Below are 57,671 nucleotides of genomic sequence, written 5' to 3' on the forward strand. Positions count from 1 at the left end.
CCCCAGCGTGAGCGCACGGGCGCGCTTCTCGGGCGAGGAGGCGGCGGCGATCACCCGCGCGCCAGCCCGCGATGCGATCTGCACGGCGGCGGCTCCGACACCACCGGCCGCGCCGAGCACGAGCACGGTTTCACCCGGCTGCATCCAGCCGCGATCGAACAGGGCATACCAGGCGGTGAGATGGTCGAGCAGCAGCGATGCCGCCGCCACCGGCGTCAGCCGCTCGGGCACCGGCACCAGCGATTCGGTCCGCGCCAGCACGAAGCGCGCCAGGCCGCCGCCCGCCAGCACCTGCCAGCTGGCCCGGCGGTCGCCGATCGCGAGCCCATCGACGCCGGAGCCCAGCGCATCGACGATCCCGACGATCTCCGCACCGGGCACATAGGGTGCGGCGGGCTTGTGCTGATATTGGCCGTTCGCGATCAGCGCATCGACATAGCCGAGCGCCACCGCCTCCACGCGCAGCCGGACCTGCCCTTCGCCCGGCTCAGGGACGGGCACATCGTGCAAGCCATAGCTTTCGGGCGGCCCCAGCCGGTCGCTGGTCAGTGCAGTCATCGTCGGCGGGGTGGTCATCGGCGTCCTACCAGCGCGCGTCGAGGCGGGTGAGTCCGCGGAACAGGAAATTGTCGCGCCATACTCCGCTGTCAAGATCGATCTGCATGTCCGGCAGCACCGTCGCCAGATGCTCGAAGGCTATCCGGCCCTCGATCCGCGCCAGTTCGGCGCCCACGCAGAAATGGATGCCGCCGCCGAAAGACATATGGTCGGCCGCCCCGCGGCCTATGTCGAAGCGGTCGGGATCGTCGAACTTGCGCCCGTCGCGGTTGGCGGCACCGACGAGCGTCAGCACCCGCTGTCCAGCCTTGACCGGATGGCCCGCAATCTCGGTGTCGTTGAGCGCGGTGCGATAGGCGGCGACCAGCGAGCTTTCGAAGCGCAGCACCTCCTCATTGGTCGAACCGGCCAGCCCCGCCGGGTCCGCCACCAGCCGCTCCCATTGGTCATGATGGCGGTGCAGCCGGTAGAGGCCGTTGCCGATGATGTTCGCGGTCGTCTCGAACCCCGCGCCGAACAGCGCGATCGCCACGGTGGTCGCCTCGTGCATCGTCAGTCCATCGGGCGCGGTGCCGGTCTGGGCGAGCGCGGTCAGCAGATCGTCACGCGGGTTGGCGAGACGATCCTCGAACTGCGCGCGGAAAAAGGCTTCCAGCTCGTCGATCCGGCGGTTGGCGGTCGAGAGTTCCCGATCGGTCAGCCTGCGCGCTTCGAAGACGACGAAGGCTTCGGGAATCCCGGCAGTCAACTGCGCCATATCCGGGTGGCGATAGTCGATCCCCATCAAGTCGCAGATCACCATGACGGGCAGCTGATAGGCGAACTGCGTCATCATATCGGCCTGGCCATCGGCGATGAAGGCGTCGGTCAGTTCCCGGCAGATTTCGCGAATGCGCGGTTCCATCGCACGTACCCGCTTGGCGGTCAGCGATCCGGTCACCAGCCCGCGGATGCGGGTGTGCTGCGGCGGGTCCTTGGCGATGAACACCTCCGACAGCCAGCGATAGGCGGAATTGGCCATCACATCGAAGTCGGGTCCGTAGAACAGCTTCAGGTTGTTCGCGAAGTCGCCGGTGCCGAAATCCTTCCGGTTCATCAGCACTTCGCGGACGTCGTCGTAGCGCGAGACCACCCAATAGCCGAACTTCGACCAGTGGAACCGGTCATTCTCCCTTATCTCCGCAAAGATCGGATAAGGATCGGTGATCAGTTCGGGCAGCGACGGGTCGAACGGTTGTATCTCGACGGCTGTCGTCATGGGCATCCTCTCCTCTGTCTTTTCCGCCGCGCGCTCTTCCGGCTCAGGCGGCGGCTTCTTCCTTTTCGCCCCGCCCGAAACTCAGGTCCTCGGGATTCGCCTGGCGCGTCATCCGCCAGAAGGCGTCGTTGCGCCACGGGGTGATCGCGATGATCCGGCCGCGCGAATTGCGGTACCAGTTCTCCGCGCCCGGATGCGTCCACACCAGCTTGTCGTGCGCGGCGTCGAGCCGCGCGACATAGTCGCGATAGACATTCTCACGCACCTCGACCGAGCTGGCCTGCCGCTCGATCATCGCCTCGATGATCCGCAGCGCATAATGCGTCTGGTTCTCGATGTTGCGGATCATGCTGCCGCCATGGCCCGATCCGACATTGGGGCCGAGCAAGATGAAGAAATTGGGGAAACCCGGAACCAGCGTGCCGAGATAGGCGGCGGCGTTGTCGCCGTCCCAATAGTCGCGCAGCACCCGCCCCTCGCGGCCCACCACGTCATAAGAACCCAGCACGTTGGTCGACTGGAAGCCGGTGGCGAGGATCAGCACGTCGGCCTTCACCTCTTCGCCCGACGCCGCGACCAGCGTGTCGCCGCGCACCTCGGCGAGATGCTCGGGGATCAGCCGGACATGCGGCTTGCGCAGCGTGCGGAACCAGCCATTGTCGAGCAGCATCCGCTTCAGGAAGGGCGGATAATCCGGCAACAGCAGCGGCAGCAGGTCCTGCCGGTCGCCCAGTTCCTCCTGATAATAGGACGTGAAGAACTGGCGGTGGCCATCGTTGATCTGGTTGATCGAGCGATCCTTATGCGCCCAGTCGGGATCGCGGTACAGCGTGCCATGGACCCGGTCGTTGAAGGTCCACGACAGGCGCTGCTCGACCCAGCTGCGATAGAGCGGGAAGAGCTGCATCAGATAGCGGACGCCATCGGGCACCGCTTTGCGGAACTGCGGAAAGGGCGCGATCCATTGCTTGGAGCGCGCGAAGATCGTCATTTCGGCGACATCGTCGGCGATCGCGGGGGCGACCTGCATGCCCGATGCGCCATTGCCGATCACCGCGACGCGCTTGCCCTTCAGGTCGATGTCGTCATTCCAGTCGGACGTGTGCAGTACCTCGCCGGTGAAGCTCTCCAGCCCCTTGATATAGGGGACCTTGGGCATGTTGAGGATGCCGACCGCGCTCATCACGATATCGGCGAAATGCTCCACCGTCTTGCCGTCGGGGCCGGTGACGGTCACCCGCCACTGGTTGCGCTGCGCGATCCATTCGGCGCGCTCCACCTTCGCGCCAAAGGTGACATGGTCATAAAGCCCGAACTCGCGCGCGGTGGCGAGCAGATAGTCCCTGATCTCGCCCTGCAACGGGAAATGCTGCGACCAGTCGGTCGGCCGGCATGAGAAGGTATAGGTAAGATTGGGGGTATCGACGCCGCAGCCGGGATAGTGATTTTCCCACCAGGTGCCGCCGAATTCCTCGTTCTTTTCGAAGATATGATAGGGAATGCCCATCCGCCGCAGTTCAATCCCGGCGCAGATGCCCGAGACCCCGCCGCCGATCACGATCGCTTTCAGCGGGCGCGCTGCCTTCACCGGCGCGGGAGGCGGGTCGAAGTGCATCGAGGATGCGACGACGTCGCCATATTCCTCCGGTACCGGCTCGCTCATCGCGACGCTCAGCAGCGACGCCAGTTGCGCGTTGCCGGGGCGGGCGAGCGCCAGCGGCGCCCCCTTCGTCCAGGCGATGATCGCGTCATAGGCGGCGTCGCGGACGCGCTGCTGGATGTCCTCCGGAAGCCCGGCACTGTCATTGTCGTCGAGGCCGCGCGCGCGGCGCGGCGTGAAAGGCTCGTCGAGCCAGGCCAGATCACCGGTCAGCTGGACGAGGCACATCAGCAATGCGGGAATATTCGCCTCGTCGACACCCTGCCGCAGGAGCGCTGCATCGACAGCCCCGCCCTTGAAAGTCTCCGCGCCCATCACTCTCCTTGCCGACCCTCGAAAGAGTCTCACATACGACAAATCATACCAATGATAATGAATATCTACTCATTGGTATTTCAAGTCAATGCGAGTCGGCGCGGACATTCCATCGAACCTGGCCATCAGGTTTTGGCCGCCGCATTCCTGCGAAAGCGATGCAGGTTCCAGCCCTGCTCCGATATGCGGCGGATCTCATCGAGATCGCGGACGATCAGCCGGTTCCCCCGGGTCTCCACCAGCCCGGCGCGCCGGAAATCGCGGAGCACCCGATTGACCGACTGGCGCGTGCCGCCGACCATCAGCGAAAGCTCGGTCTGGGTGATCGAGCGCGAAAATTCGAAGCCGCCCTCGACCGCAATCCCGAAGGTATCGATCGATTCGACGATGCGCTGCGCCAGCCGGCACGACAGTTCGTCGAATGCGAAGCCTGCGAAATAATCGCTCAGCAGCCGCATATGCCGCGACAGCAGCCGCAGCAGCGCATCGTTGAGCGACGGATGAACCCGGCGCAGCTCGTCGATCGTCTCACGGTTGTAGACCTCGAGCACGACATCCTCGAAGGCCTCCGCCGTCTGCGGGCGCGGCTCGTCGTCGACGATCGTGCTGGTGCCGAAGCCGTCGCCGGGTTCGAACAGCTGGTACAGCAGTTCGCGGCCGTCGCGCTGCATCACCGACAGCCGCACCAGCCCCCGCCGGATCCGGTACATTTCGTCACCCGTCTCGCCCTGGCTATAGATCAGCGCCCGCGCCGGCAACTGCCGTATCCGCGCCCGCGCGAGGAGCGCGTCGCGCGCCTCGGGCGTCATCCATTGCGTGAAATCAAAGGTGGCGACGCTCCGGGCCATGGCTCAGGCGGCCACGCCGCCGAAACCGCGCAACGCCCTGATCCTTCGCCCGTCCTCGTCCATCACCCATCCTAACCCACGACCGGCAGCCAGGCTGTCACATATGCGACAATCCTTCACCTGCCGGAAGAGCCGGCATCAACCGCGCAGCCCTGCCGCCGCGAGCCGGGGGAGCACATCGCGATTGAAGCGATGCAGACCGTCAAGATAGTCGACAAAGCTCATGATCACGCCGTCGAGCCCGGCGCGCGACAGCGCGGCGAGCGTGCCGGTGATCGTCTCGGGCGATCCGATCATCGGAAAGCCCGACCCCAGCACGGCATTCTTGCGCAGGAAGCGCATCTGGTCGCTGTCCTCGGCCACCTTGTTCTCGCGCGCCAACGTCGCGACGAAGCTGTCGATCGCGATCCGGTCGGGTACCTCCTCGCTATAATGGCGGTAGAGCGCCTCCGCCTCGGCATCGCTGTCACGCAGGATCGTCGGCGCGTTGGTCCACACCTGGATATCCTTGCCAAACTCCTCGCGGGCGAGCGCCTTATAGTTGCCGATCTGGTCGGCCCACGCCGCCTCGCTGTCGCCGAACAGACCGATCAGCCCGATATCGCTGTTCGCGGCGGCGAAGCGCATGCCTGTGGACGAGAAACCCGCATTCATGATCGGCACCGCGCCGCGCACCGGCTGGGGCCGGGACAGCGCGCGGGTCAGGTGGAAATGCTTCGTCTCGACATCGATCTCGTCGGTTGCGCCCCATAACGCACGAATGATGTCGAGCCATTCGGCGAGATAGACATAGCGCTCCTCATGGCCGAGCAGGTCGATCCCGAACATCTCGAATTCGCGCCGGTTCCAGCCGCCGACCACGTTCATCGCGAAGCGTCCGCCCGAGATCATATCGACCGTGGCGGCCTGCTTGGCGACCTGCAACGGGTGCGCCATCGAGGCGTGCGTCGTGGCGAAGACGCCGATCCGCTTCGTCGCCTGGGCGATCCCGGCGGCGAAGGTGAAGGGTTCGAGGATATCGTTCGATGGGTGGCCGAAATCGCCGTCGACATAGCCCTTCCACCGCGCGATCGGCACGAATGCCTCCATCCCGGCGTCGTCCGCCATCCGCGCCAGCGTGACGCAGTCGTTCCACACCGGCGCGAACAGGTCCTCCGCCCGGGTCAAGGCGGGCATGGTGTTCATGCAGAACACGCCGAGCTTGAGCTTGTTGGGACCGAAGATCGGATGCCCGGACGTCATGATCTCTCCTGTGATTTCAGGGTGAGGGCCGCGCGGAATCTGCCGCCCGCCGATCGGCCTCCCGGCGAAGCGTCAGCCCGCGAAGACTTCGCGGCGGACGCGCATCCCCGCCTTCTCGCGGTCGAAGGTGTCGGGGGTGACCGCCTCCTTGCGCAGGTCGGTCTTCAGCACCTTGGCCGACGGCGTCTTGGGCAATTCGGGCAGCACGCGAATATAGCGCGGCACCATGAAATAGGGCATCCGCTCGATCAGGAAGCTCGCCAGCTTCTCCGGATCGATGCTGCGGCCGGGCACCGGCGCCACCACGACCATCACCTCGTCCTCGGAAAATTCGCTGGGCACCGCGATCGCCGCGCACTCGCGCACGTCGGGATGCGCGCAGACCTCCACCTCCACCTCGAAGGAGGAGATATTCTCGCCGCGCCGCCGGATCGCGTCCTTCACCCGGTCGACGAAATAATAATAGCCGTCCTCGTCCATGCGGAAGGCGTCGCCGGTGTGGAACCAGCCGTTTGCCCAGGCCTTGGCGGTCGCCTCCGGGTTGCGGTTATAGCCGCTGTTCATCGCCCAGGGCCGGTCGGTGCGCACCAGCATCTCGCCGATCTGGCCGACCGGCACCTCGCAGTCATTGGCATCGACCAGCCGCACTTCCGCGCCGGGGCGGACCTTGCCGCAGGTGCCGCGCTTGACCGGATTGGCTTCCGACACGATCGGCGAGGAAATCTCGGTCATGTTGAAGATCGTGTAGATGTCGATGCCGAACCGTTCGGTGAAGGCAGGCGCGTCGTCGGTGAGCGGCACCATCAGCGCGGTCTTCACGCTGTGGTTCCTGTCGTCGGGTGACGGCTCGCGCTTCATCAGGAAGGTCGCCATCACCCCGAGCAGGAAGACCATCGTCGCCTGGGTCTTGCGCGCGATCTCCCAGAACTGGTCGGTCGAGAAGGATTCGATCAGCGCGACCGACGCGCCGCGCGCCAGCATGACGAAGGGGGGACCCATGCCGCCGATGTGGAAGATCGGCGCGACGCACATATAGCGGTCGTCCTCTCCCACCATCGGCCAGGATTCGGGCCCGGCGTTGGTATACATGTGGAGATAGGAGGACAGCACGCCCTTCGACGGGCCGGTGGTGCCCGACGTGTAGATGATCGACTGGATATCCCACGGCTGGATAGGCCGTTCGAGCGGCTCGAGCGTGTCGCCGTCCAGATCGTCGAACCGCGATATCGTCAGCCCGACATCGGGCGCTTCGCCCTGGGTGATCAGCACAAGATGCTCGAGCTCCGCCTTGTCGACCTCCCCCAGCCGCTCGACCAGATCGGGGTGGGCGATCATGATCTTCGCGCCCGAGTTCGACAGGACATGCGCGAGCAGATTGCCGCGATAGGCGGTGTTGAACGGCACGAACACCGCGCCGAGATAGTTGATCGCGTAGAAGGCGAGCAGGCCATCGCGCCCGGCGGGAATCCACGCCGAGACGAAGTCGCCCTGTTTGACTCCGAGCTTCTGCAGCCCCGCCGCCTTCGCGATCACGCGGCGGCGCAGCTCGGCATAGCTCCACTCCTCGCCATCCTCGAAGATGACGTGGGTCTTGTCCGGGCGTTCCTCGGCCCAGCGGTCGACGAGATAGCGCAGCACGCACTGGTTACGGTTCGGAATCCGCGGATCGGTGAAATCGCGCGGACCCGCGGGGGCGGTCATGGTCATGGAACCTCCATCTCCTTGGACAGGGGGCGGAGGCAGTTTGGTTCAGTTCACGGCGACGAGCCGCAGGCACGCTTCGACCGCCTGGTCGACGACTGCCTCCGCTGAACGTTTGCTGCCTGGCCGATAGCAATAGGTTATCCAGCTCAACAGGCCGCCGATCCAGATCGACATCGAAGCCGCGTCGGGGACGGTGATGAAGCCGTCGCGTACGCAGTCATCGATCAGTTTGCCGATACGCAGGTCGAACTCGTGGCGCAGGCGCAGAATGCGCTGCGCATCGTTCCGGTCCAGGTTCATCATCTCGCGCTGATAGACGACGAGATATTCGTGCCTCGCGACGATGATCTCCGCAACCTCGCGCAGCGAGGCCTTGAGCAGATCGATCGACGTGCGTTCGGTTTCCTCGATCCGGTCCAGCGCGGCCAGCGATTCCTTGACACCCAATTCGCAGATCGCGCTGAGGATCGCGCTCTTGCCCTTGAAATAGGTGTAGAGGAACGGCTTGGTCGCGCTCAGCCGGTCGGCCAGCATTTCCAGCGTCGCCGCTTCATAGCCCCTCTCGCAGAACAGGGCGCTCGCCTCCTCGAGGATACGGGCCCTCTTGAAGGCGACGACGCCCGGCTTGATCTCGCGGCCCGTGGGGGCTGCGGCGGCGGCGGGAGCGGTCTTGGTGGCGGCGCTGGACTTGGTCATGCGGCTCTTCTTAGGATCTCCAGGATGTCGGTCGGGGACCGAACGGGGCGCGGGTTCGTCCTACCCCATATATCAAGCATGGTATATTCCGCTACTTTCTGGAACTGATCCTCGGTGACGCCGACTTCGCCCAGCGTGCGGGGCATGCCCAGGCTGCGGATGAAGGCGTCGGCGCTCTCGGCGGCGGTCGCATGGGTATTGCCCATGCACGCGTTGATGCGATGCTGCCTGCTGTCGTCATATTCGGCGTTCCAGGCGAGGACGTAGGGCGCCATCACCGTCGAGCAATAGCCGTGCGGCACGTTGCAGGTGCCGCCGAGGATATGGCCGATCGCGTGGCTCGCGCCCATCGGCACGCCGCCGATGATCGATATCATCGATTGCCATGCGCCGACCTGGCATTTGAGCCGTCCTTCCATGTCGTTGGGATCGGCCTTGGAGCGCGAAAGCCCCTCGACCAGCAGCCGCAACGCATTGTCGGCGAGACCGTCGGCGAAGTCGTTCGACTGTTCGGAGGCCATCGTCTCGATCGCATGATCGACCGAGCGGACGCCGGTCGACAGCCACAGCCATTCGGGGGTGTAGACCGTCATCGCGGGGTCGAGCACGACCATGATCGGGGCCATTCCGCGATGCTCATAGCCCTGCTTGTGGACGGTCTTCTCGTCGGTCGAGCCCGACAGCGCGTTGAACTCGCCGCCCGACAGGGTGGTCGGCACGCAGATCGTGCGGATATCGGGGCCGACCTTCAGCGGGTTGATGACATTGCCCGCATCGTCGACATAGACACGCAGCGGCTCGAAATCCTCGACCGTCCGCACATCATGCTTGATCAGCAGCGGCACGATCTTGCCCGCATCGCTGATCGAACCGCCACCGATCGTGACGACCAGGTCGGCATTGACCGCGCGCGCCGCATCGGCGGCAGCCAGCACGCCCGAACGCGGCGCGTGCGGCGCAAGGCCGCTATGCGTGGCGGCATGGCGATCGCCCAGCGCCGCTTCGATCTTGCTGATTTCATCGGTGTTCCGGCGCAGGCTGTCCGACGTCAGCAGGAACACCTTGCGCGCCCCCATCGCCTCGGCCTGATCGCTGATCGCTTCCCGCGCCGGCTGCCCCATCGTGACCCGCTCGGTCACGGTGAAGGTCATCTGGCTTGCTGTGAGGCCCACGACATTCTCCTTCCTCTCATACACCCGTTCGGATGTTGCACGAATAGTGGCACAGCGCGTTCATACTGTATAGTATATTTTCGGACCAATGTTAAAATCGTCGCCGCATCGCGGCTTGACGCAACACATACCCATTGGTAGGTCGATTGGACGATATGGCCGGGAAGGCGCTGTAAAGCCGCCGGCGGGGCGTTGGGGAGTATAGCATAAGATGCCGGCAACCGACCATGTCTGGCCCGCCGCGGCGACAGGCGTTCCGGCATGACGGGGCCGCTTTCGGGAATCCGCATCGTCGAGTTCGCCGGCCTCGGCCCGACGCCGTTCGGCGCGATGATGCTCGCCGACATGGGCGCGGAGCTGCTGCGCGTCGAACGGCTCGGCAAGCCCAGCTTCGGCGGGGGGGACGATCGCGACGATTATCTCAATCGCGGCCGCCCCTCGATCGCGCTCGATCTTAAATCCGCCGGCGGCCGCGCGCTCGCGCTCGATCTGGCCGGCAGCGCCGATGTCGTGATCGAGGGCTTCCGGCCCGGCGCGATGGAACGGCTGGCCCTCGGCCCCGATGTGCTGACCGCCGCCAATCCGCGCCTTATCTATGCGCGAATGACCGGCTGGGGCCAGTCCGGCCCGATGGCCGACAAGGCGGGGCATGACATCAACTATCTGTCGATGACCGGCGGGCTCTACCTGATCGGCCCGCAGGACGGCGTCCCCATGCCGCCGATCAACTATGTCGCCAATTTCGGCGGGGGCGGCATGCTGATGGCGGTGGGCGTGCTCGGCGCGCTGGTCGAGCGCTCGGTCAGCGGCCGCGGCCAGGTGATCGACGCGGCGATGGTCGACGGCGCGTCGCTGCTCGCCACGCAGATATTCTCTTGGATGGCGATGGGCCGCTGGCGGCCCGGGCGCGGCGGCAACCTGCTCGACGGCAGCGCCTATTTCTACCGTTGCTACCGCACCGCCGACGACAAGTTCATCGCCGTGGGCGCGCTGGAGCCGCAATTCCATGACGCCTTCATCCGCGGCGCCGGTCTCGATCCAGCGCAGTTTGGCGATCATCTGAATCCGGCGCATTGGGCTGAACGCGCCGCACAGCTCGACGCGATCTTCCGCACCCGCAGCCGCGACGAGTGGATTGCGCATTACGCGCCGTTCGATGCTTGCCTGAGCCCGGTGCTGAGCCCCGAGGAGGCGCTGACCCATCCCGCCAACCTCGCCCGCGACGTCCATGTCGCGGTCGGCGGCCGGATGCAGCCCGCCCCCGCCCCCCGCTTCAGCCGCACCCCCGCGGACCCGCCCTCGCCTCCGGCCCGGCCCGGCGAGGGCGGCGACGCGCGGCTGCGCGCCTGGGGGATCGATGCGGTACGGATCGGCCAGCTGTCCGGAGAGAACAGCCTGCTGGCGCTCTGAGGCGAAAATCGTTCCACCTCTTCTCGTCACCCCGGGCTTGACCCGGGGTCCCGCTTCTTCCTTCTACTTGGCCAAGAAAAGCGGGACCCCGGATCGCGTCCGGGGTGACGCAACAATGTGATGAGGGGCGCTCCCTTTCGGGACGCAGCGCCGTCAGATCGCCGGAGACAATATCGGCCGGAAACCCGCGCCCTCGCGCACCACCCGCGCGACATGTTCGCCGCCGAAATGCGCGGGGATCAGCAGCGCCTCGCGATCGGCGGCCTCGCCCAGCACCTGCCGCCGCGTCTCGCGCGCCTGTTCGGCATCCTCGCAGAAGGCGCTGTTCCATTCGGGGCAATAGATTTGCGCGGGATGGTGGACCACGTCGCCGACGAACATCGCCTCGGCGCCGTCCGACGCCACCCGCATCACCGTGCTGCCCGGCGTATGGCCGGGGCGCGCGTGCAGCGTCAGGCCTGGCGCGACCTCGAAGCCGTCGTCGGCCCACTCGGCGCGCCCGGCCTCCAGGATCGGGCGGACGCTGTCCTCGAACATGCCGCCATTGACGAGGGTGCCGATCGCACCGGGGCCCGCGGTCTCGACCAGCGGGTCCCAATAGTCGCGGTCGCGGACCGGCAGGACATAGCGGGCGTTGCGGAAAGTGGGCTCCCAGAACCCATCGACCAGCCGGGTGTTCCAGCCGACATGATCGACATGGATATGCGAGCAGACGACCGTATCGATATCGCCGGGCTGGAAACCCGCGGCGGCGAGACGGTCGAGGAAATCGGTCTGGAGATTGCCGAAGATCGGCAGGTCGGGACGGTCCTTGTCGTTGCCGGCCCCGGTGTCGAACAATATGCGCTGGTCGCCGGTATCGAGCACCCAGCTTTGCAGGAAGGCGAAGAGCTTGCCTGACGCCGGATCATAATAATCCGGTGTGAACTCCTCCTCATGATCGCGCCAGTGGTCCGCGTCGAACCCTTGAAAAAGCTCGCCGGGAGGGCTGAAGGTCCCGCGCCATTCCTCGATCCGGTGCACCCGGATCTTGCCAATGGTGAAGCGGTCCATCCTGCCCTCCCGGCGATTATGTCAGTTCATACTGGCCTTGGGGCGTGTCGACATTCAGTTCAGATCGAGCCGAAAATTGTGGTTTCTCGTGACCCGGAGCGCAGTACTCAAAGGTACGTGAACACCGGAAGCGCGGGAAACCGCCATTTGCAGGCCGATACGGGGTGAATGGCGATACGCCCTAGAAGTTGAAGCCGAGCGTGGCGCCGTACGTACGTGGCGGCATCACCGAACCGACGCGGGGATAGGCATAGGTCGCAGCGGCGATGATGTTGTTCGCGATCACGAACTTGTCGCCGATATTCTTCACCCAGGCGCCCAGCGACCAGCGGTCGTCGGCGGCATGATAGGTGATCCCGGCATTGGCCATAAGATAGGACTTCTGCTCGGCGTCGCGGTTGTTGAACTCCGAGAAGTAGACCTTGCCCTGCCATTTGGCATCGCCGTTGATGCTGATCTTGCCCTCGCCGATCGGCACGTCCCAGTTGAAGCCGCCGCCGAACGAGAAGCGCGGCGCGTTCGGCAGGCGCTTGCCACTCAGGTCGACCAGCCCCGGATCGCTCGGGCAGACCGGATAGGAGATGCCGGGCCGCGCCGGGAAGGCCGCGCCATAATAGGCGTTGCAGAACTTCTTGAACTTGGCGTTGAGGTAGGAAGCGTTGGCGTTGATCGTCAGGCCGCCGCCGACCTTTCCTTCCAGTTCCAGTTCGCCGCCGAAGTTGCGCGCGGTCGCCGCGTTGATCGTCTGGACGATGCTGTTCGCGTTGACGAAGCTGACCTGCAGGTCCTTGTAATCATAGTAGAATACCGCGCCGCTGAAAAGGATGCGGTTGTCGGCCAGACGCTGCTTGAAGCCCGCTTCATAGGACCACACCGTCTCCGGGTTGATCGCGGGATCGGCACTGCCGACGTTGATCACGCCCGATTTGAAGCCCTTGGTGACGCTGGCGTACAGCATCGTCGTGTTGGTCGGGCGGAACTCGATCAGGGCCTTGGGAGTGATCGACGACCAGCCCTTCGATTCATCGGTCGGGATGTTCAGGCCGATCGCGTCGAAGCGGAAATAGCCGTCGCCCTTGCGATGCTCGTAATTGTAGCGCGCGCCGGCGGTGATCTTGACGGTCGGGCTGATCTCATAGGCGGCCTGGAGGTAGACGCCGACCGCGTCGATCTTGACCACGCCGTTCTGCTCATAAGCGCCGCTGTCGAAGGTGTTGGCGGGCAGGCCGAACAGCACGCCCAGATTGGTCGTCGGCACCAGCACCTGACCGCTCAGCTTCTCGTGCAGATACATCGCGCCGGCCAGCAGCGAGAAATCGTCGCGCTCATAGTTCAGCGTGATTTCCTGGCTGATCGAGCGGCTCTTCTCGACATAATTGTTCTGGCCGGCGAGGTTCACCTGCGAGGAGTCGAGGTCGTCGCGCTGGAAGCGGTCGAACGAGCGATAGGCGGTGATCGTCTTGACGGTCGCGTCGTCGCCCAGGTTGAAGTCGAGCGTGCCGGTCGCGCCATAGCCCTTGCGGCGGTTGATCGCTTCCTGATCCGAATAGATGTTGCGCAGGTTCGGCTTCTTACCCAGCGCGTTGTAATAGCCGAGGATCGTCTGGCCGCCGATCAGCGTATGGGGCAGCGCGTTGTCGGGAACCACGCTCGGGCCGAAATAGTGGAAGGCGTAGTTGTTGTCGTCCTCGTGGAAATGGTCGAGGACCAAGGTCGCCTTCACGCTGTCGCTCAGCTGGCCGATGATCGTGCCGCGCAGCGCATAGGCGTCGCGGTCGTCGACGTCGGCGCCGGTGAACAGGTTCTTGCCGTAGCCGTCGCGCTTTTCATATTTGCCCGCGACGCGGACGAGCAGCTTGTCGTCGCCGGTCACGCTGCCGCCGATCGCGCCTTCGAGGATCTTGGCGTCATAATTGCCATAGGTCGCGCGGACGAAGCCGCCCAGTTCCTCCTTGGGCTTGGCGGTCACCAGGTTGATCGCGCCCGCGGTCGCCCCGCGGCCATAGAGGATCGACTGGGGCCCGCGCAGCACTTCGATCTGCTCGAGGTCGAAGAAGCCGCTGAGCTGCTGCGCCGGGCGCGGCAGGATCGCGCCATTCTGCAGGAAGGCGACCGCGCCCTCACCGCCGACGTCGAAATTGTTGAGGCCGACGCCACGGATGAAGGTGCGGTTCACGCCGAATTGGTCACCGATCGACACGTTGGGAACGACGACCTGAAGGTCGCCGATGTTCGACACACCGCCCGGGCCGAGGTCGGCGGCGGTCACTGCCGTAACGGCGGCGGCGACGCGGCTGAGGGTCGTGTTCTGGCGGGTCGCGGTGACGATGATGTCGGTGGCGTCGACACCCTCGGCCGCTGCTTGCGGCGCGGCGCCGGTGGCCTGCGCGTTGGCGGCAGCCGGAAGCATGAGCATCGCGAGCGATGCGTAGCAGATGGAATGAAGGCGGATGGTCATCGACACTCCCCATGATTGGCCGCGTATCTTACTGCGGCTTCCTTATCGATACTCACGGGTATATCTATCTTTACGTCGGTATTCAAGAGCTATGGCGCGGCAAGCAATTTCCCGCTTTTCCGTCAGGCCGAACGGCGCAATGCCTCCGAGCCGCGCAGGTTCAGGCCTCCGACCCGACGGTATATCTGGATGATTCGCCGCGCTGCGGCGGGCACGGCTGGCCTGCCAGCGGATGGCACGGCGCGATACTGCCGCAGCCGAAATTAATAAACGCCAGTGCGCTGTGCCGGGATGGAGGCAGGTGCCGATCCCGGCCCTCGCATTATCGATGCGCCGGAGCGCCGATCCGATGCGTTCGGATCGTCGGCTCTAATGCTGGTTCTGCGCGATGACACGCAGCACATTGCCGCTCCAGATCTTCTCGATGTCGGCATCGCTATAACCTGCCGACTTCAGACGCGCGGTAACCTTGGGAAACGCCGAGATATCATTGATCCCTTCGATGCCGCCGCCGCCGTCCCAGTCCGCTCCGACGCAGACATGGTCGACGCCCGCGACCTCGATCGCGCGCAGCAGCTGCGCCATGAACTTCTCGAAATCGGCGTTCCACATCTTCTCGCGCTGGTCGAGCGCCTGCCATTTGCCGATCAGTTCGGCCTGCTGCGCGGGGGTCATCGTGCCGATCAGCTCATAGTCGCCGAACAGCTTGGCGCGCTCGGCGGTCAGGTTCATCTCCGACAGATAGATGGTCGAGATGCACATCGCTCCGCCCTTGGCGGCCAGCTTGCGCAGCCGCCCCTCGTCGAGATTGCGGGGATGGTCATAGGCTGAGCGCAGGCTCGAATGCGACAGCAGGATCGGATATTTCGACAGCTCGAGCAGCTGGTCGAAAGTCGCGTCCGACGAATGGCTGGCGTCAATGGTGATGCCCAGCCGGTTCATCTCCTTCACCCAGTCACGGCCGAGCGGGCTGAGCCCGCCCCAGCGCGGGGTGTCGGTCGCGGAATCGGCGAACTGGTTGTTCTTCGAATGCACCGGCCCCGCCAGCCGCACGCCCTTGGCGTAGAACTCGCCGAGCAGCGACAGGTCCTCGCCCAGCGGATAGCTGTTCTCGATCGACTTGAACGCGATCAGCTTACCCGCGCGATTGAGACGGCGCGCATCATCGGCGCTGAGCGCGGGCGCGATCAGCGCGTCATAGCGCTTGATCGTGCGGTCGATCAGGTCAGATCGGCCGCGCGCGAAAGCCAGCGCGTCGGCATAGCCCTTGGCGGTCAGCGGCCCCTGCTCAGTGTAGATCACGAAAAAGCCGCCATCGAGCGCGCCCTCGCGCATCCGGCCGATGTCGACCTGCGACAGGTCGTTCGCGAATGTGTGGCGCCCGTCGAACCGCCATTCGGGACGGTTGAAGTGAATCGGCGTGTCGAGATGGGTGTCGAGCACCAGCAGCCGCTTGTGCAGCGCCGCCGCATCCCCGCCACCCGGCGTCGTGGTCGTGGTGCAGGCCGACAGCGTGCAGGCCGCCAGCGCGATCGCGAGCGTCCTCATTTCGCGTCCACCACCGGCTTCAGGTCGAGATCCTGATAATCCCAGCTGAAATCCGCGATCGGATTGGCCGCCTTCATCGTCACGCCCGTCACCTTTCCATCGGCATCCAGTGCGAAGGTGACATAGGCCGGTTCGATCGCCTTGTCGTCATATTCGCTGACGAAGCTGTCATATTGCCAATGCTTTAGCTTGCCCACCATGCGCGGGGTGGAGGTGAAGTCCATCGTCAGCCCGTCCGGCGTCGACGCCACCACGACGTCGCCATACCAGGGGTCGCGATAGCGCCCGGCATAGCGCGAAAGATCGAGCGAAGGGCCGACCTTGACCGGCGTCGCCTGCTTCTGGGTCAGCGCAGCGCGCCCGCCTTCCAGCCGCGTCTCGTACCAATTCTGCCACTTGGTCGGCCAGTCATAGTCGGACGCGCCGAGATAATGGTCGAGGATCATATAATAGAGGCCGAGCAGCATGCCGCTGTCCTCGGAATTCATCATGATCGCAAAGGCGATGTTGCGATCGGGGACGATCACGACCCGGGTAATCGATCCGAATACGCCGCCGCTGTGCGCAATGATCCGGTGGCCACGATAATCCTGGACCTGCCAGCCCAACGCATAGGCCTGGTAATTGGGCATGGCGGGGGCGAGCGCGGGGGGCAGCTGGGTGATCGGCATCGTCACCACCGGGTTCCACATCTCCAGCGCCTGCTTCTCGCTGAACAGCCGCTTGCCGTCTGGCAGCCCGCCATGGGCGAGCTGGATCTTCAGCCAGGCGGCCTGATCCTCGGCGCTCATCGCGATGCCGCCGGCGGGCGCGCCGTTGCGGCCCAGCTCGTCGCGTTCGTCGAGCAGCTGCTGGGGCCCGAGGCCGCGCAACGGTCCCGAAAGCCGCGCATGCGGGTAGGAGCGGTTGACGACGCGGAAGCGGTCCTCGCTGTCGGTGGTCGCGTCCTTCATCCCGCCCGCGCGCAGCAGCCGCTCGCGCACGAAGACTTCCCATGTCTTGCCGGTGACTTCCTCGATCAGCTGTCCGGCGACCGCATAGAGGATATTGTCATAGGCATAGCCCGACCGGAAACTCGTTTTGGGCTTCAGATAGGCGACATGCTCGACGGTCTGCTTGCGGGTCAGCTTCGTGCGCGGCACGAACATCAGGTCGCCCTGCCCCAGCCCGAGACCGCTGCGATGGACCAGCAGGTCGCGCACCGTGATCTCGCGCGTCACCCACGGATCGGACATGCGGAACCAGGGCATGTGCTTGATCACCGGATCGTCCCAGGCGATCTTGCCCTCATCGACCAGGATCGCGAGCGCCGCCGCGGTCATCGCCTTGCCGGTCGATCCGGTCTGGAAGATCGTGTGGCTGTCGACCTTGGCGCTTTCGCCCAGCTTGCGGATGCCCCAGCCCTTGGCGAGCGTGGTCTTGCCGTTTTCGACGATCGCGATCGACACGCCGGTCGCGCCGACCTTCTGGCGGAAAGCCTCGACCTTGGCGTCGAGGTCGGCGGGGGGTGCTGCCATGGCGGGCGCGGCCACGGCCAGCAGCCCGAGGGCGATCAGATGGAACGGCTTCACGGTCAGATCTCCGTCGAAGAGGAAGGGGTACGGAACAGGCGCCAGACGCCGATCGTCAGCAGCGGCGCGAGATAGACGGCCAGGAACATCCAGGCGAGGAAACGGTAACCGCTGGCGATCAGCGTGATCAGGCCGATCCGCGCAGCGACGAACATGCAGCCGGTCAGGATCGCAGCACCGATAGCCGCGCGCGCGGCGGTGCCCAGCGGCGAATGTCCGCTCGCCTCGACCGCGCCCGAAACGCGCTCGTTGACGGCGTGCACCGCTCCCGCCCCGCTTTCGAGCAGCGCGCCGAAGATCATGATCTGGAACAGCAGCTGGAAGCCCGGCACGTCCATATGGCGCAGCAGGAAATCGGACGGCAGCGCCTCCGCCCCGATCGCGGGATAGAAGGCCATCATCGCGACGAAGAACAGGATGGCGGGCAGCATCGCCAGCGGCCCGGCGATCGCCCCCGCCACCAGCGCATCGCGGCGGCTGGTCAGGTGGCGCAGCACCGGCAGGATCACCACCGCGCCGACGATATTATAGCTGGCATAGGTCAGCCCGCCCGCCATCCAGCCCGGCGCGGGGGGAGCCGCCTGGGCGAAACCCTGCCCGATCAGCCCGCCGAAGCTCGCCAATGCCAGGACGAGGAACAGCGCATAGACCGCATAGAGCAGGATCGAAACATATTTGAAAAGCTGCTCGACCGCGCCGGTGCCCAGCGCGGTGGTCGCGACGATGCCGGTGGCGAGCAGGACCGAACCCGCCGCTTCGGGCCAGCCGAAGGTCGCAGCACCGATCGCCCCCGCCGCCGCGCCGAACACCGCGAGGATCAGGATCACGAAGATCAGATAGGCGATCTCGAACGCGATCCAGGCCGGGCCGAGCAGCCCCCGGAAGAAGCTGCGATAATCATAGGCGTTCATCGCGCGGGCGAGCGCGAAGGTCAGCGCAGCGATGAGGCTCCAGATCAGCGTGGCGAGCAGCATCGCCAGCAGCCCGCCCCACGGCCCCGACGGCACGAAATATTCGGCCAGCTCGCGCCCGGTCGCATAGCCGCCGCCTATGATCACCGCCTTGAGCGCGAAACCCGGTAACAGGAAACGCTGGAACCAGCTTGAGCCGGTGGCGGAATCGCCGGGCGTCATGCGAGGCAGTTCGTCACCAGCGCATCGAATGCCGCGCCGCCGCGGATCGGATCGGCGACCGGCAGGCCGAGCCGCTTGCTCTCCGCCGCCATCAGCGCTTCCGCCTCTTCCCCGCCATGGCGCGCGGTGTTGAAGCTTACCCCGCCGCAACGGATCGCGGCGTTGGTGCGGCTGCCCAGCCGGATCGTCAGGTCGATCACCTCCTCGATCGTGGGCAGCGGATAGCCGTCGATACCCAGGATCATCGGCCGGGCGGGATCGTGGCACACCACGAAGACATCGGGCTGGCTGCCGTGGAGCAGCCCCAGCGTCACCGCCGCATAGGCCGGATGGAACAGCGATCCCTGCCCTTCGATCACGTCCCAATGGCCGTCCGGCGCATCGGGGCTCAGCATCTCGGCCGCGCCCGCTTCGAAGTCGGAGATCACCGCATCCATCGGGATGCCGCCGCCCGCGATCATGATTCCGGTCTGGCCGGTCGCGCGGAAATCGGCGTCGACACCCTTGGCCACGAAGGCGCGATGCAGCGCCAGCGCGGTATATTTCTTGCCGAGCGCGCAGTCGGTGCCGACGGTCAGCAGCCGTTTGCCGCTGCGCTTGCGCCCGGTGGCGATCGGGATGGCGGCGGGCGGCGTGCGGATGTCGATCAGCCGCCGCCCCGTCCGCCGCGCCGCCTCCGCCAGCGCGGGGACGTTGGCCAGCCGCTCGTGCATGCCGCTGACGAGGTCGAGCCCCGCCTCCATCGCCGTCACCAGCGCGCCGATCCAGCTTTCGCCGATCACCCCGCCCTGGTTGGCGACCCCGATCACCAGCGACCGGGCCCCCGCCGCCTTCGCCTCGGCGGGCGAAAGGCGCGGCAGGCCGGTGCTGACGGTGCATCCTTCCACCGCCAGCTCGCCGACACAGCGGTCGCGCGCCCAGTCGACCAGCCCGAAGGCCGTCTTGGCAAAGCCCGCCTCGGTCGTGTCGCCGAGAAACAGCAGATAGGGCTGTGGCAGCGTCATGCTATCGGCCAGCTGGCCCACGGGCGCATTCATTTTAGACTCCATATATTCTTTTAGAAGGATGCGCCCAGCGTCATGCCAAGCGTGCGTGGACGGATGGGCGAAGCGAGGACCGCCGTCCCCGGTCGTGCCGCGAAGGAACCCACGCTGGAAAGGCCGAGATTGTTGGTCACGTTCTTGGCATAAATCGACAAATTATACCGGCCGAAGTCCACTCCCGCCCGCAGGTCCACCACCGTATATCCGTCGATCGTGAGACGGCGGCCGAAGGCAGTCTGGTAATTGTCGTCGAAGTCTGTGACCTGATCGCTGAGCAAGCGGACGCTGCCGCCCACATAAGCCTTGGCGTCGTCCCCCAGTGACCACTCATAGTCAGCCGAGACATTGACCGACCATTCGGGCGCATAGGGCAGACGATCCCCCGCAAACCCGCCGTTGCCGGGCGGCAGGTCTTCGTCGAGCTTGGCGCTGTTATAAGCACCGTTCACCACAATACTGAGACCACGAGTCGGCCGCAGGGTCGCGGTGACCTCCGCGCCTTTGCTGGTCGCGCTGTCGCCATTGCCGTCGGCATTTACCGGGCCGATCGCAGTATTGTAGGTGACCAGCACCTGTATCTTGCGCCAATCTAGATAATAGAAGGACGCGTCGATGGCGAACGTCCGGTCGGCTGTTTCGGCGCGGATACCCGCCTCATAGCTGACCAGCGTGTCAGCGTCATACTGGCTCGGGAATCCCGCGCCAGCGCCCGGCGGCACGACGTTGGGACCGCCCGGTCGATAACCCTTGGCGACCCGGGCGTAGACCGTGGTGTTGTCCGATAGTTCCAGGCGCGGCGAGACCGACCAGGTGAAGACGTTTTCGGATGATTTGCCGGTCACGATGTCGGGGAACGTAGTCGCGCCCGAGAAGAAGAGCAGCGATCCGTCAAGTAGCTGCCGCGTACTCTGGCTATTGTGGCTGTACCGGGCACCGGCAGTGATGTCGAAGCGCGGCGAGAAATGCCAGGTTACGCTGCCGAAACCGGCATATTCACGATATCTCGAGTCCAGCTCGGCGCGCAGGAAATCGGGGAAGGTGATATTGGCGCCACCCGGCCCCGCCGGCAGCGTCAGGGCCGGGTCTATCGCTTCGCCCGTGGCAAGCGCGAACGGCAGATAGCGTTGGAACAGCCTGCCCTTTTCCCGCGTGTAATAGCCGCCGACCAACCATTCGAAGGTCTCGTCGGAGGCAGACTGCAGGCGAAGTTCCTGGGTGAGCTTCTTCTGCCCGGCGAGCGCAGGAAAGGTAATACCGAGCGGCGGAACGCCGGGCCCGCCATAAATGGCGTCGGCGATGCCAGGCAGCTGATAGCTCGCGTCATAGACTTCGTGCTGCGTCAGCGTCCCATAGCTGGTGATGGAGGTCAGAGCGACCGGCCCGAGATCCCAGTTGATGGTTCCATTATAGAGGCGATAATCGACATCATTCTGTTCGGGGTAGAATTCCGAACGGGTTAGCCGCCCTTCCGTCGATGCGCCGGTGTTAGGATCAGTCGCCAGCGGTTTGAGCGTGAGGGGATCGGCATCGAAGGAAGCCCGTGAATTGGAACGAATATTCTGTGCAATACCCGTCAGCCGGACCGAGAAGTCCTCGCTCGGCTTGAACAGTATCGACGCGCGGCCGCCATAGCTCTGATAGTCATTCGCATCCTTGCGGGCGATGCCGACTGTATCGATATAGCCGCCGACCTTGCGGTAATAGCCGCTGGCACGTACGGCGATCATGTCGCTGACGGGCACGTTAAGGACAGCGTTGCCGTTCCAGCCTTCGCCACCGCCCGTTGTCGTTTCGGCACCCGCCTGGACGCGGCCTTCGAACTTATCGAGTTTCGGCTCGACGGTGACGAACTTCAACAGACCACCCAGTGAATTCGCGCCGTACAGCGTCCCTTGGGGCCCCTTCAAAACCTCGACCCGCTCAATGTCGAAAGTGTCGATGTCTCCGGCAAGGACCGCGCCATTGCTCTGGCCCGTGCTGGGTCCGAACGGCGTGTCATCCACATAGACGGCAGCGGTCGGACTGGCGCCGCCGGTGTTGATGCCGCGCAGCACGACACGTGCCTGGCCAGGATTGGCCTGTTGCAGGCTCAAGCCTGGGACCAGCGCCGCATAATCTATGAAACTCGTGGCCTGCTGCTGCTCAAGCTGTGCAGCACCCACGACGGAGATAGATTGCGGGATTTCCTGAAGCGTCTGCTCCCGCTTCTGGGCGGTGACGATGATATCGCCTTCCCGCATGTCCTCAGCCGCTGTCTGCGCCTGAACGGGTGCGGAGGAGGCGAGCGCCATCAGGCTGACCGCAACGATGAGTCCCTTTTTCGTCATGCTGTCTTTCCCCATGCTTGCCCGAGCAGCCGACGGAAATTTCCGCCGAGCACCGCCCGGATATTGTCGTTGGAATAGCCGCGGCGGATCAGTTCCTCCGTAAGGTCGAAGACCTTGCGGGGATGGTCGAAGCCATCGATGTCGATCCGTTCGCGGAACGCGTAGCTACCCTTTTTGTACAAAGCCTTGAGCGCGGCGAGGTCGGCCGGCTCCATGTCATCATACCCATTGAGATCGGCATCGGACCCGATGCCCACATGCTCCACCCCGACCAGCTTTGCGACATGGTCGATATGATCCGTCATATGTCCGACATTGGTCGGATCCTCGGCGCGCACGAACATGCGCACGCCGGTAATGCCCATGACGCCGCCCTTGGCGGCCAGCGCCTTGATGGCTTCGTCGGTCTTCACGCGCGGATGCGCGATCAGCGCGCGGCAGTTGCTATGCGTGATTGCGATCGGACCCTTGGCCAATGCGATAGCGTCAAGCGTCGTGCGATCGCCGCAGTGCGATACATCGACTAGCATGCCTTCCGACTCCATGGCGGCGATGATCTTTGCGCCGTAGTCGGACACGCCCCCGTCCACCCTGTCGGTACAGCCCGAACCCAATCGATTCTGGCTGTTATAGGTGAGCTGCGCACATCGCAGTCCCAATTTGCGAAACAAGGCGACATCTTCGACGCGATCGAAATGCTCGGCGTTCTGGAAGCCCATTATGACCGCGCCCTTGCCCTCACTCTTGGCACGGTCGAGATCTTCCGCCGTATCGACCAGCGTCAGGACATCGCTGTTGCGACCGACGAAGCCTTGCCAACCGGCGATATATTCCAGCGCCTTGGTTCGCGCGTCAGGCCCTTCGATGCCATAGCTGTGATGGAAACCAGTGATTCCGCTGCCGCTAAACTCAGCCGCCTCCCCGGTGGTCAGGCGATGGCCAACATAATCGATAGAGACGGTCGCCTTGAGCGGCGCCAGCATATCGATGACCAGGGAGGACGCGACCAGGTCCACAGCCCGCCGCGAATAGCGCTGAGGCTTACCGGCGAAGGCAAAGCTTCCCCGGTTAACCATCGTTGTGGACAAGGCTGTACCGATCGCGCCCGCAACAACTGCACGGCGCGAGATCGGGAACGGCGTAGTCATTCCGTCATCCTTAGTAAGATTATGCAACTATGATCCTGATTGGAAAACTGTCAACCCAATTAGGACGATTTTCTTGCATCACCCCAGATATCTGCACCACAATGGACCTTGCCATCGCGATAGGTGACGCCAGGCGTGCGGTCCGCGGCGAGGAAGGTCGGTCCGTCGAGATCGACGATGTCGCAGAGCTGTCCCACCAGATAGGCTGGAGCCATCGACAGGCTGGAGCCCATCATGTTGCCGACCATCACTTCCAGGCCCAGCGCACGCGCCTCCCGCGCGATCGCCAGCCCCTCGGTCAGCCCGCCGCATTTATCGAGCTTGATGTTCACCACGTCGAAGCGTCCGACGAGCCCCGCCGTGTCGGCCAGCGACAACGCGCTCTCGTCCGCCGCGAAGGGCAGGGGCCGGTCGAACCCGTCGAGATCGGCCTCCCGCCCGCGCGCGAGCGGCTGTTCGAGCAGGGCGATGCGGTGGGCGAGCAGCACCGGCAGCAGGTCGGGCAGCGTTTCGATCCGGTAGCCCTGATTGGCGTCGACGCCGATCCAGGCATCGGGCCGGGCGGCGCGGATCGCGTCTAGCCGGGCGATGTCGTCGGCCAGATCGCCGGTCAGTTTGACCTTGATCGGGGCGTCCGGGTCGATCGCCAGCGCGCCCGCCGCCATTGCTTCGGGCGTGTCCGCGCCCAGCGTCAGCGTCGATCGCAGCGGCCTCGGCGCGTCGAGACCGGCCAGCGCCCACACCGGTTGTCCGGCCCGCCTGGCCTCCAACTCCCAATAGGCGCAGTCGAGCGCGTTGCGCGCGCCACCGGGCGGCAGCAGCGCCTGAAGATCCTGGCGCGTCGCGCCGCGCTCGATCGCCTCGCGCACCCGCTCCGCCTCGGCCAGCATGTGCGGCACGTCGTCGCCCAGATAATAGGCGCCCGCCCCCTCGCCGCGGCCGCTATTCGCGCCGTCCGAGAGTTCGGCGACCAGCACGGCGGTCTCGGCGAAGACATGGCCGGCGATACGAAACGGCTTGTGGAAGGGGAAGCGCTCGACCCGAAGGTCGAGCGTCAACCGCTGATCGATATGCGCCGTCATCAGTAGACCATGCTGAAGCCGTAGAGGTGCGCGCCGATCACCACCCACAGGAAGATCAGCCCCGACAGCAGCAGCAGCGCGGCCCCCAGCTTTGCGGTCCAGCGACGCTTCTCCTGGAAGCTCAGCCAGGTCAGCCAGCCCGCGGTCGCGACGAGGCCGATCGCCGCGATCGGCGTGACGATGCGCAGCAGGATGATCAGCCAGTCGAGCGGACCGCCGATCGAGCCGATATCGGCAGAGAAGGAGGCGATCAGCCCCGCCCAGCCTGCGGTCGCGGCGAGCACGCCCCAGGCGAAGCCGCGCGACAGGCGATAGGCGCGCCGCGCATCGCCTTCGAGCTCCAGCTTCGCGCCATAGCTGCGCCGCACCAGCGCCCGCACCGGCCAAGCCAGCGCGGCCAGCAGGATCAGGCCCAGCGCGAGGCCCAGCGCCGGCATCAGCCAGGCGGCGTTGAACGCTGCCGGCGCCGGACTGAACACCATGAAGGGCGAACCCGCGTCGAGGCTCATCCGCACGACCTTGCCGTCGCGCACCTCGGCGGCGAGCCGCTCGCCGGTATTGGTGTCGCGCCATACGAACGGCGCGACCTCGACCCAGTCGCGCGCCGCGGCGCTCAACCCGTCGAGCGCAGGAAAGGTGATCTTGCCGTCCTCGCCCACGCCGATCGACGCCTGCCCCTGCAGCCCGAGCAGCGCCAGGAAGTTGGTGAACGAGCCCCGGCTGCTGACATAATGGCCCGCCAGCATCTCGGCATGTTTACGCGCGGTGGCCGCGTCGACCCGGCCGAACTTTTCATGGCCGGGCATATAGCGGTCGGCGAATTTGTGGAACAGCGCGCTGCGGATCGCGTGTGCCGCGCCCTCCTGGCCCGCGCTGTTCATCGACACGAACAGGCCGATGTCGTCCTGCGGGAACAGCCAGAGATAGCTGTGGAACCACTCGGTGTCGCCGCCATGGGCGATCGCGCGCCGGCCGTTGACCTGCTGCTCGTAGAAGCCGAGCGCCATGCTGTTGAGCGGTCCGACGCCCGGGGCATGATAGTCGTGCATCATCCGCGCGGTTTCGGGCTTCATCAGCCCCGCGCCGTTATTGAGATGCGCGATCATGAACTTGCCCATGTCGGCGCCGGTCGAAGACAGGCTGCCCGCGGGCGCGGGCACGACGAACTCGAACGGCTTGGCCTTCTCGGTCACCGTCGAATAGCCAGTCGCCATCAGCGGCTTGAGACTGGCCGGGAGCGGCTGGCGGTAGGTCGAATGCTTCATCCCCAGCGGCGCGAAAACGCGCTGCTCGATATAGGTGTCGAACGGAATCCCGCTGACCCGCTCGACGATATAGCCCGCCAGCGCGGTGGCGTAGTTCGAATAGGCCGGGGTCGTGCCGGGCGCGAACACCCGCGCGGGCAAAGCCTCGGGCATCAGCTTCTTCAGCGGCAGCGCCGCCTTGGGATCGCTGCTGATCAGGTGCCGCACCGATTCCTCGAAGCCGGCGGTGTGCGTCATGATGTTGCGCATCGTGATCGGCTTGCCCTCGAAGGGCGGAATCTTGAAATCGAGATAGGCGTTGACGTCCTTGTCGAGGTCGATCTTGCCCGCCTCGACCTGCTGCATCACCGCGGTCCAGGTCGGCAGCTTGGAGACCGATCCTGGGCGGAAAAGCGTAGCCTCCGGAGAAACCGGCTTGCGCGATTTGAGGTCGGCATAGCCATAGCCCTTCTGCAGCACCGTGCCGTTGCCGCGGACGACGACGACCACCGCCCCCGCGATCCGGCCGCGTTCCAGCGCATAGGGCATGAAGCCGTCCAGCCAGGCCTCGACATCCGCCGTGTTCAGCGGCGCGGGCGTCTTCACCGCATCGGTGCGGGCCGCCGTTGGACCGCTCGAGCCCTTGCTTGCAATCACCGGCGGCACAGGCCCTTGCGCGGCGAGCTGCACCGACGACGGCAGAACCAGCATCGCCGCAAACCCCGTCATCACCATGCGAATCGAACGCATTGCTTCCCCTTCCATTTGCTCTGCGCGCCCAGTTGCGGCGGGCGGCACGATACCTTATTCATGATCAACAGAATTATCCCGATGGGGACATAATGATCCTGATTGGAAAATTGTCAAACAGAATGGACAACGTCAATGCCTGATCGCCCTTCTCCGCCGACGCTCGGGGCCGTGATGCGGGGCATAAGGTCGCGCAACAACTGGACGCTCAAGGAGATGAGCGCCAGATCGGGAATACCAGTATCTACCCTGTCGAAGGTGGAGCATGACCGGCTGACGCTGAGCTACGACAAGCTCCAGCAGCTCAGCCACCGGCTCAAGATGCGGATGTCCGACCTCTTCGCGGAGGAGCCGGAGAGCAATGTCGTCCGCGTCACCGGCCGGCGCAGCATCGGGACGATGGATCAGGCGGTCCGCGTCACGACGCCCAATTATGATTATCATTATATGTGCACCGATCTGCGGCGGAAGCTGATGATTCCGCTGATCACCCGGATCCGCGCGCACAGCGCCAGCGAGTTCGGCGAGCTCGTCCGCCACCAGGGCGAGGAATTCGTCTACGTCATCGAAGGCCGGATCGAGGTGCTCACCGAATTCTATGATCCGGTCGTGCTCGATGCGGGCCAGGGCATCTACATCGATTCACAGATGGGCCATGCCTATGTCGTCGCCGAAGGCTTTGACGAAGCGCTCGTCCTCGGCGTCTGCTCGAGCGCCGACGATGGCCTGATGGACTCGCTGATGAGCCTCCACGGCGACGCCGCGGCCTGACCGCCGCGGAGACGAGCGAGGTTCACTTCACGCCGTCGCCCCGGGCTTGAACCAGTGCGGTCAGATGCGCGTACAGCGCCTCGGTGTTCCGCTCCCAGGTGAAGTCCCGCACGGTCTCCGCCACCTCGGCCGGTGACGGCGGATCGGCCAGCAGCCCGGCTATTCCCGCCGCGATCGCCGCAGGGGTTCGCTCGACCAGCCGTCCCGCCGCCGGGCGGCCGACCACCTCGCGCGCGCCGCCGACATCGGTGATCACGATCGGCGTGCCGCAGGCCAGCGCCTCGACCCAGACATTGGCCAGCCCCTCCGACGCCGACGGCAACGCCACGACGTCCGCCGCCGCGAACAGCATCGGCAGCTTCTCATGCGGCAGCGCGCCGAGCAGGCGGACGCGATCCCCCAGCCCCTCCGCGGCGATCTGCGCGGCAAGCCGCTCCCGGTCGGGTCCACGCCCCGCGATCAGCAGCGTGACGCCGGGCAAGGACCGCATCGCCTCGATCACGAGACCCTGCCCTTTCAACGGGATCAGGTTACCGGCGGTGACCACCAGCGGCCCCGCGATCCCCAGCGCAGCCTTGGCCGCCGGGCGATCCCGCGGCCGGAACACTGCCTGATCGACCCCGGTATGGTGCACCATGATCCGCTCGCCGGGCAGGCCCATGGCGATCATGTCGTCGCGCAGCGCGCCGGACACAGCCAGCATGCCGTCGGCGGCGCGCCCCGCTGCAACGAGCATCCGGCGGCTGGCGGCGATTCCGCCCCACAGATGGATGTCGCTGCCGCGCGCCTTGATCGACACCGGCACGCCGTGGCGCCGTCCCAGCCACACCGCCGCCGGGCCATCGGGATAGAAGAACTCGGCGTCGATCACGTCGAACGGAAAATCTTCGCGGATCGCATCTAGCAGCGGCAGCAGCGTCCACCAGATGCTCCACGGGTTCAGCCGCCCGCCGATCAGCGGCAGCGCCGGGAATTGCGGACGATGGACGTCGATCCCTTTCCACGTCTCGCGCGGCGGTAGCTGGCTGATCTCGCGATAGGCAGGATGGCGCTTCGCCCAGGCGGTCGGCGGCGCCGCATAGGGCGCTACGACGCGCAGCTCGACGCCCGGATGCGCGGCAAGCCCCAGCGTCTGCCGCTCGACGAATCCGCCGAAGCCCGGACGGGTCCGGTCGGGGAACAATGTCGACAGGGTCAGCACGCGCAGCATCGCATCATCTTAGCGGCTCGGCGTCGTGACGCATCCCCTCTTCGCGGCCATTGCCGCAGCCGTATTTGGCCCTTAAAGAGGTCGGCCTATGCTGCGTATAGCCCCCCGTTCGATCGCGCTGATGATCGCCGCCGCCCTTGTCGTTCCGCTGGCCGGCTGCGCCACCAGCAAGAACAAGGGCGACAACAAGTATGTCGCCCGCGACGTTGACACGCTCTACAACGCCGCGAAGGAGCGACTGGACAAGCATCAGTACAAACTCGCCGCCGCGCTGTTCGACGAGGTCGAGCGCCAGCATCCCTATTCGGTCTGGGCCCGCCGCGCGCAGCTGATGAGCGCCTTTTCCTATCATCTGGCGGGTCAGTACACCGAATCGACCGCCTCGGCGCAGCGCTTCATCTCGATCCATCCCGGCAACCGCGACGCGCCCTATGCGCTCTACCTGGTTGCGATCAACTATTATGAGCAGATCCAGGACGTTACGCGCGACCAGAAGCTGACCCAGCAGGCGCTCGACGCGATGAACGAGGTCATCCGCCGCTACCCCGATTCGCGCTATGCCGCCGATGCCCGGGTGAAGACCGACCTGATCAAGGATCACCTCGCCGGCAAGGAGATGGAGATCGGCCGTTTCTACCAGCGCCGCGGCGACTGGCTGGCCTCGGTGATCCGCTTCCGCACCGTGATCGATCAGTATGACACCACCAGCCATGCTCCAGAGGCGCTGATGCGGCTGACCGAAAGCTATCTGGCGCTGGGCGTCCCTGCTGAAGCCGAACGCGCCGCCGCGGTGCTGGGCGCGAACTATCCGGGCAGCAAGTGGTACGAACACGCCTACAAGCTCGTCCAGAAAAAGGGCGCTGCGTAGGTTTGTAGCCTCAGGCGCCGGCGTGGGCATCCGCCCACTTGGCTTTTCCTCGCATAAGCTCGGGCGGCCGTTCGGCCTTGCGGGACGCTAGGCGTCCCGACGCTTATCTCGTGGGCAGGACTGGCGAGGTTCGAAGAGGCAAGCGCGAACAGCGCGTCCGAGCGAAGGCGAGGAAGCCAAGGCCAGCGGATGCTGGCCGCCCGGCGTCTGAGGGCGCAAACAAAAAGACTCCCCATCCCTCCCTCTCAACAAATCCTTACTCCCCCTCCCACACTTCATTAACCAACTCTGCGGTATAGCGAATCCCGCCGGCAGCCCCGGCAGAACCGGTTCGGGATTTTCGCAGACACCTATGACGCGTGCAGCCTCCAGTCTTTCGGGTGACGAAGTCGCCGCGCTGATGGATGAGCTCAGCGACATCTCCTTCGATCAACCGGAGGAGAGCGAAGAGGCCAAGGCCCGTCAGGCGCGCGATATCGCGCCTTATGCGCTCGGCCAGCGCAAGGACCGCCCGGTCGCGCATCTCACCCATCTCGAGCGGATGAACGAGAAGATCGCCCGCCTGCTGCGCGACGTGATCGAGCCGATCGCCCAGACCCGCACCAAGATCGATGCCATTCCGCTGGAAACCCGCCGTTTCGACGAATGGCAGGCCAAGCAGCCCGACTATATCAGCCTCAGCCTGTTCCGCGTCCGCCCGGTCAAGGGCATGATGATGATCGCGCTCGAACCCGCCTTCATCACCAACATGGTCGACGCCTTCTACGGCGGCACCGGCAACGGCCTTGCGCACAAGACCTGCGAGTTCACCCCCTCCGAACAGCGGCTCCAGAAACGCCTCGTCTCGGCGATCACCGAGGTGCTGACCAAGAGCTGGCAGGACGCCTACCCCCTCGACTTCGCCTTCTCGACTCACGAGACCGACGTCGCCTTCGCCAATATGGTGCGGCCCGACGAGCCGGTTGTGGTCCAGAGCTTCACGATCAAGCCCGGCATGTCGAAATCCACCCGGATCGAAATCCTCTATCCGCTCTCGGTGCTGCAGCCGATCGAGGATCAGATCGCCATGCGCGTCCAGGCCGGCGCCGATGGCGATGACAAGGAGTGGAAGAACAAGCTGCTCGGCGCGCTCGACAATGTGTCGCTGCCGGTACGCTCGGTGCTCGCGCGTCCCGAGATGACCGTAGCGCAGCTGCTCGCCCTCAAGCCGGGCGACGTCATTCCGATCACCCTGTCGCAGACCGTTCCCCTGCTCGTCGGCAACCGCCGGTTCGCCGAGGGCACTATCGGCGAGCAGGAAGGCCGCGCCGCGATGATGATAGAAAACCTCAACAAGGGTCTTTTGAAATGAGCGATATGTCCGACGTTCCCGCCGTTCCGGCCGATCTGTCGAGCCGCGCCAACTATTCGCTGCTGGCAGACATTCCGCTCCGCCTGTCGGTCGAAGTCGGCAGCACCTCGCTGCGCCTCGCCGATCTGATGGACCTCAATTCGGGCAGCGTGGTCGAACTCGACCGCCAGGCGAACGAATTGCTCGACATCATGGTCAACGGAACCCTCGTCGCGAAGGGCGAGGTAGTGACAGTGAACGGAAAGTTCGGAATAAGGGTGGTCGACGTGGTCGCTGCCGATGCGCGGCTGTCGGGGATAGAACGCCGCCAATGATGTCTCGCCAATGATGATCGACTATCTGTTGAAGCTGCTCCTGCTGGTCCCCCTCGTCGGCGGACTGGCCTATGCTTCCCTCTGGCTCTGGAAAAAGCTCCAGCCGGGAATCGCGATCGGCAACAGGCAAAGGGCGCTCAGGATCGTCGACGCGATCCCGATGGGCGCCACCGGCCGGCTCGCCGTCGTCGAGTTCGCCAACCGCCACATCCTGATCTCGGTCTCGCGCGGCCGCATCGAAAAGCTCGCCGAAGCCCCGGCTGATGGCGCTTTTGTCCTTCCGGACGAGGATGTTTAGGGGCAGGCCCCTCCCCTAGCTGTCATGCTGAACTTGTTTCAGCATCCACTCCGAGCCTTGGTCGATGCTAAGAGAGGCGCATGGACCGCCAGCCTTGCGTCTACATCCTCGCGAGCGACCGCAACGGGACGATCTATATCGGCGTCACATCCGATCTGATGGGACGCCTCTACCAGCATCGCAGCGGCGATATTCCGGGCTTCACCTCGCGCCATGGCGTGACAAGGCTTGTTCGCTTCGAACTGTTCAGCGAAATGCTCGACGCCATCGCCCGCGAAAAGCAGCTCAAAAACTGGCGGCGCGATTGGAAGCTCAATCTGGTCGAGCAGGACAACCCTATGTGGGATGATCTGGCGATGGCATTGGGTTTCGATCCACCCGAACCACGCTAGCTTCGCTCCCGCGTCCTAGTGGATGCTGAAACAAGTTCAGCATGACGGTGCGAGGAGAGGGGCTACGCGCTCTCTTCCAGCCCGCTGCTGTTCCGGTGCAGCGCCGCCAGCACCGTGCCGACGATCGACTCGGCGTCCAACCCCGCATCGGCATATTGCTTCTCGGGCTTGTCATGCTCCTGGAACGCGTCGGGCAGGCGCAGCGTCCGCAGCTTCAAACCATTGTCGATCAGGCCCAGGTCCGACGCCAGCGTCAGGACATGCGCGCCGAGGCCGCCGATCGCGCCTTCTTCTACCGTCACCGCTACCTCATGGCTGGTCAGCAGCGTCTGGATCATCGCCTCGTCGAGCGGCTTGGCGAAGCGCAGGTCGGCGACCGTGGTCGACAGGCCCAGCGCCTCGAGTTGCTCGGCGGCGCGCAGCGCCTCGCCGAGGCGGGTGCCGAGCGACAGGATCGCCACCGTCTTGCCCTCGCGGACCAGCCGGCCCTTGCCGATCGGAAGCTGCTCGGGAACGGCAGGAATCGCGACGCCGGTGCCGTTGCCGCGCGGATAGCGCAGCGCGATCGGGCCGCTGTCGTACAGCGCGGCGGTGTGGACCATATGGCTCAGTTCGGCTTCGTCCGCCGCCGCCATCACCACCATGTTGGGCAGGGTCGCCAGATAGGTGATGTCGAAGCTGCCCGCATGGGTCGACCCGTCGGCACCGACCAGCCCGGCGCGGTCGATCGCGAAGCGCACGGGCAGGTTCTGGATCGCGACGTCATGGACGACCTGGTCATAAGCGCGCTGCAGGAAGGTCGAATAGATTGCGCAGAAGGGGCGATAACCCTGCGCCGCCAGACCCGCGGCGAAGGTCACCGCGTGCTGCTCGGCGATGCCGACGTCGAAGCTGCGCTCGGGATAGGCGGTCTCAAATTTGTCGAGGCCGGTACCCGATGGCATGGCGGCGGTGATCGCGCAGATCTTGTCGTCGCGCGCCGCCTCGCGGATCAGCGCCTCGGCGAAGACGCCGGTATAGCTCGGCGGTCCCGGCGGAGCCTTGGCCTGTTCGCCCGAGACGACGTCGAACTTCTGGACGCCATGATATTTGTCGGCCGCCGCCTCGGCGGGGGCATAGCCCTTGCCCTTGTTGGTGACGACATGAATCAGGATCGGGCCATGGTCGCTGTCGCGGACATTTTCCAGGATCGGCAGCAGATGGTCGAGGTTATGGCCGTCGACCGGGCCGACATAATAGAAGCCCAGTTCCTCGAACAATGTACCGCCGGTCGCCATGCCGCGGGCATATTCCTCGGACCGCTTGGCGAAATCATGGATCGGGCGGGGCAGCTTCTGCGCAACCCGCTTGGCGAAGCCGCGCATCGACAGGAAGGGGCCAGACGACACGATCTTGGCGAGATAGGCCGATAGCGCGCCGACCGGTGGCGCGATCGACATGTCATTGTCGTTGAGGATGACGATCAGCCGGTTGCCCGCCTGCTTGGCGTTGTTCATCGCCTCATAGGCCATGCCCGCCGACATCGCCCCGTCGCCGATCACCGCGATGGCGCGGCCTGGCTTGTCGCCAAGCTTGTTGGCGACCGCGAAGCCGAGCGCGGCGGAGATCGAGGTCGAGCTGTGCGCCGCCCCGAACGGATCATATTCGCTCTCGCTGCGCTTGGTGAAGCCCGACAGGCCGCCCGGCTGCCGCAGCGTGCGGATGCGGTCACGCCGCCCGGTGAGGATCTTGTGCGGATAGGCCTGATGCCCGACGTCCCAGATCAGGACGTCGCGCGGCGTATCAAAGACATAGTGGAGCGCGACGGTCAGTTCGACCACGCCGAGTCCCGCGCCGAGATGGCCGCCGGTCACCGATACGGCGGAGATCATCTCCTCGCGCAGTTCATCGGCAAGCTGGCGGAGTTGCGCCGGTTTCAGCTGCCGGAGTTCGGCGGGTGTCGCGGCACTATCAAGCAAAGGCGTTACAGGACGGTTGGTCATCCCGCTCGCCATAAACCCATGTAATCGCCATAGCCAGCTTAGATGCGCCGAAATGCGCGTTCAGGCCATATCTCCATCGGCGCAATCGGCGCAGCAGCCGCGCACCTCGATCACGGGGCGTAACTGGGAAAACCCAGCCTTCTCGGCGGAACGGCGCACCGCGCCCGACAGGCTGTCGTCGTCGACATGGTTGACCCGCCCGCAGGCGTCGCAAACCAGGAAGATGCAGTCATGCTGACAATCGGGATGGGCGTTGACGATATAGGCGTTGGCGCTCTCGACCCGGCGGGCGAGGTTCTTCGACACGAACACATCGAGGATGCGGTAGACGCTGTTGGCGGCGACCCGGCGGCCGGTCGACTTCGACACCGCCTCGGCCAGGTCATAGGCCGATGCAGGACGATCCGCCGCGCTCAGCGCCGCATAGATTTGCGCGCGCATCGGTGTCCATTGCTCGCCCGCCCGCTCGAACGCGCGCTGGGCGGCGCTGGCGAGCGATTCGCCCTCATGAATGTGGTGATCATGCGCGGTGGCCATGCGGCCAATCTAGGCCCTGGCGAACGCCCCGGCAAGGGTCAGAGGGTGAGATGCTCGGCGCTGGCGCGGCGGTTGAGCAGATGGGCGACCGCAACGCAGGCGACGCCGAGCATGGTGAAGGCCGCTTCGCGGACGCCATGCGGCACGCTCAGCGCGGTCGCCATCAGCGCGATCCCGGCGGTCCCGACGATCATCGGCACCGGCCGCCGATGCTGGAAGAAGCCTTTGCCCAGCCCGACGATCGCGAGCAGGATCGCCATCGCCAGACCGACCTCATGGATGATCGGATGGAGCAGCGCCCCGCCCGCCGTCGCGAGCACGGCCAGCAGGATGACGCTCGCCGCGCAATGGACGAGACACAGCGCCGACAGGCCGATCGCTAGCCGGTCGAATAGGTCGCGTGCAGGTACGAAGCGGTTCACGGTCATCCCTTCCTATTGTCGCGCCACATGGCATGTTCGGGCCGAAGATACAATATATCATTTCGGCGGCCCGGCGGTTTTTCTGGGCATCACGCGTATGTCCGTTAACCCACCCCCGCTCATCCTGAGCAGCCATTGAGCTCGTCGAAATGGCGTATCGAAGGACCGTCCTTCGATACGGGTCTTCGACTTCGCTCAGCCTCTACTCGGGATGAGCGGAAGAAATCTAAATGAGCGGCTCAGCCAAGGTCATCACCGCGCCGCAAGGTGGCCAGATCGGCAGGCACATTGATATTGGCCAGCTCGGGCCAGTCGATCGGCTCCGCCCCCACCCGCTCCGCCCAGGCGCGGATCGAATGCTTGCGATCATCGGCCAGGAAGGCGTCGAGATCGGCAGCCAGCATGGCGGGCCAATGGCCGATCACCGGCAGGCGCGCGACATAGACGGGCCCGGCGGCGCTCAGCAGCCGGTCGAACAGCGCTGCGGGTACATCGGGCGTATCGCAGCCGAGGCTCAGCACCGCCCCGAAACCCTCCGCGCGGGCATGATGGAGCGCGGCATTCAACCCGCCCAGCGGCCCCATGTCCGCCTCGGGACGGTCGGGGAGCGCACGCAGCCCGGCGTAGGAACGCCCGCACAGGATCAGCTCGTCGGTGACCGGCCGCAGCCGATCGGCGGCATGTTCGATCAGCGGCTTGCCGCGCCACAGGGCCTCGGCCTTGTCGGATCCGAAGCGGCTCGACCGTCCACCGGCGAGGATCGCGCCCAGCAGCCGCATCAGGTCGCCGCCAGCATCGCGTCGGGCCGGGCCAGCACGATCAGCCGCAGCCCAGCATCGCGGGCGCGGTCGATCGCAAGGCCGGTGGGCGCGGAGACCGTCACCAGCGTCGGGCATCCCGCCAGCGCCGCCTTTTCGACCAGTTCGAACGAGCAACGCGATGACAGCAGCGCGAAGCCGCCGTCCCAGTCCAGCCCCGCGCGCAGCATCGCGCCGATCAGCTTGTCGAAGGCATTGTGGCGGCCGACATCCTCGCGCACCAGCCGGATCGCGCCGTCCGCGCCGCACAGCGCGGCGGCATGGACCGCGCCGGTCTGGGCGTTCAGCGGCTGATGACGGTGGAGCGCATCGAGCGCGGCAAAGACCGCAGCATCGGCGGGCGCGGTTCCCGCCTCGACGCGGGGCAGGCTGCGCAGCGCCTGTTCGAGATTCTCGATGCCGCACAGCCCGCAGGAGGATTCGGACACGCGATGGCGGACCCGCTCGGCGACCAGCGCGAGCCGGTCCTCGCGCAGCGTGATCCGCAGCAACATGCCCTGCTCCGCGGCATGGGTATCGACATCGATGATCTGCGCGGGATCGTCGATCAGCCGTTCGGCGCGGCTGAAGCCATAGGCGAGATCGTCGAGATCCGCCGCGCTGGCCATCAGCACCGCATAGCCGAGGCCATTATATTCGATCGCGATCGGGGTCTCGTCGGCAACCAGCCGCTCGATGCTCTCCGCGCCGCCGGTCGCGCTGATCCGCCGGAACAGCCCGGGCCGCGTTGCCATCGCTCAGCCGGCGTCCGATCCGCCGGGCTCGTCGACGGCGGCGAAGGCGGTGGCGCGCGTCTGCGGCGGGGGTTCGAGACCGGCGGCGAGCTGGTCGACCGACGCCGCCGAGACCGGCAGCAGCTCGCCGGGCCGTTCGGCGGCGAGCGTCACGATCCGCGCCTTCATCCGGGGATCCCAGAAATGGACGAGATGGTCGGTGACGGCCTCGACGGCATGGTCGTGCGCCATCGCCCCGAAATTGCGGGCGATCTGGTTGACCATGTAGACGAGCTTGTCGTCGTTGCTCATCGCCATCTTATTCGGCCGCCTCAACCGTCATGATGCGCCGGCTGCGGCGCGCCTGATCGGCATAGTCTTCCTGCCAGTCCGACGGGCCGTTGGACAGAGAAACCTGCACCGCCGTCACCTTATATTCGGGACAGTTGGTCGCCCAGTCCGAATAGTCGGTGGTGATGACGTTGGCCTGCGTCTCGGGATGGTGGAAGGTCGTATAGACCACCCCGGGGGCGACCCGCTCGGTGACATGCGCGCGCAACGTCGTCTCACCCGCGCGGCTGCGCAGCGTGACCCAGTCGCCATCCTTGACCCCGCGATTTTCGGCATCGACCGGATGGACCTCCAACAGATCCTCGGGGTGCCAGGCGACATTGGCGGTCCGCCGCGTCTGCGCGCCGACATTATAATGGCTGAGGATGCGGCCGGTGGTGAGCAGCAGCGGGAAGCGCGGGCCGGTCTTCTCGTCGGTCGCGACATAATCGGTCACCACGAACTTGCCCTTGCCGCGCGCGAATCCCTCGATGTGCATCATCGGGGTGCCGAGCGGGGCCTTGTCGTTCGCGGGCCACTGGATCGATCCCTGCGCCTCGATCCTGTCATAGCTCACCCCGGCAAAGCTCGGCGTCAGCCGCGCGACCTCGTCCATGATCTCGGACGGATGGCGATAGTTCCAATCGAGCCCCATCGCCCGCGCGACGAGCTGGACGATCTCCCAGTCGGCATAGCCGTTGAGCGGCGCCATCACCTTGCGCACCATCTGGATACGGCGCTCGGCGTTGGTGAAGGTCCCGTCCTTTTCCAGGAAGGTCGATCCGGGCAGGAAGACATGCGCGTAGTTCGCGGTCTCGTTCAGGAACAGGTCCTGCACCACCACGCATTCCATCGCCGCGAGGCCCGCCGCGACATGCTTGGTGTTCGGATCGGACTGGAGGATGTCCTCGCCCTGCACGAACAGCCCCATGAACACGCCGTCGGTCGCGGCGTCGAGCATGTTGGGGATGCGCAGGCCCGGTTCGGGATCGAGCGGCACGCCCCATTCGCGTTCGAACAGCGCGCGCGTGTCGCCGTCCGACACATGGCGATATCCGGAGAATTCGTGCGGGAAGCTGCCCATGTCGCACGCGCCCTGAACGTTGTTCTGCCCGCGCAGCGGGTTCACGCCGGTGCCCTCGCGGCCGATATTGCCGGTCGCCATGGCGAGGTTGGCGATCGCCATCACCGTCGACGATCCCTGGCTATGCTCGGTGACGCCCAGGCCATAATAGATCGCGGCATTGCCCCCGGTCGCATAGAGCCGGGCGGCGGCGCGCAGCGTGTCGGCGGGAACACCGGTCAGCGGCTCGGTTGCCTCGGGCGAGCGGGCAGGCTCGGACACGAAGGCCGCCCAGTCCTGATATTCGTCCCAGTCGCAACGCGCGCGGATGAACGCCTCGTTCGCCAGCCCTTCCTCGACGATGACATGCGCCATCGCGGTCAGCACCGCGACGTTGGTGCCGGGCTTGAGCGGCAGGTGCTGGTCGGCCTCGATGCGGGCGCTGCGGACCAGATCGGTGCGGCGCGGATCGACGACGATCAGCTTCGCGCCCTGACGCAGCCGCCGCTTCATCCGGCTGGCGAACACCGGATGGCCGTCGGTCGGGTTCGCGCCGATCACCATGATCACGTCGGCATATTGGACGCTGTCGAAATCCTGCGTGCCCGCCGAGGTGCCGAAGGTCGTCTTCAGCCCGTAACCGGTCGGCGAGTGACAGACACGCGCACAGGTATCGACATTGTTGTTGCCGAAGCCCTGACGGATCATCTTCTGGACGAGGAAGGTCTCCTCGTTGGTGCAGCGGCTGGAGGTAATGCCGCCGACCGACCGGGTGCCATAGGTCGCCTGGATGCGGCGGAACTCCGACGCGGTGTGGGCGATCGCCTCTTCCCAGCTCACCTCGCGCCAGGGTTCATCGACCGAGGCGCGGATCATCGGGTGGAGGATGCGCTCCTTGTGCTGGGCATAGCCCCAGGCGAAGCGCCCCTTGACGCAGCTATGCCCCCGATTGGCCTTGCCGTCCTTCCACGGCACCATGCGTACCAGCTCCTCGCCGCGCATTTCGGCGCGGAAGGTGCAGCCGACCCCGCAATAGGCGCAGGTGGTGACGACCGCGCGGTCGGGGGTCCCCTTCTCGATCACGCTCTTCTCGATCAGCGCCGATGTCGGGCAGGCCTGGACGCAGGCGCCGCAGCTCACGCATTCGGATTTCAGGAAGTCCTCGTCCTGGCTCGCCGCGATATGGCTTTCGAAGCCGCGCCCGTCGACGGTCAGCGCCAGCGTCCCCTGCACCTCGTCACAGGCGCGCACGCAGCGCGAGCAGACGATGCACTTGGTGCTGTCGAAGGTGAAATAGGGGTTGGACTCGTCCTTCTCGGCAGTGAGATGGTTCGCGCCCTCATAGTCGTAGCGCACCTCGCGCAGCCCCACCGCGCCCGCCTGATCCTGCAGCTCGCAATCGCCGTTGGCCGAACAGGTCAGGCAGTCGAGCGGATGGTCCGAGATGTAGAGCTCCATCACCCCCTTGCGGAGCTGCTTGAGCTTCTCGGTCTGGGTGCGCACCACCATGCCGGGCATCACCGGCGTGGTGCACGAGGCGGGATAGCCCGCACGGCCGTCGATCTCGACCAGGCACAGGCGGCACGATCCGAAGCTTTCCAGCATGTCGGTCGCGCACAATTTGGGGATCGTCGTCCCCATCAGCGCGGCGGCGCGCATGATCGACGTGCCTTCGGGCACCTCGATGCGCTGATCGTCGATCGTCACCGCCACCATCGGGCCGGTGACGGGGGCGGCTTTGGTGCCAAGGTCGATTTCGCCGATCCACGCCATGGGCTTACTCCGCCGCCTCTGGCAACGCAGCCGCGCCGCCGAAATCCTCTGGAAAATAGTCGAGCGCGCTCAGCACCGGATAGGGTGTGAAACCGCCCAGCGCGCACAGCGATCCATATTTCATAGTGTCGCACAGGTCGCGCAGCAGCCCGATCTCCTTATCCTGCGCTCGATCCAGTCGAAGCGGTGAGCGCGAACCAAGCGCGGCGAGCAAGCCTTCCCCTTCGGGGGAAGACAATCGCATACCCATTCCGTCATCCCGGGCTTGACCCGGGATCCCGCTTTCCTTGTCAGCGCGGGAGGAAGAAGCGGGATCCCGGATCAAGTCCGGGATGACAGCCAGCTTGGCGTGACGACCCGCGATGATCCGGTCGATCGTCTCGACGCCACGGGTCGATCCGATCCGGCATGGCGTACATTTGCCGCAGCTTTCGACCGCGCAGAACTCCATTGCGAAGCGCGCCATCCTCGCCATGTCGACGCTGTCGTCGAAGACGGTGATCCCGGCATGGCCGATCAGCCCGCCCGCCGCGGTGAACGCCTCATAGTCGAAAGGCGTGTCGAACCTCGACGGCGGGAAATAGGCGCCCAGCGGCCCGCCGACCTGAACCGCACGCACCGGCCTGCCCGACGCGGTGCCGCCGCCGATCTCCTCGACCAGCTCGCCCAGCGTGATGCCGAAGCCGATCTCGAACAGCCCGCCATGTTTGACGTTGCCCGCCAACTGCACCGGCATCGTGCCGCGCGACCGGCCGAAGCCCACCGCCGCATAGGCGTCCGCCCCCTTCTCCAGGATGAAGGGCACCGCTGCGAGGCTCAGCACATTGTTGATCACCGTCGGCTTGCCGAACAGCCCCGCTATCGCCGGCAGCGGCGGCTTGGCGCGGACCTGCCCGCGCTTGCCCTCGATGCTGTCGAGCAGCGCGGTCTCCTCGCCGCAGACATAGGCCCCCGCGCCGACCCGCACTTCGAGGGTGAAGGGCGCGATCTCCCGCGCCGCGCGCAGGATCGCCGCCTCCATCGTCCGGATCGCAAAGGGATATTCGGATCGGATATAGATATAGCCATGCCCCGCGCCGACCGCGTGGCCCGCAATCGCCATGCCCTCGATCAGGCAATAGGGATCGCCCTCCATCAGCATGCGATCGGCGAAGGTGCCGCTGTCGCCCTCGTCGGCATTGCAGACGATGAACTTCTCGTCGGCTTCGGCTGCCAGCACCGTCTGCCACTTGATCCCGGTCGGGAAGCCCGCCCCACCGCGCCCGCGCAGGCCCGATGCCTTGACCGCATCGACCACGGCCTGGGGGCTCATCGCGCGCGCCGCCTGCAATCCGGCCCAGCCGCCGCTCGCCGCATAGGCGCTCAGGTCGAGCGGATCGTTGACCCCGCAGCGCGCGAAGGTGAAGCGCTGCTGCTTCGCGAAGAAAGGGAGTTCGTCGATCGCGCCGAGCCGGTTGGCATGATCGCCCGCCAGCACCGCCGCGACATCGTCGGGGCCGACCGGACCATAGCCCATCCGCCCCTCGGCGGTCTCGACCTCGACCAGCGGTTCGATCGCGAACAGCCCCCGGCTGCCGGTGCGCACCACGGTGCAGCCTGCACCCGCGAAGGCATCCGCCACCGCATCCGCGCCCAGCGCGACCGACGCCATGTCGGCGCTGATGAAAACCCGCGTCATGCCGCCACCGTCGCGGCGATCCGCTCGATCGCGGCGTCGCCGTCGATCCGCGCCACCGGCACCCCGTCAACCAGCGCATTGGGCCCGACCGCGCACAGGCCTAGGCAATAGACCGGCTCCAGCGTCACCCGCCCGTCGGCGCGGGTCTCGCCCATCGCGACGTCGAGCCGCCGGGCCAGCGCCGCCTCGATCGCCGCGCCGCCGCGCGACTGGCAGCTCTCGGCGCGGCAATATTTGACGATATGGCGGCCTGCCGGGACATGGCGGAAATCATGGTAGAAGCTGACAACGCCATGCACTTCGGCGCGGCTCAGGTTGAGTTCGGCGGCGATCGCCGCAACCGCGGCGTCATCGACCTTGCCGACCGCCGCCTGAAGATCGTGCAGCAGCGGCAACAGCGCGCCGCGCCGTCCGGCATGGACTTTGGCGAGGCGCGCGACCGTCGCCTCGATGCTTTCGTCGATCATCGTCATCGCGCGGCTTTCGCGCTCCGCTACGGGCGGGTCAAATCACTAATATCCATCAGTGATAGACACTATCTATCAAACATCGAACCCCTTGGGCAGCTTCACCTTGCGCGCGATCGCCAGCGCCGCCCCCGCCAGCGGGCCGATCGGGCTGCGATTGGGGACGATCAGGCCGATCCGGCTGGCCGGCGCGGGATCGTCGAACGGCAATATCTGCGCCCAGTTCAGCCCCGGCAGCAGCGCCAGATAGCTGTCGGGCATGATCGTCGCGAAGCCGCCCGCCTGCACCATCGCCAGCAGCGCGACATAGCTGTCCGCCGTCGCACGCGGATGCAGCGCCAGGCCGCGCTCGGCGATGCGCGCGTCGAGGATGCGGCGGTTCTGCATCCCCTGGTGGAGCAGGCAGAGATCGGCGCGCACCGCTTCCCCCCAGCCGATCTCGCTGCGCCCGGCAAAGGGACCCCCGGCATGGGCGAGAAAGATATAATGTTCGGCATAGAGCGCGCTTGCCAGCATGTCGGCGGGCGGCTCATGATCGAGATAGGTCAGCCCCGCGTCGATCTCGAACCCGCTCAGCCCGCGCTCGATCTCGCGCGAGGTCATCGACCGCACCGACAGGCTCAGCTCCGGATGCAATTCGAGCAAAGCCTTGGCGAGATAACCGACCACCGGCAGCGCCGCCGGGATAACGCCCAGCCGGAATTCGCCATGGATCGGCCCGGCCATCGCCTCCATCGCATGGCCCATCCCCTCGAACACCGCGACGAGCTGCTGCGCCCAGGGCAGCATCGCCTGCCCCTCGGGCGTCAGCCCGATATAGCGCCGGTCGCGCACCACCAGCCGGCGGCCGAACTGCTCCTCCAGCGCGGCGATGCCCGCCGACAGCGTCGGCTGGGTGATGCCACAGACCTCCGCCGCGCGCGCAAAATGCCCCTCGCGCGCTAGAGCCGTGAAATAGCGCAGCAGGCGCAGATGCATGGTGTCCCCATCGATCGATAGAGGATAACTATCACGCCGCTGCTGCGAACGCGATGGTTTACCAGAAGCCGTCGCCCCGGCGAAGGCGACGCGTAGTCACGCCTTAGCGCAACGCGCGCATCGACGCGCGGTCGGCGCTAGCCATCCGTTCGCCGCTGTCGGCCGCCACCTCCGCGATCATTGCCAGTATATCGGCGTCGAAGCGCAGCCCGATGTTGAAACAGTCGTTCCCCGCGCAGACATAGCCGACATGCAACCCCACCGCGGCATGCGCGCCGGGCGCATAATACATGCCGCCCGACGATCCCGACGCAGACTCCGTCGAACTGGCAAACAGCCGCGACGGGTCGGTCACGCGCGTTCCCCCCGCGCCGTCCTGTGCCAGGCCATAGGGAAAGGGCCGCGCCTCGCCGTTGCTGATGCGCGCGCGGCCATCGGCGGCATCGGCGGGAAAGGATATTAACTGCACCGCGCGTCCGCTAGGCCGGACGGCGACCGCGGCGACCCGCTCGGCGGCCATTGGCCGGTCGAGTTTGAGCACCGCGACGTCATAGGCGCTGTCGCTGCGGCGGCGCGCATCGGCCCAGGGCGAGCGGACATAGCGCACCCGCGCAGTCTCGCGCACCGATCCGTCGGGGTTGAGCAGGCTGAAGAAGCAGTTGCGCGGATCGATCGCCGCGCCGTCGGCATAGAGGCTGTGCGCGGCGGTGACGGCGGTATCGGCAGCGCCCAATATCCAGCCGGTCGCATCGCGGACGCGCGCACGTCCGCCCGCCGTCGGGCATTCGAGCCGGCCGACCGCCTCGAAAGCGCCCGGCGCGGTCCGGCTTTCGGTGCCGCCGAACCGCATCGCGGCGGCAGGCCCGCCGCCCGGTGCCAACGCCGCCATTCCCGCGACCAGAATCGCGGACATGAAACGCCTGGCGCGTTGAAAGGATACGCTACGCAACACCATATACCGACACCCGCCCGGCTCCAAAAAGGCCAAAAAGCCCACTGGATTCACGGAGACATCAAATTAGTGAAGTAGTCATACGAAGGATGTGCTAAGACATCCTGAATATCCGATTATGGATATAAATATGAATCTGGTTAATTACGTCATTACCATGACTTTTTACTCGATAGTAACTCTGTAATCATCGAATCGTCATTTAGCGCTGTATAGACGAACGGATATCATACCAACGTCGCGTCGGTGATCTTGTTCCTTTCGCCGTGACCGCACGGCCGGGGCGTCCAAGCAAAGTTTTCTGGACAAAGCGGCAGGCAGAGCGGCAAATCATCACCGGGGAGATCTCGCGATGCGGGCGAACTTCGGGGAAAGATGGGGAGACCGAAGGGGCGCGGCATGAACATCGGCCGGCTTCGACAACAGCGATGACCGAACTCAAGCCAATAGCCACCGGAAAACCCGCCCCGGCCGCAGGCCGGTCGTCGGCGCGCGCGCTGTTCTGGCGGCTGATGTGGCTGTACCAAGGCGGCTGTACCCTCGCGATCGTGATCGTCATGGCGCTGGTGCTGTTCGGTCTCGAACTCACCCTGCGCCAGTGGATCATCCTGGTCTGCATGACCCCAGTCGTCGTCGCGATCTACAATCTGTCCGACGTCTATCTGATGGTCCGGCACTTCCGGCCGATCGACCGGGCGCTGCGCGCGATGGACGCGGGGGAGAAGGTTCCGCCGCCCGTCATGGCCGAGGCGGTCGTCCGCGCGCTCAACCTGCCCTTCTACTCCTTCATGCGGGTCACCTTCCTGCATGGCCCGATGGTGTCGGTGCTGGTCTGCATCGCCCTGCCGCTCGGCAACTATTTCTTCGATGCGGGCTACGTGCCGTGGCAGGTGATCGTGTTCGCTGCGACCTGCCTGCTGTTCGCCTCGCCCACCCATGCGATCTTCGAATATTTCGGGGTCAGCAGGGCGATGGTGGGCACGATCGTCCGCCTGTCCGAAGCGCTGCCCGGCGGCCTGCCGCCTGAATATCAGCACCAGCTGGTCGCGATCCGGCTCAAGAGCAAGCTGCTCTACCTGACGATCTTCGTCGCCGCGCTGCCGCTCATCTTCTTCGCCGCGTCGATCATCTTCAAGGTGCAGCGGATGTTCGTGCTCCAGGGCATCGATCCCACACCCTCGATGATGCTGCCGCTCTATATCTGGATCACCGGCGTGGTGTGCGTCTGCATGCTCGGCTCGGTGATGATGGCCTTGCTCACCGCGCAGGAAGTGTCGCGGTCGGCGAGCCGGCTGATCGACGGGATGCGCATGGTCGAGCGCGGCGAGCTCGATGGCGTCAAGCTGGAGGTGGTCTCCACCGACGAATATGCCGACATCTTCCGCGGCTTCCAGCACATGCTCGAAGCGCTGCGCGAGGAGCAGTTGATCCTCGAGATGAGCAACGATCTCGCCGGCGAGTTGAAGCTCGAACTGCTGATCGCCCGGATCATGCGCGCCACCACCGAACTGCTCAACGCCGAGCGATCGACCCTGTTCGTCTATGACCGCAAGAGCGACGAACTCTTCTCGCTGTTCGCCGAGGGCGATCTGGTCCGCGAGATCCGCCTGCCGTCGAACCGCGGCATCGCGGGCGCGGTGTTCACCAGCGGCGTCGCCGAGAATATCTCCGATCCTTATGCCGATCCGCGCTTCAATCCAGAGGTCGACAAGGCGACCGGCTTCGTCACCCGCTCGATCCTCTGCCAGCCGATCTTCGACAAGCATGGCGGCCGGATCGGCGTCACCCAGATCCTCAACAAGCGCGACGCCAGCGCCTTCTCCGCCAAGGACGAGGCGCGGCTCAAGGCCTTCTCGGCGCAGATCGCGGTGTGCCTGGAGAATGCCCGGCTGTTCGACGACGTGCTCTACATGAAGAATTATAACGAGAGCATCCTCAAGAGCACCTCGAACGCGGTGATCACATTCGACGAAGACACCCGCATCGTCACCAGCAATGAGGCCGCGCGAACCTTGCTCAAGGCCCCGGACGGGCTGATCGGCACCCGCGCGCGCGACGCCTTTTCGGGCAAGAACGCCTGGATCGCCGAGCGGCTGGAACGCACCGACCGCGATCGCGAGGCCTATCTGGCGGTCGACGCCGAGCTGGTCGGCAACGATGGCCAGGCCGCCTCGATCAATCTCACCGCCGCCCCGCTGGTCGACGCCAATGATGCGGTGATCGGCTCGATGCTGGTGATGGAGGACATCACCAGCGAGAAGCGCGTCCGCTCCACCATGGCGCGCTACATGTCGAAGGAGGTCGCCGATCAGCTGCTCGAGGCGGGCGAGGACCAGCTGACCGGTAAGGACCAGACGGTCTCGATCCTCTTCTCCGACGTGCGCGGCTTCACCACGATCGCCGAGAAGATCGGCGCGCGCGAAACCGTGGCGATGCTCAACAGCTATTTCACCGAGATGGTCGACGTCATCTTCGAGAATAAGGGCATCCTCGACAAATATATCGGCGACGCGATCATGGCGCTGTTCGGCGCGCCGTTCGCCGGGCCGAACGACGCCGACAATGCCATCGCCACCGCGAACCGGATGCTGGTCGAGCTGAAGGCGCTCAACCTGAAGCGCACCGCTATGGGCGAAGCGCCGATCGACATCGGCCTGGGGATCAGCACCGGCGACGTGATCGTCGGCAATATCGGCTCGATCAAGCGCATGGAATATACCGTCATCGGCGACAGCGTGAACCTCGCCTCGCGGCTCGAGGGCGCGAACAAGGCCTATGGCTCGAAGATCCTCTTCTCCGAATTCACCTATGCCCGCCTCGCCGACCCGCGGCTGGTGCGCGAGATCGACCTGATCCGGGTGAAGGGCAAGGACTTCCCGGTCGGCGTCCATGAATCGCTCGGCTATCGCGCCGACGAGGTCGACCGCGGCCTCGGCGCGATGCTCGAACATTATGCGTCGGGCCTCGCCGCCTATCGGGCGATGCAATGGCGGGAGGCCGAAGAGCATTTCCTCGCCGCACTCAAGGCGATGCCCGGCGACGGCCCCTCGGCGATGTATGTCGAACGCTGCCGCGCCTTCGCCAAGGCGCCGCCCGCGGCGGACTGGGACGGCGTCTGGACGCTGACCTCGAAGTGACGCGGGCCGCTGCGGCCGTCCCGCCGGTGTCGGGGCGGTGAACGTCGACGGCCTCGAATATGTGGCGCTGGGGCTGGCGCTCGGTTTCCTGATCGGCATCGAACGGGGCTGGTCGAGCCGCTCCGCAATACCGGGCACCCGCGTCGCGGGGATCCGCACCTTCGCGCTTCTCGGGCTCACCGGCGCGCTGTGCGGAGCGCTGGCGACGGGCGTCCACATCGCGATCGGCGCGGGCCTGTTCGTCGCCACCGCGGGGCTGATCGTCATCGGCTACCGGCGATCGGTCATTCAGGGGGCAAGTGTCAGCGCGACCGGCGCGATCGCCATGCTGCTGACCCTCGGCATCGGCCTGCTGGCGGCCACGGGGCAGCCGGTCCTCGCCTCGGTGTCCGCCGCGATCATGACCCTGATCCTGTCGATGCGCGAACAGCTCCATGGTTGGATCGAACGGCTCGACAAGGTGGAGCTTCAGGCGATCGCCCGCTTCGCACTGATCGCCCTCGCCATCCTGCCGCTGCTGCCCGATCGCGACATGGGGCCATTCGACGCCTGGAATCCGCACCAGCTGTGGATCATGGTCGTGCTCGTCTCGGGCCTGTCGTTCATCGGCTATTTCGTCTCCAAATGGTTGGGCCCCTCACGCGGGATTATCGCTACCGCCGCCGCGGGCGCGATGATCTCGTCGACTGCGGTGACGGCCTCGCTCGCCACCCGGCTGCGCGCGGGCGAACTCGAAACGCCCAGCCTCATCGCGGGCGTCGCCGCCGCCTCGGCGGTGATGTTCATGCGCGTGCTGGTCATGGCCGCGATGCTCGCGCCCTTCGCGCTGCCGTGGCTTGCGGCGGTGATCGGCGCGCCGGCGATGGTCAGCCTGCTCTGCACGGGCTGGTTCCTCCGCCGCACCCAGACCGGGAGCGGCAGCGACGGGGAGATCGCCGTCCGTAATCCCTTCGCCATCTGGCCGGCGCTGATGCTCGTCGGCCTGGTGATGTTTCTCTCGGTGGTGGCGAACGCCGCGCTCCTGCGCTTCGGTGACGCGGGCCTCGCGACCGCGCTCGCCATTTCGGGAATGATCGACGTGGATTCGGCGATCATCACGATGGGCGGCCTGCCCGCCGGGGCGATCGACGGGCGGACGGCGGGGCTGGTGCTCTCCTTGCCGGTGCTGCTCAACACGCTGGTCAAGGCGGTCGTCGCGATCAGCATCGCCGGATGGCGCGCCGGCTGGCCCGCGGCGCTGCCGCTGATCCTCAGCGCCGCCGCCGCCTTCCTCGCCCTGCCCTGGATCCTGTAGGCGCTACGCCGCCGGTTCAGCGCGGCTGGGCCGGCTTCGGGCCGATGCTGTTCAGATAGGCGATGAAGCGCTTGATGTCCGCCGGCTCCCACGGGTCCGACGGCATGTCGGGATGCCCGGCGGTGATCCCCTCGGCCAGCGCCTCGTCGAGCGTCTCGACCGGATAGCGATAGGCGAGCGAGCGGAACGGCGGCGCGGCCGCAAGCGGGCTCGCGCCCGTCTTGCCCGTCGCGTGGCAGGCGCCACAGCGCTTCACCGCGAGCGCATGGCCCTCGCGCACGAGCTGGTCGGCCTGCGCGGGCGCGGCGGCCAGCGCCAGGCCGAGACCCAGAAATACAGCAATGCCCCTAGCTCGCATGATCCACCTCAACCGGCCGGCGACGATCTTAGGGATCGCCGCCTTCCGGCGTCAATGCGTGGTTATGCTCATGCGGCCGCCTGTGCCCAGGCGATCCGCGCCAGTTCGGGGAATACCCGGGCCCGTTCGGCGGCGCGCGCCGACGCGGCGGTGCCGCGGATCACGCGTCCCTTGATGCCGTGGAAGATCGCGGCGAGGCGGAAGAAGTTGAACGCGGTGTAAAAGCGCCAGCCGGGGATCGAGCCGCGCCCGGTGCGCGCGCAATAGGCGGCGATATAGTCTTCCTCGCTGGGCAGGTTGAGCGCGGTCAGGTCCGCGCCCGCCAGCCCCGCGACGATGTGCGGCGGCATCTGGTACATCATCGCATGATAGGCGAAGTCGGCGAGCGGATGACCGAGGGTCGACAGCTCCCAGTCGAGCACCGCCAGGACGCGCGGCTCGGTCGGGTGAAATATCATATTGTCGATGCGGAAGTCGCCATGGACGATGCTGGTCTCCTCGCCCGGCGGAATATTGGCGGGCAGCCATTCGATCAGCCGGTCCATATGCTCGTCGCGCCCCGCTTCGGCATCGTCGAGATATTGCCGCGTCCAGCGCGCGATCTGCCGCTCGAAATAATTGCCGGGCTTGCCGTATTCGCCGAGGCCGACCGCCTGATAATCGACGCTGTGTAGCGCCGCGATCGTCGCGTTCATCGCGTCATAATAGGCCGGGCGCTCGTCGCGCGGCACCTCGGGCAGCGCCGCGTCCCAGAAGACGCGCCCCTCGACCATGTCCATCACATAGAACCAGGTGCCGATCACCGCGTCGTCGGTGCACAAGGCATGGACATGCGCGACGGGGAAATCCGCCTTCGCCAGCCCGGTCAGCACCTGCGCCTCGCGCTCGACGGCATGCGCGCCTTTGAGCAGCTGCCCCGGCGGCTTGCGGCGCAGCACATAGGCCTTGCCTGGCGTCACCAGCTTGTAGGTCGGGTTGGACTGGCCGCCCTTGAACTGCTCGACGGCCATCGGCCCGGTAAAGCCAGGAACATGTTCGCTCATCCAGCGCGCGAGCGCCGCCTCGTCGAAACCGAACCCCTCGCGGACCGGCGTGGTCCCGCTGTTCGCGTCCTGACCGATGTCGTTGCTCATGCGGCATGCGCTTTCGCATGGTCGCGCTTTATCTTCTTGGCGAGCGACCATTTGTGCACCTCGGTCGGGCCGTCATAGATGCGGAAGGCGCGGATCTCGCGGAATATCTGCTCGACCACCGTATCGCCCGAAACGCCCGTCCCGCCCATCACCTGCACGCAGCGGTCAGCGACCCGGTAGAGCGCCTCCGACACCGCCACCTTCGCCATCGAGCTTTCGGTGGTGCCGAGCGATCCGCTATCCAGCACGCCCGCGCACCAATCGATCATCAGTTCCGACTGCTGGAGATCGATCATATTCTCGGCGAGCATGAAGCCGACCCCTTCATGGTCGATCAGCTTCTTTCCGAACGCCTCGCGGGTGCAGGCATAGGCAGTCGCGATCTCCTGCGCGCGAATCGCGCAGCCCAGCCAGCGCATGCAGTGCGACAGCCGCGCCGGGCTCAGCCGGACCTGGGCATATTGGAAGCCTTCGCCGCTCGCGCCCATCATCTGATCGGCGGGTACGCGCAGATTGTCGATCGTCACGATCGAATGGCCGCCGGGCATCGAGCTGTCGATCGTCTCCAGCACCCGTTCGATCCGGATCGCCGGATCGGGCAGGTCGACCAGGAACATGCACGCGCCGTCTTCGGACTTCGCCATGATGATGCCCACCTTCGCGCCGTCGGCGCCGGTGATGAACGCCTTGCGCCCGTTGATCACCCAATGGTTGCCGTCGAGGCGGCAGGTCGTCTTCATCATCGACGGGTCGGAGCCCGCGCCGCCGTCACCGGCCGGCTCGGTCATGAAGAAGGCCGACCGGCTCTCGCCCGCGATCAGCTGGTCGAGGAAGCGGCGCTTGTGCTCGGCGGTGCCCAGCTTGCCGATCATGTACATATTGCCCTCGTCGGGGGCCATGGTGTTGACCGCGACCGGGCCGAGCGGCGACAGACCCGACTTGATCAGCACGATCGCCGTCTCGCGCTGGGTCAGGTGCGAACCGTCAGGCAGAATGTGGGGGGTCAGCACCCCCGCCGCGCGCGCCTTGCCGCGCAGCTCGTCGACCAGATCCCCGGTCGGCCCATGGCTGGTCGCGCGCGGGTCCTTCTCATAGGGGACCACCGTCTCACGGACGAAGCTTTCGACCTTGGCGGCAATCGCCCGGGCGCGTTCGGTCATCCTGCTTCTCCTTTACAGCGAGCTGACGAGATGGCCGCCATCGGCGACGATCACCGATCCGGTCATGTAGGAGGACGCATCCGACGCGAGCAGCAGCAGCGGCCCGTCCAGCTCGGACGCCTGACCGGTGCGGCGCTGCGGGATGCGCTTCATCATCGCCTGTCCGGCCGGGGTTTCCCAGAAGCCTGCGTTGATGTCGGTCTCGATATAGCCGGGGCAGATCGCGTTGACGCGGATGCCGAAGCGCGCGAGTTCGAGTGCGGCGACCTTGGTCAGCTGTACCGCCGCCGCCTTCGACGCGGCGTAGCTCGCAATCCTCGCGCTCTGCCGCAGGCCGACGATCGATGCGATGTTGATGATCGAGCCGCCGCTCCCGCGCGCCTGCACCGCGCGGCCCAGCGCCTGGGTCATCAGGAACATGCCCTTGGCGTTGGTGTCGACCACCGCGTCCCAGTCCGCCTCGGTCGCGTCGAGGAAGGGCTTGTCGACGGCGATCCCGGCATTGTTGACCAATATGTCGGTCTTCGCGAGCAGCGGCTCTACCGCGGCGATGCTGTCGCTGCTCGTCACGTCGAGCGCGGTGGTGGTGCAGTTGCCGCCCGCCGCGCGGATCCGCTCCGCCACCGCCGCCAGCGCCGCCTCGCGCCGGGCGCCGACGATCACCTCGGCGCCGGCCTGCGCCAGCACCTCGGCGAAATGCGCGCCGAGCCCCCCCGACGCCCCGGTGACGAACGCGGTCTTGCCATGCAGGCTGAACAAATCGGGCATCTTCGACTCCTGATGATTTCGATCGACTATGGAACAAGATTGTGGAACAATCAACGGCGATGGATTCAGCCACGCCCTTCCCGCCCCCCGACGATTGGCTCAGCTACGAACCGGCCGGCGCGGGCCGCCGTGTCTATCTCGGCGTGCTGCACGACCTCGAAACCGGCCGCATGGTGCCGGGGCAGCGGCTGATCGAAACCGAGCTCGCCGCGCGGTTCGAGGTCGGCCGCAATGCGGTGCGGGAGGCGATGCAGCATCTCGTCGCGCGCGGCGTCGTCGATCTCAGCCCCAACCGCTCACCCGCGATCCGCCGGCTGAACCTCGCCGAATGCATGGACGTGATGGACGTCGCCTCGGCGATGACGCGGCTGGCGGCGCGGGCGGCGGCGGCGGGCTACCACCCGGGTCATGCGGCGCTGGTCAACGGCGTGATCGCCGATCTCGACGAGGCGGCGGCGTCGGGCGATCCCGCGCGTTTCGGCCGCGCGCGCCGTATCTTCTACCGCGCCATCCTGCTGATCGGCGGCAGTCGCGAGCTGCAGCGCCTGTTCCCCGCGATCGGCATGCACATCATCCATGCGCAATATCCGTCGCACCGGTTGCAGGGCATCCGCCTCGCCGACTATCGCGCGATCATCGACCGGATCGCGGCGGGCGACGCGGACGCCGCCGAACGCGCGGTGATCACGCATGTCGAGAACGTCCGCGCGATGATCCGCGAACTGACGGCGGCCGAAACGCGATAAAGCGAGTTTACGTTACGTCGCTTGCACGCCATGATGGCGCGATGCGGGGGCAGTTCATCACAGTCGTTGCGGCGCTGGCCGCGTTCCTTCCCACCACGGCGCATGCCGAAGACGGCGCGGAGACCCCGCCGGTCGCGATTTCCTACAATCTCGCGGTCGTCTCCGACTATCGCTTTCGCGGCATCAGCCTGTCCAACCGCGACCCCGCGGTGCAGGGCGGGGTCGACGCGGCGTTCAGCTCGGGCTTCTTCGTCGGCACCTGGGCGTCGAACATCGCCGACTATGGCGGTTCGAAGATCGAGGTCGATCTCTATGGCGGCTATGGCGGCTCGGCCGGCGGATTCGACTATACCGCCACCGTGCTCGGCTATCTCTATCCGGGCGGCCACGGCGTGAACTATGTCGAGCTGCAATCGACCGTGGCGCGGACGATCGGCCCGGTCACGACGACGCTGACCCTCGCCTATACCCCCGACCAGTGGAACACGACCCGCGACAATTTCTACGCCGGGCTCGGCGCCGACGTCGCGATTATCGGCACGCCGCTGACCGCGTCCTTCGCGGTGGGCCGCGAAAATGGCGGCTATGACGAAAAATGGGACTGGTCGGCCGGCCTGACCTACAAGCTCGACGCGCTGGAGATTTCGGCCTCCTATGTCGACAGCAACTATGGCGGCGCGCTCGAAGCCGGGCATAATGGCGGCGCGGGACTCGTCGCCTCGGTCAAGGCGACCTTCTAGGGAAACCTCTCATGGTGCGCTTGTTCCTTTCGGTCGACATGGCCGGTTCGACCCAGTTCAAGGCGCGCTTCACCGATGGCGGCAGCTGGCTCGACACCTTCCGCACCTTCTTCACCAATTTCCCGCTGATGCTCGCCGGACAGGTCGGCTTCGCCTTTCTCGAAGAGGGCGAGACACCCTCGGTAGAGGTGTGGAAGGTGATGGGCGACGAGGTGATCTTCGTCGCGACCCCGGGCAGCGTCGAGGAACTGGTGAACCTGCTGCTCGCGCTCTACCGCACGATCATCGCCTATGAGGAGCGCTACCTGGCCGATCTGCCGCTGCGGCTGAAGGGCACCGCCTGGCTCGCCGATTTCGGCACCGCCAATATCGAGCTGGAGATTCCCGAACTGTCGGGCGGCGACGGCGTCCGCGCGATCGACTTCATCGGCCCCGATCTCGACCTCGGCTTCCGCGTCACCAAATTCGCCCGCCCCGCCTGCCTGGCGCTGTCGTTCGACGTGGCGGACCTCGTCCTTTCGGCGAAGAATCTGGGAGACGCCGCGCTCTACCTGATCGGCGCGGAGGAGCTGAAGGGGGTGATGTTCGGCCGCCCCTATCCGATCATCTGGATGCTCGAGGCCGGATCGGATTTCGACTTCATGCCATGGGAGGTCGAGCAATGCCCGCACATGGCGAAGGCCGCCGCGATGCCGCCTTCCCCGATCTCGGACATCGAGCGGGTGATTGGCGATATGCGGCTCTATCTGCGCAAGATGCACGGCGTGCAGCGGCCCCGGCTCGCTCTGGGCGGCTGATTCCCAGGCTATGTCATCCGTTGACACTTAAAGGCTGAAGACCCTCTTCTTGCCGTCATGCTGACCTTGTTTCAGCATCCACTGTTCCACTGGAGCATCGGAACAGGTGGCAGCATGGACCCTGAAACAAGTTCAGGGTGACGGGTCAGGTGTTGAAAGGTCACGTAACCACCAACGAACCCATTAGCCGTCAGTTTCTAACTGATCACACGCCGCGGTACTGGACGACCAATATCGCGATATCGTCGAACTGCGGCGCATCGCCGACGAAGATGTTCACCCGCTCGGCCAGATCGGTCGCGATGCCCGCCGCCGATGGCGCCTTCGCCAGCCCGGCCAGCGCCGCCTCGATCCGCTCGACCGCGAACAGCTCCTCGTCGGCGCGTGTCGCCTCGGACACGCCGTCGGTGAACAGCACCAGCGCGTCGCCCGGCGCCAGCCGCACCGTCGCCTTCGCGAACTCGATGTCGTCGAAAATGCCCAGCGCCATGCCCTCGGGCTTGGCCAGCCGCGATACGCTGCCGTCGGCGCGCAGCAGGAAGGGGGCTTCATGGCCCGCATCGCTATATTCGATGCTGCCGTCGCGCAGGTCGATCACCCCGCAGAAGGCGGTGACGAACAGGTTGGCGACATTGTCGCGCACCAGCTCTGCATTGACCCGCGCCATCAGCGCGGCAGTGTCCTTCGCGGTGATCGACGCCGCCTTGAACAGCGTGCTGGTCATCGCCATGAACAGCGCGGCGGGCACCCCCTTGCCGGAGACGTCGCCGATCACGAAGAACAGCCGATTTTCGTCGATCATCGCATAATTATAGAGGTCGCCGCCCACCTCCTTGGCCGGTTCGAGCAGCGCGTGGATGTCGATATCCTTGCGGTCGGGAAAGGCCGGGAACTCGCGCGGCACCATGCCGATCTGGATGTCGCGCGCGGCGGACAATTCGCCCTCGACGCGCTCGCGCGCCGCGGTCGCCGCCTCCATCTCGATCAGATAGCGTTGCAACCGCGAGATCATCCCCGACATCGCCTCGGCGAGGCTGCCCACCTCGTCGCCGCGCGACCCGCTGATCTTCTGCATCGCCTCCAGTTCCTGCTCGTTCGACTGGAAGCTCCGCTCCTCGATATTGCGGGTATAGGAGGTCAGGCGGACCAGCGGTCCGACGATCCGGTTGACCAGCAGGCTGCCCACCAGCATCGACAGCAGGAACATGCCGACCCCGACGAGGATCGAGGTGAACAGCGCCTTGGTGAGCCGCCGGTCGAGCGAGGCGAGGTCTATGTCCGCGCCCAGCACGTGAATGCGCCCGTCGGGCGACCGCACCGGCATGTAGATCGACCGGAAGCTGCCGAAACTGTCCTTATATTCGTCGAAGCGGGTCCGGCCATCGGCGAAGCTCTGGTAGAGCTGGGCCGGCGCGGTGTCGTAGCGGGTGAAGAAGCGCGTCTGGCGGCCTTCGCGTATCTCCTTCGCCGTCGCGCTCGTTGCCACCGTGTAGATATGCCCGTCGAAGCGCATATAGCTGTAGACATAGATGATGTCGGACGCGTTGGCGAAGCGCGACAGCTTCGCTTGCACCCGGTCGAACTCGGCCTTGGAGATCGAATCCGGCCCATGGACACGGCGGTGATAACCGGTGGGGATCAGCTCGTGCGTCGCGTTGACCGCAGTGCGCAGCTTATGGTCGATCCCGGCGATGATCTCGCGCCGGTCGATCGAATAGAGCATCACCGAATAGGCGACCGCCGCGACAATGTTCAGCGCGAACAGCAGCAGCAGGAGCTGAGGCCGCAGGCCGAAGCGGCGCGGACGGCGCGGCACGCTGCCATTCATTCCATCTTCCCCCTTGCATCCACCCCGGATCGCCCCGAAAACCGCTACGGCGTGAGGACTATCGCATCGCGCGGCGGGCAGCGGTAGCCCAAACCGGAAGCGGGCGACAAGGGGGCGGCAATTGACAGCGTTGATCAACCGCCTGCTTCGGGTGGCGCCCGGCGAATGGCCGAAACTCGCGCCCTTCGCGCTGCTGGGATTCCTGCTGCAGATGGGGCTGGGCATCGGCTTCAGCGCGGGCGACGCCGCCTTCCTGGCCCATGCCGGGGCGGACAATCTCGCGCTCATCTTCATGATGACGCCCGGGGTGATGCTGCTCTACACCGGGGTCTTCTCCTACCTGCTGGTGCGCTACTCGCTCGATCATGTCGTCGACGCGACCATCGGCCTGCTCATCGCCGGCGGGCTGCTCTCCTATGCCATACTCGGCATGGCGCTGCCGCCCAGCTGGGAACTGCCGGTCTATTTCGGCCTGAAGCTCTACCTGGCGATGTGGTATATCGCGCTCTACTCGCTGTTCTGGAACTATACCGACGCCTATTTCACAATCCAGGACGGCAAGCGGCTCTTCCCGCTGCTCGCCGCGGCCACCGCCTTCGGCATGACCTGCGGCGGCCTGATCGTCAGCCAGCTCGCGGGGTCGGTCTCGCTGCGCGGCTTCTTCCTGATCTGGTCGGGCGTCGCGATCGTGACCTTGCCGGTGGCGATGTTGCTGCGCCGCCGCTGGGCGAAGATCGCCGACAGCGATGTCGAGGAGGGCGACGGCAGCGTCACCGAACAGGTCGGCGAGGTCGCGGCCACCTTCCGCACCTCGCGCTATACGCTGGTCCTCACCCTTGTCCTCTTCGTCACCCTGCTGCTGACCAACCTCGCCGAATTCCAATATTCCACCGTGTTCCAGCAGGGCCGCAGCGAGGCCGAATTGGCCAGCCTGCTCGGCAAGCTCTACGCTGGCGCGAACATCTTCAACATGTTCATCTGCCTGTTCGTCTTCAACCGGCTGGTGGGGCGGATCGGGGTGCGCAACGTCGCGCTGATCATGCCGCTATCCTATTTCGCCGCCTTCGGCTTCCTGTTCGTCACCGGCTCGTTCGAAGGCGCGCTCGCCGCCTTCTTCGCCTATCACGGCATCCTGACCTCGATCGAATACAACAACCAGAACATGCTGTTCAACGCGGTTCCCTCGGCCACCAAGCGGCCGGTGCGCACGATCGTCGAGGGAATGGCCGAGCCGCTCGCCAGCTTCGTCGCGGGCGGCTTCCTGCTCATCGCCGCGGACCGGATGGACATGCGCGAATTGTCTGGAATCGGCGTGATCCTCGGCGTCGCGCTGCTGCTGATCGTCATCCTGCTGCGGCAGCTCTACCCGGCGGCGATGGCGCGCAACATGCAGGCGATGCTGCTCGATTTCGGCCAGCACGCCGCCCCGCCCGCGCCATCGGCCGCCGAACCGGCGTCGGCCGCCACGCTGCTCAATCGCCTGCGTTCGCCCGATCGCGCCGAGCGCGAGCGGGCGATGGCCCAGCTGCGCGCCACCCGCGATGTCGAGGCCGTGCCGCAGATCGTCTCGAGCGCCGCCTGGCTGGGCCCACGCGAGCGCCACGCGATCGAGCATCTCATCGCAGACTGGGGCGACACCGCGATTCCACGCCTCGCCGCCGAACTCGGCGATCCCGACCAGCATCCGATCGCCCGCGCGCTGGCAGGGCGGGCGCTGGCGAAGCTGTCGCTGCCGCTCTTCACCTCGCGCCTTGACGCGCTGGTGCGCGGCGAACTGGAACGCGCGCGGCCCCGATCCGCCCTGGCCGAAACGCTCGAAGCCGTGCCCGAGCCGTCGCGCGCCACTCGCACCCTCGCCCGCTTCTACCGGCAGCAGGTCGGCACAGCGACCGACCTCGTGATCGAGTTGCTGGCGATCGGTGGCCGGCTGCCCGATTTCGACCTGCTCGTGGTGTCGCTTCATTCGCAAAATCCCAAGGTGCGCGCCAATGCCATCGAAGCGATCGAAAATGGCGTCGACCGGCCGACCTTTCTGATGCTCAAGGAATTGATCGACCGCCGTCCTTCGGCCGCCGTCGCCGCCCGGCCGCTGATCGACCTGCTCGACGAGCGTCTCGCCTCGACCAATCCGATCGAACTGGTCGCCGCCGCCCAGGCGATCCGCGACCTGGCGCCCCCGGCCGAATGGGGCCCGCGCTTGCGCAAGGGGCTGCGCCCGGGCATCGGCCGCACCGCGCGCGCCACCATCGCGACCCTGCTCGGCCTGGACGGCGCGGCGCGCCACACGCTGGTCGACCGCATCGACGCGATCGCCGCCCTTCCCGCCTTCGCGCCCGCGACGATCGAGGTGCAGACCCGCCTTGCCATGATCCTGCGCGACGACCGCCCCGCGCCCGACGCGATCGCGGTGACGATGGCCGACGGTTCGCAGCATTGGCTTGCACGGCACGAGGTGATGGACTTCGCCAGCCGCTATGCCGACCTCGCGCTGTCGATGTACCGCGCCACGGACGATCGCAGCTATGCGGCGTAGCATGCCCATCCAGACCCTGTTGCTGCGCGTCTTCCTGCCC

Annotated in this window: 49 protein-coding genes (2 of these 49 only partly in view); 14 read left to right on the forward strand and 35 right to left on the reverse strand. The window is 65.9% G+C overall.

Annotation, left to right across the window (positions count from 1 at the left end; translation table 11 throughout):
* The 8 genes from ASE00_RS10190 to ASE00_RS10225 form a co-directional block, all read right to left on the reverse strand.
* Positions 1 to 576, reverse strand: partial view of an NADPH:quinone oxidoreductase family protein gene (locus ASE00_RS10190; RefSeq protein ID WP_156405377.1) — the 5' portion only. 423 nt of this gene lie to the left of the window's left edge; 576 of the gene's 999 nt are visible here — the first part of the coding sequence; it begins with the start codon at positions 574 to 576; its stop codon lies off the left edge, out of view.
* A gap of 7 nt (positions 577 to 583) precedes the next feature.
* Positions 584 to 1,816: a cytochrome P450 gene (locus ASE00_RS10195; protein WP_056379898.1), complete on the reverse strand. Its 1,233-nt coding sequence runs from the start codon at positions 1,814 to 1,816 to the stop codon at positions 584 to 586.
* Positions 1,817 to 1,859: 43 nt separating this feature from the next.
* Positions 1,860 to 3,791, reverse strand: a complete 1,932-nt coding sequence (locus tag ASE00_RS10200) for a flavin-containing monooxygenase (RefSeq protein ID WP_056379900.1) — start codon at positions 3,789 to 3,791, stop codon at positions 1,860 to 1,862.
* Between the two features lie 125 nt (positions 3,792 to 3,916).
* Complete coding sequence (locus ASE00_RS10205; RefSeq protein WP_162256435.1) at positions 3,917 to 4,600, reverse strand: Crp/Fnr family transcriptional regulator; 684 nt, start codon at positions 4,598 to 4,600, stop codon at positions 3,917 to 3,919.
* Between the two features lie 177 nt (positions 4,601 to 4,777).
* The gene (locus ASE00_RS10210) at positions 4,778 to 5,881 is read right to left on the reverse strand and encodes an LLM class flavin-dependent oxidoreductase (protein ID WP_056379903.1); all 1,104 of its coding nucleotides are present in this window, start codon (positions 5,879 to 5,881) and stop codon (positions 4,778 to 4,780) included.
* Positions 5,882 to 5,953: 72 nt separating this feature from the next.
* Positions 5,954 to 7,588, reverse strand: a complete 1,635-nt coding sequence (locus tag ASE00_RS10215) for an AMP-binding protein (protein WP_056379905.1) — start codon at positions 7,586 to 7,588, stop codon at positions 5,954 to 5,956.
* A gap of 42 nt (positions 7,589 to 7,630) precedes the next feature.
* Positions 7,631 to 8,281 (reverse strand): TetR/AcrR family transcriptional regulator, encoded by a 651-nt coding sequence (locus ASE00_RS10220; protein ID WP_056379907.1) that lies wholly within the window; start codon positions 8,279 to 8,281, stop codon positions 7,631 to 7,633.
* Positions 8,278 to 9,453 carry an iron-containing alcohol dehydrogenase gene (locus ASE00_RS10225; RefSeq protein ID WP_235538624.1) on the reverse strand — a complete coding sequence of 392 codons (1,176 nt, stop codon included), beginning with the start codon at positions 9,451 to 9,453 and terminating at the stop codon, positions 8,278 to 8,280. Before ASE00_RS10225 ends, ASE00_RS10220 begins: the two co-directional genes overlap by 4 nt.
* A 261-nt stretch (positions 9,454 to 9,714) precedes the next feature.
* On the opposite strand from ASE00_RS10225, the gene ASE00_RS10230 reads away from it, so the two are divergent.
* Positions 9,715 to 10,863 carry a CaiB/BaiF CoA transferase family protein gene (locus tag ASE00_RS10230; RefSeq protein WP_056379909.1) on the forward strand — a complete coding sequence of 383 codons (1,149 nt, stop codon included), beginning with the start codon at positions 9,715 to 9,717 and terminating at the stop codon, positions 10,861 to 10,863.
* 153 nt (positions 10,864 to 11,016) lie between these two features.
* On the opposite strand, the gene ASE00_RS10235 is transcribed toward ASE00_RS10230, so the two are convergent.
* The 10 genes from ASE00_RS10235 to ASE00_RS10280 form a co-directional block, all read right to left on the reverse strand.
* The gene (locus tag ASE00_RS10235) at positions 11,017 to 11,916 is read right to left on the reverse strand and encodes an MBL fold metallo-hydrolase (RefSeq protein ID WP_056379911.1); all 900 of its coding nucleotides are present in this window, start codon (positions 11,914 to 11,916) and stop codon (positions 11,017 to 11,019) included.
* 181 nt (positions 11,917 to 12,097) lie between these two features.
* Positions 12,098 to 14,374, reverse strand: coding sequence for a TonB-dependent receptor (locus ASE00_RS10240; protein ID WP_056379913.1), 2,277 nt, complete (start codon positions 14,372 to 14,374; stop codon positions 12,098 to 12,100).
* Positions 14,375 to 14,743: 369 nt separating this feature from the next.
* Complete coding sequence (locus ASE00_RS10245; RefSeq protein WP_056379915.1) at positions 14,744 to 15,922, reverse strand: dipeptidase; 1,179 nt, start codon at positions 15,920 to 15,922, stop codon at positions 14,744 to 14,746.
* Positions 15,919 to 17,493, reverse strand: a complete 1,575-nt coding sequence (locus ASE00_RS10250) for a serine hydrolase (RefSeq protein WP_056379917.1) — start codon at positions 17,491 to 17,493, stop codon at positions 15,919 to 15,921. The genes ASE00_RS10245 and ASE00_RS10250 overlap by 4 nt, the downstream gene beginning before the upstream one ends.
* A gap of 2 nt (positions 17,494 to 17,495) precedes the next feature.
* Positions 17,496 to 18,626 carry a hypothetical protein gene (locus tag ASE00_RS10255; RefSeq protein WP_056379919.1) on the reverse strand — a complete coding sequence of 377 codons (1,131 nt, stop codon included), beginning with the start codon at positions 18,624 to 18,626 and terminating at the stop codon, positions 17,496 to 17,498.
* On the reverse strand, positions 18,623 to 19,663 hold the full coding sequence (locus tag ASE00_RS10260) for a DUF1611 domain-containing protein (RefSeq protein WP_056379921.1): 1,041 nt from the start codon (positions 19,661 to 19,663) through the stop codon (positions 18,623 to 18,625). The genes ASE00_RS10255 and ASE00_RS10260 overlap by 4 nt, the downstream gene beginning before the upstream one ends.
* A 20-nt stretch (positions 19,664 to 19,683) precedes the next feature.
* The gene (locus ASE00_RS10265; protein WP_056379923.1) at positions 19,684 to 21,996 is read right to left on the reverse strand and encodes a TonB-dependent receptor; all 2,313 of its coding nucleotides are present in this window, start codon (positions 21,994 to 21,996) and stop codon (positions 19,684 to 19,686) included.
* The gene (locus tag ASE00_RS10270; RefSeq protein WP_056379925.1) at positions 21,993 to 23,144 is read right to left on the reverse strand and encodes a dipeptidase; all 1,152 of its coding nucleotides are present in this window, start codon (positions 23,142 to 23,144) and stop codon (positions 21,993 to 21,995) included. Before ASE00_RS10270 ends, ASE00_RS10265 begins: the two co-directional genes overlap by 4 nt.
* Positions 23,145 to 23,203: 59 nt before the next feature.
* On the reverse strand, positions 23,204 to 24,226 hold the full coding sequence (locus ASE00_RS10275; protein WP_056379926.1) for a dipeptide epimerase: 1,023 nt from the start codon (positions 24,224 to 24,226) through the stop codon (positions 23,204 to 23,206).
* The gene (locus ASE00_RS10280) at positions 24,226 to 26,220 is read right to left on the reverse strand and encodes a serine hydrolase domain-containing protein (protein ID WP_056381548.1); all 1,995 of its coding nucleotides are present in this window, start codon (positions 26,218 to 26,220) and stop codon (positions 24,226 to 24,228) included. The genes ASE00_RS10275 and ASE00_RS10280 overlap by 1 nt, the downstream gene beginning before the upstream one ends.
* A 135-nt stretch (positions 26,221 to 26,355) precedes the next feature.
* On the opposite strand from ASE00_RS10280, the gene ASE00_RS10285 reads away from it, so the two are divergent.
* Positions 26,356 to 26,991, forward strand: coding sequence for a helix-turn-helix domain-containing protein (locus tag ASE00_RS10285; RefSeq protein WP_056379928.1), 636 nt, complete (start codon positions 26,356 to 26,358; stop codon positions 26,989 to 26,991).
* A 22-nt stretch (positions 26,992 to 27,013) separates the two neighbouring features.
* On the opposite strand, the gene ASE00_RS10290 is transcribed toward ASE00_RS10285, so the two are convergent.
* Entirely contained in the window at positions 27,014 to 28,201 is a 1,188-nt protein-coding gene (locus ASE00_RS10290) for a glycosyltransferase (protein ID WP_056379930.1), read from the reverse strand.
* Positions 28,202 to 28,289: 88 nt separating this feature from the next.
* Here ASE00_RS10290 and ASE00_RS10295 point away from each other — a divergent pair, with 88 nt between their 5' ends.
* From ASE00_RS10295 to ASE00_RS10315, 5 genes are all read left to right on the forward strand, one after another.
* On the forward strand, positions 28,290 to 29,069 hold the full coding sequence (locus tag ASE00_RS10295) for an outer membrane protein assembly factor BamD (RefSeq protein ID WP_056379931.1): 780 nt from the start codon (positions 28,290 to 28,292) through the stop codon (positions 29,067 to 29,069).
* A 352-nt stretch (positions 29,070 to 29,421) separates the two neighbouring features.
* A complete protein-coding gene (locus ASE00_RS10300; RefSeq protein ID WP_056379933.1) occupies positions 29,422 to 30,420 on the forward strand; it encodes a flagellar motor switch protein FliM in 999 nt (332 codons plus the stop codon).
* Positions 30,417 to 30,734 (forward strand): flagellar motor switch protein FliN, encoded by a 318-nt coding sequence (fliN, locus tag ASE00_RS10305; RefSeq protein WP_056379936.1) that lies wholly within the window; start codon positions 30,417 to 30,419, stop codon positions 30,732 to 30,734. Before ASE00_RS10300 ends, fliN begins: the two co-directional genes overlap by 4 nt.
* 10 nt (positions 30,735 to 30,744) lie before the next feature.
* Positions 30,745 to 31,032 (forward strand): flagellar biosynthetic protein FliO, encoded by a 288-nt coding sequence (locus ASE00_RS10310; protein ID WP_082594610.1) that lies wholly within the window; start codon positions 30,745 to 30,747, stop codon positions 31,030 to 31,032.
* Between the two features lie 80 nt (positions 31,033 to 31,112).
* Positions 31,113 to 31,424 carry a GIY-YIG nuclease family protein gene (locus tag ASE00_RS10315; protein ID WP_056379939.1) on the forward strand — a complete coding sequence of 104 codons (312 nt, stop codon included), beginning with the start codon at positions 31,113 to 31,115 and terminating at the stop codon, positions 31,422 to 31,424.
* A 62-nt stretch (positions 31,425 to 31,486) separates the two neighbouring features.
* On the opposite strand, the gene dxs is transcribed toward ASE00_RS10315, so the two are convergent.
* From dxs to ASE00_RS10370, 11 genes are all read right to left on the reverse strand, one after another.
* Positions 31,487 to 33,406 carry a 1-deoxy-D-xylulose-5-phosphate synthase gene (gene dxs / locus ASE00_RS10320; RefSeq protein ID WP_056381553.1) on the reverse strand — a complete coding sequence of 640 codons (1,920 nt, stop codon included), beginning with the start codon at positions 33,404 to 33,406 and terminating at the stop codon, positions 31,487 to 31,489.
* Positions 33,407 to 33,466: 60 nt separating this feature from the next.
* On the reverse strand, positions 33,467 to 33,943 hold the full coding sequence (locus tag ASE00_RS10325; protein ID WP_056379940.1) for a Fur family transcriptional regulator: 477 nt from the start codon (positions 33,941 to 33,943) through the stop codon (positions 33,467 to 33,469).
* A gap of 38 nt (positions 33,944 to 33,981) precedes the next feature.
* Positions 33,982 to 34,371: a MerC domain-containing protein gene (locus ASE00_RS10330; protein WP_056379942.1), complete on the reverse strand. Its 390-nt coding sequence runs from the start codon at positions 34,369 to 34,371 to the stop codon at positions 33,982 to 33,984.
* A 233-nt stretch (positions 34,372 to 34,604) separates the two neighbouring features.
* Entirely contained in the window at positions 34,605 to 35,144 is a 540-nt protein-coding gene (locus ASE00_RS10335; protein ID WP_056379944.1) for a molybdenum cofactor guanylyltransferase, read from the reverse strand.
* Positions 35,144 to 35,917 carry a formate dehydrogenase accessory sulfurtransferase FdhD gene (fdhD, locus tag ASE00_RS10340; protein WP_056379947.1) on the reverse strand — a complete coding sequence of 258 codons (774 nt, stop codon included), beginning with the start codon at positions 35,915 to 35,917 and terminating at the stop codon, positions 35,144 to 35,146. Before fdhD ends, ASE00_RS10335 begins: the two co-directional genes overlap by 1 nt.
* Before the next feature lie 3 nt (positions 35,918 to 35,920).
* Positions 35,921 to 36,214 carry a formate dehydrogenase subunit delta gene (locus ASE00_RS10345; RefSeq protein WP_082594611.1) on the reverse strand — a complete coding sequence of 98 codons (294 nt, stop codon included), beginning with the start codon at positions 36,212 to 36,214 and terminating at the stop codon, positions 35,921 to 35,923.
* Between the two features lies 1 nt (position 36,215).
* Positions 36,216 to 39,062, reverse strand: coding sequence for a formate dehydrogenase subunit alpha (fdhF, locus tag ASE00_RS10350; RefSeq protein ID WP_056379949.1), 2,847 nt, complete (start codon positions 39,060 to 39,062; stop codon positions 36,216 to 36,218).
* A 4-nt stretch (positions 39,063 to 39,066) separates the two neighbouring features.
* Positions 39,067 to 40,740 (reverse strand): NADH-ubiquinone oxidoreductase-F iron-sulfur binding region domain-containing protein, encoded by a 1,674-nt coding sequence (locus tag ASE00_RS10355; protein WP_056379950.1) that lies wholly within the window; start codon positions 40,738 to 40,740, stop codon positions 39,067 to 39,069.
* Positions 40,737 to 41,207 carry an NAD(P)H-dependent oxidoreductase subunit E gene (locus ASE00_RS10360; protein ID WP_414819845.1) on the reverse strand — a complete coding sequence of 157 codons (471 nt, stop codon included), beginning with the start codon at positions 41,205 to 41,207 and terminating at the stop codon, positions 40,737 to 40,739. Before ASE00_RS10360 ends, ASE00_RS10355 begins: the two co-directional genes overlap by 4 nt.
* Before the next feature lie 75 nt (positions 41,208 to 41,282).
* Positions 41,283 to 42,185, reverse strand: a complete 903-nt coding sequence (locus ASE00_RS10365; RefSeq protein WP_056379952.1) for a LysR family transcriptional regulator — start codon at positions 42,183 to 42,185, stop codon at positions 41,283 to 41,285.
* 103 nt (positions 42,186 to 42,288) lie between these two features.
* Positions 42,289 to 43,098, reverse strand: a complete 810-nt coding sequence (locus tag ASE00_RS10370) for a trypsin-like peptidase domain-containing protein (protein WP_056379954.1) — start codon at positions 43,096 to 43,098, stop codon at positions 42,289 to 42,291.
* 467 nt (positions 43,099 to 43,565) lie between these two features.
* Between ASE00_RS10370 and ASE00_RS10375 the strand changes: the two genes are divergently transcribed.
* Complete coding sequence (locus tag ASE00_RS10375) at positions 43,566 to 46,274, forward strand: adenylate/guanylate cyclase domain-containing protein (RefSeq protein ID WP_056379956.1); 2,709 nt, start codon at positions 43,566 to 43,568, stop codon at positions 46,272 to 46,274.
* A 37-nt stretch (positions 46,275 to 46,311) separates the two neighbouring features.
* On the forward strand, positions 46,312 to 47,568 hold the full coding sequence (locus ASE00_RS10380) for an MgtC/SapB family protein (protein ID WP_056379958.1): 1,257 nt from the start codon (positions 46,312 to 46,314) through the stop codon (positions 47,566 to 47,568).
* Positions 47,569 to 47,584: 16 nt separating this feature from the next.
* On the opposite strand, the gene ASE00_RS10385 is transcribed toward ASE00_RS10380, so the two are convergent.
* The 4 genes from ASE00_RS10385 to ASE00_RS10400 form a co-directional block, all read right to left on the reverse strand.
* The gene (locus ASE00_RS10385) at positions 47,585 to 47,926 is read right to left on the reverse strand and encodes a c-type cytochrome (RefSeq protein WP_156405379.1); all 342 of its coding nucleotides are present in this window, start codon (positions 47,924 to 47,926) and stop codon (positions 47,585 to 47,587) included.
* 68 nt (positions 47,927 to 47,994) lie between these two features.
* Entirely contained in the window at positions 47,995 to 49,059 is a 1,065-nt protein-coding gene (locus ASE00_RS10390) for a phosphotransferase (RefSeq protein WP_056379960.1), read from the reverse strand.
* Positions 49,056 to 50,219 (reverse strand): acyl-CoA dehydrogenase family protein, encoded by a 1,164-nt coding sequence (locus tag ASE00_RS10395; RefSeq protein ID WP_056379962.1) that lies wholly within the window; start codon positions 50,217 to 50,219, stop codon positions 49,056 to 49,058. Before ASE00_RS10395 ends, ASE00_RS10390 begins: the two co-directional genes overlap by 4 nt.
* Positions 50,220 to 50,231: 12 nt before the next feature.
* Positions 50,232 to 50,987 carry an SDR family NAD(P)-dependent oxidoreductase gene (locus ASE00_RS10400; protein ID WP_056379965.1) on the reverse strand — a complete coding sequence of 252 codons (756 nt, stop codon included), beginning with the start codon at positions 50,985 to 50,987 and terminating at the stop codon, positions 50,232 to 50,234.
* A gap of 59 nt (positions 50,988 to 51,046) precedes the next feature.
* Here ASE00_RS10400 and ASE00_RS10405 point away from each other — a divergent pair, with 59 nt between their 5' ends.
* From ASE00_RS10405 to ASE00_RS10415, 3 genes are read left to right on the forward strand one after another with little or no spacing between them, the layout of a single operon-like run.
* A complete protein-coding gene (locus tag ASE00_RS10405; RefSeq protein WP_056379967.1) occupies positions 51,047 to 51,733 on the forward strand; it encodes a GntR family transcriptional regulator in 687 nt (228 codons plus the stop codon).
* A 41-nt stretch (positions 51,734 to 51,774) separates the two neighbouring features.
* The gene (locus ASE00_RS10410) at positions 51,775 to 52,473 is read left to right on the forward strand and encodes a TorF family putative porin (protein WP_056379969.1); all 699 of its coding nucleotides are present in this window, start codon (positions 51,775 to 51,777) and stop codon (positions 52,471 to 52,473) included.
* Between the two features lie 11 nt (positions 52,474 to 52,484).
* Positions 52,485 to 53,270, forward strand: a complete 786-nt coding sequence (locus tag ASE00_RS10415) for a hypothetical protein (RefSeq protein WP_056379971.1) — start codon at positions 52,485 to 52,487, stop codon at positions 53,268 to 53,270.
* Positions 53,271 to 53,475: 205 nt separating this feature from the next.
* On the opposite strand, the gene ASE00_RS10420 is transcribed toward ASE00_RS10415, so the two are convergent.
* Positions 53,476 to 55,098, reverse strand: a complete 1,623-nt coding sequence (locus ASE00_RS10420) for a PP2C family protein-serine/threonine phosphatase (RefSeq protein WP_056379973.1) — start codon at positions 55,096 to 55,098, stop codon at positions 53,476 to 53,478.
* 121 nt (positions 55,099 to 55,219) lie between these two features.
* Here ASE00_RS10420 and ASE00_RS10425 point away from each other — a divergent pair, with 121 nt between their 5' ends.
* Together ASE00_RS10425 and ASE00_RS10430 are read left to right on the forward strand one after the other, a co-directional pair.
* A complete protein-coding gene (locus ASE00_RS10425) occupies positions 55,220 to 57,631 on the forward strand; it encodes a hypothetical protein (protein ID WP_056379975.1) in 2,412 nt (803 codons plus the stop codon).
* A 1-nt stretch (position 57,632) separates the two neighbouring features.
* Positions 57,633 to 57,671: the 5' end (the start) of a HAMP domain-containing protein gene (locus tag ASE00_RS10430; protein ID WP_056379976.1), read on the forward strand. It continues 1,083 nt past the right edge of the window; 39 of the gene's 1,122 nt are visible here — the first part of the coding sequence; the start codon lies at positions 57,633 to 57,635; its stop codon lies off the right edge, out of view.

Source organism: Sphingomonas sp. Root710, from assembly GCF_001429065.1.
Taxonomy (GTDB): domain Bacteria; phylum Pseudomonadota; class Alphaproteobacteria; order Sphingomonadales; family Sphingomonadaceae; genus Rhizorhabdus.

Bases quoted from the DNA above. Each gene is read 5' to 3' on its own strand.
- ASE00_RS10195 (WP_056379898.1), bottom strand. From the start codon at position 1,816: ATGACGACAGCCGTCGAGATACAACCGTTCGACCCGTCGCTGCCCGAA.
- ASE00_RS10200 (WP_056379900.1), bottom strand. From the start codon at position 3,791: ATGGGCGCGGAGACTTTCAAGGGCGGGGCTGTCGATGCAGCGCTCCTG.
- ASE00_RS10205 (WP_162256435.1), bottom strand. From the start codon at position 4,600: ATGACGCCCGAGGCGCGCGACGCGCTCCTCGCGCGGGCGCGGATACGG.
- ASE00_RS10210 (WP_056379903.1), bottom strand. From the start codon at position 5,881: ATGACGTCCGGGCATCCGATCTTCGGTCCCAACAAGCTCAAGCTCGGC.
- ASE00_RS10215 (WP_056379905.1), bottom strand. From the start codon at position 7,588: ATGACCATGACCGCCCCCGCGGGTCCGCGCGATTTCACCGATCCGCGG.
- ASE00_RS10220 (WP_056379907.1), bottom strand. From the start codon at position 8,281: ATGACCAAGTCCAGCGCCGCCACCAAGACCGCTCCCGCCGCCGCCGCA.
- ASE00_RS10230 (WP_056379909.1), top strand. From the start codon at position 9,715: ATGACGGGGCCGCTTTCGGGAATCCGCATCGTCGAGTTCGCCGGCCTC.
- ASE00_RS10235 (WP_056379911.1), bottom strand. From the start codon at position 11,916: ATGGACCGCTTCACCATTGGCAAGATCCGGGTGCACCGGATCGAGGAA.
- ASE00_RS10240 (WP_056379913.1), bottom strand. From the start codon at position 14,374: ATGACCATCCGCCTTCATTCCATCTGCTACGCATCGCTCGCGATGCTC.
- ASE00_RS10245 (WP_056379915.1), bottom strand. From the start codon at position 15,922: ATGAGGACGCTCGCGATCGCGCTGGCGGCCTGCACGCTGTCGGCCTGC.
- ASE00_RS10255 (WP_056379919.1), bottom strand. From the start codon at position 18,626: ATGACGCCCGGCGATTCCGCCACCGGCTCAAGCTGGTTCCAGCGTTTC.
- ASE00_RS10260 (WP_056379921.1), bottom strand. From the start codon at position 19,663: ATGAATGCGCCCGTGGGCCAGCTGGCCGATAGCATGACGCTGCCACAG.
- ASE00_RS10265 (WP_056379923.1), bottom strand. From the start codon at position 21,996: ATGACGAAAAAGGGACTCATCGTTGCGGTCAGCCTGATGGCGCTCGCC.
- ASE00_RS10270 (WP_056379925.1), bottom strand. From the start codon at position 23,144: ATGACTACGCCGTTCCCGATCTCGCGCCGTGCAGTTGTTGCGGGCGCG.
- ASE00_RS10275 (WP_056379926.1), bottom strand. From the start codon at position 24,226: ATGACGGCGCATATCGATCAGCGGTTGACGCTCGACCTTCGGGTCGAG.
- ASE00_RS10280 (WP_056381548.1), bottom strand. From the start codon at position 26,220: ATGCGTTCGATTCGCATGGTGATGACGGGGTTTGCGGCGATGCTGGTT.
- ASE00_RS10285 (WP_056379928.1), top strand. From the start codon at position 26,356: ATGCCTGATCGCCCTTCTCCGCCGACGCTCGGGGCCGTGATGCGGGGC.
- ASE00_RS10290 (WP_056379930.1), bottom strand. From the start codon at position 28,201: ATGCTGCGCGTGCTGACCCTGTCGACATTGTTCCCCGACCGGACCCGT.
- ASE00_RS10295 (WP_056379931.1), top strand. From the start codon at position 28,290: ATGCTGCGTATAGCCCCCCGTTCGATCGCGCTGATGATCGCCGCCGCC.
- ASE00_RS10300 (WP_056379933.1), top strand. From the start codon at position 29,422: ATGACGCGTGCAGCCTCCAGTCTTTCGGGTGACGAAGTCGCCGCGCTG.
- fliN (WP_056379936.1), top strand. From the start codon at position 30,417: ATGAGCGATATGTCCGACGTTCCCGCCGTTCCGGCCGATCTGTCGAGC.
- ASE00_RS10310 (WP_082594610.1), top strand. From the start codon at position 30,745: ATGATGATCGACTATCTGTTGAAGCTGCTCCTGCTGGTCCCCCTCGTC.
- ASE00_RS10315 (WP_056379939.1), top strand. From the start codon at position 31,113: ATGGACCGCCAGCCTTGCGTCTACATCCTCGCGAGCGACCGCAACGGG.
- dxs (WP_056381553.1), bottom strand. From the start codon at position 33,406: ATGACCAACCGTCCTGTAACGCCTTTGCTTGATAGTGCCGCGACACCC.
- ASE00_RS10325 (WP_056379940.1), bottom strand. From the start codon at position 33,943: ATGGCCACCGCGCATGATCACCACATTCATGAGGGCGAATCGCTCGCC.
- ASE00_RS10330 (WP_056379942.1), bottom strand. From the start codon at position 34,371: ATGACCGTGAACCGCTTCGTACCTGCACGCGACCTATTCGACCGGCTA.
- ASE00_RS10335 (WP_056379944.1), bottom strand. From the start codon at position 35,144: ATGCGGCTGCTGGGCGCGATCCTCGCCGGTGGACGGTCGAGCCGCTTC.
- fdhD (WP_056379947.1), bottom strand. From the start codon at position 35,917: ATGGCAACGCGGCCCGGGCTGTTCCGGCGGATCAGCGCGACCGGCGGC.
- ASE00_RS10345 (WP_082594611.1), bottom strand. From the start codon at position 36,214: ATGGCGATGAGCAACGACGACAAGCTCGTCTACATGGTCAACCAGATC.
- fdhF (WP_056379949.1), bottom strand. From the start codon at position 39,062: ATGGCGTGGATCGGCGAAATCGACCTTGGCACCAAAGCCGCCCCCGTC.
- ASE00_RS10355 (WP_056379950.1), bottom strand. From the start codon at position 40,740: ATGACGCGGGTTTTCATCAGCGCCGACATGGCGTCGGTCGCGCTGGGC.
- ASE00_RS10360 (WP_414819845.1), bottom strand. From the start codon at position 41,207: ATGATCGACGAAAGCATCGAGGCGACGGTCGCGCGCCTCGCCAAAGTC.
- ASE00_RS10365 (WP_056379952.1), bottom strand. From the start codon at position 42,185: ATGCATCTGCGCCTGCTGCGCTATTTCACGGCTCTAGCGCGCGAGGGG.
- ASE00_RS10370 (WP_056379954.1), bottom strand. From the start codon at position 43,098: ATGTCCGCGATTCTGGTCGCGGGAATGGCGGCGTTGGCACCGGGCGGC.
- ASE00_RS10375 (WP_056379956.1), top strand. From the start codon at position 43,566: ATGACCGAACTCAAGCCAATAGCCACCGGAAAACCCGCCCCGGCCGCA.
- ASE00_RS10385 (WP_156405379.1), bottom strand. From the start codon at position 47,926: ATGCGAGCTAGGGGCATTGCTGTATTTCTGGGTCTCGGCCTGGCGCTG.
- ASE00_RS10390 (WP_056379960.1), bottom strand. From the start codon at position 49,059: ATGAGCAACGACATCGGTCAGGACGCGAACAGCGGGACCACGCCGGTC.
- ASE00_RS10395 (WP_056379962.1), bottom strand. From the start codon at position 50,219: ATGACCGAACGCGCCCGGGCGATTGCCGCCAAGGTCGAAAGCTTCGTC.
- ASE00_RS10400 (WP_056379965.1), bottom strand. From the start codon at position 50,987: ATGCCCGATTTGTTCAGCCTGCATGGCAAGACCGCGTTCGTCACCGGG.
- ASE00_RS10405 (WP_056379967.1), top strand. From the start codon at position 51,047: ATGGATTCAGCCACGCCCTTCCCGCCCCCCGACGATTGGCTCAGCTAC.
- ASE00_RS10410 (WP_056379969.1), top strand. From the start codon at position 51,775: ATGCGGGGGCAGTTCATCACAGTCGTTGCGGCGCTGGCCGCGTTCCTT.
- ASE00_RS10415 (WP_056379971.1), top strand. From the start codon at position 52,485: ATGGTGCGCTTGTTCCTTTCGGTCGACATGGCCGGTTCGACCCAGTTC.
- ASE00_RS10420 (WP_056379973.1), bottom strand. From the start codon at position 55,098: ATGAATGGCAGCGTGCCGCGCCGTCCGCGCCGCTTCGGCCTGCGGCCT.